The 47,712-nt window shown below is 36.3% G+C and carries 48 protein-coding genes and 1 pseudogene; 11 read left to right on the plus strand and 38 right to left on the minus strand.

The window, feature by feature from the left end; genetic code table 11:
• On the plus strand, nt 1-321 hold a 321-nt coding region (locus FG383_RS13430; protein ID WP_142607906.1), incomplete at its 5' end, for an acyl-CoA dehydrogenase family protein.
• 354 nt (nt 322-675) lie between these two features.
• Here the strand turns inward: FG383_RS13430 and FG383_RS13435 are convergent.
• From FG383_RS13435 to FG383_RS13470, 8 genes are all read right to left on the minus strand, one after another.
• Nucleotides 676-1,860, minus strand: coding sequence for a CaiB/BaiF CoA transferase family protein (locus FG383_RS13435; protein WP_142607907.1), 1,185 nt, complete (start codon nt 1,858-1,860; stop codon nt 676-678).
• Nucleotides 1,861-1,927: 67 nt separating this feature from the next.
• Nucleotides 1,928-2,404 carry a MaoC family dehydratase gene (locus FG383_RS13440; RefSeq protein ID WP_142607908.1) on the minus strand — a complete coding sequence of 159 codons (477 nt, stop codon included), beginning with the start codon at nt 2,402-2,404 and terminating at the stop codon, nt 1,928-1,930.
• Between the two features lie 22 nt (nt 2,405-2,426).
• Complete coding sequence (locus FG383_RS13445; RefSeq protein ID WP_142607909.1) at nt 2,427-3,308, minus strand: HpcH/HpaI aldolase/citrate lyase family protein; 882 nt, start codon at nt 3,306-3,308, stop codon at nt 2,427-2,429.
• Nucleotides 3,309-3,324: 16 nt separating this feature from the next.
• On the minus strand, nt 3,325-4,071 hold the full coding sequence (locus tag FG383_RS13450) for an IclR family transcriptional regulator (protein WP_142607910.1): 747 nt from the start codon (nt 4,069-4,071) through the stop codon (nt 3,325-3,327).
• Nucleotides 4,072-4,116: 45 nt separating this feature from the next.
• Nucleotides 4,117-5,409, minus strand: a complete 1,293-nt coding sequence (locus FG383_RS13455) for a TRAP transporter large permease (protein ID WP_142607911.1) — start codon at nt 5,407-5,409, stop codon at nt 4,117-4,119.
• Nucleotides 5,406-5,936 carry a TRAP transporter small permease gene (locus tag FG383_RS13460; RefSeq protein ID WP_142607912.1) on the minus strand — a complete coding sequence of 177 codons (531 nt, stop codon included), beginning with the start codon at nt 5,934-5,936 and terminating at the stop codon, nt 5,406-5,408. Before FG383_RS13460 ends, FG383_RS13455 begins: the two co-directional genes overlap by 4 nt.
• A 74-nt stretch (nt 5,937-6,010) precedes the next feature.
• Nucleotides 6,011-7,042 carry a TRAP transporter substrate-binding protein gene (locus FG383_RS13465; RefSeq protein ID WP_142607913.1) on the minus strand — a complete coding sequence of 344 codons (1,032 nt, stop codon included), beginning with the start codon at nt 7,040-7,042 and terminating at the stop codon, nt 6,011-6,013.
• A gap of 57 nt (nt 7,043-7,099) precedes the next feature.
• Nucleotides 7,100-7,447, minus strand: a complete 348-nt coding sequence (locus FG383_RS13470) for a cupin domain-containing protein (RefSeq protein WP_142607914.1) — start codon at nt 7,445-7,447, stop codon at nt 7,100-7,102.
• Nucleotides 7,448-7,951: 504 nt separating this feature from the next.
• Here FG383_RS13470 and FG383_RS13475 point away from each other — a divergent pair.
• Entirely contained in the window at nt 7,952-8,407 is a 456-nt protein-coding gene (locus FG383_RS13475; protein ID WP_246097004.1) for a LysR family transcriptional regulator substrate-binding protein, read from the plus strand.
• 793 nt (nt 8,408-9,200) lie between these two features.
• Nucleotides 9,201-9,365, plus strand: coding sequence for a fumarylacetoacetate hydrolase family protein (locus FG383_RS13480; protein WP_342782145.1), 165 nt, complete (start codon nt 9,201-9,203; stop codon nt 9,363-9,365).
• A gap of 125 nt (nt 9,366-9,490) precedes the next feature.
• On the opposite strand, the gene FG383_RS13485 is transcribed toward FG383_RS13480, so the two are convergent.
• From FG383_RS13485 to nikB, 8 genes are all read right to left on the minus strand, one after another.
• Complete coding sequence (locus tag FG383_RS13485; protein ID WP_142607916.1) at nt 9,491-10,396, minus strand: aminopeptidase; 906 nt, start codon at nt 10,394-10,396, stop codon at nt 9,491-9,493.
• Nucleotides 10,397-10,421: 25 nt separating this feature from the next.
• Entirely contained in the window at nt 10,422-11,183 is a 762-nt protein-coding gene (locus FG383_RS13490) for an IclR family transcriptional regulator (RefSeq protein WP_142607917.1), read from the minus strand.
• A gap of 82 nt (nt 11,184-11,265) precedes the next feature.
• Nucleotides 11,266-12,540 (minus strand): M20 family metallopeptidase, encoded by a 1,275-nt coding sequence (locus tag FG383_RS13495; RefSeq protein WP_142607918.1) that lies wholly within the window; start codon nt 12,538-12,540, stop codon nt 11,266-11,268.
• Nucleotides 12,540-13,490, minus strand: a complete 951-nt coding sequence (locus FG383_RS13500; RefSeq protein WP_142607919.1) for a DUF1177 domain-containing protein — start codon at nt 13,488-13,490, stop codon at nt 12,540-12,542. The genes FG383_RS13495 and FG383_RS13500 overlap by 1 nt, the downstream gene beginning before the upstream one ends.
• 19 nt (nt 13,491-13,509) lie before the next feature.
• On the minus strand, nt 13,510-14,481 hold the full coding sequence (locus FG383_RS13505) for an ABC transporter ATP-binding protein (protein ID WP_142607920.1): 972 nt from the start codon (nt 14,479-14,481) through the stop codon (nt 13,510-13,512).
• Nucleotides 14,474-15,487 (minus strand): ABC transporter ATP-binding protein, encoded by a 1,014-nt coding sequence (locus FG383_RS13510; RefSeq protein ID WP_142607921.1) that lies wholly within the window; start codon nt 15,485-15,487, stop codon nt 14,474-14,476. The genes FG383_RS13505 and FG383_RS13510 overlap by 8 nt, the downstream gene beginning before the upstream one ends.
• 27 nt (nt 15,488-15,514) lie before the next feature.
• Nucleotides 15,515-16,384 (minus strand): ABC transporter permease, encoded by an 870-nt coding sequence (locus FG383_RS13515; protein WP_246097007.1) that lies wholly within the window; start codon nt 16,382-16,384, stop codon nt 15,515-15,517.
• Nucleotides 16,385-16,404: 20 nt separating this feature from the next.
• A complete protein-coding gene (gene nikB / locus FG383_RS13520) occupies nt 16,405-17,373 on the minus strand; it encodes a nickel ABC transporter permease (protein WP_142607923.1) in 969 nt (322 codons plus the stop codon).
• A gap of 220 nt (nt 17,374-17,593) precedes the next feature.
• Between nikB and FG383_RS13525 the strand changes: the two genes are divergently transcribed.
• From FG383_RS13525 to FG383_RS13545, 5 genes are all read left to right on the plus strand, one after another.
• On the plus strand, nt 17,594-19,204 hold the full coding sequence (locus tag FG383_RS13525; RefSeq protein WP_142607924.1) for an ABC transporter substrate-binding protein: 1,611 nt from the start codon (nt 17,594-17,596) through the stop codon (nt 19,202-19,204).
• Nucleotides 19,205-19,287: 83 nt separating this feature from the next.
• Nucleotides 19,288-20,388, plus strand: coding sequence for an amidohydrolase family protein (locus FG383_RS13530; protein ID WP_142607925.1), 1,101 nt, complete (start codon nt 19,288-19,290; stop codon nt 20,386-20,388).
• On the plus strand, nt 20,385-21,536 hold the full coding sequence (locus FG383_RS13535; protein WP_142607926.1) for an amidohydrolase: 1,152 nt from the start codon (nt 20,385-20,387) through the stop codon (nt 21,534-21,536). Before FG383_RS13530 ends, FG383_RS13535 begins: the two co-directional genes overlap by 4 nt.
• A gap of 1 nt (nt 21,537) precedes the next feature.
• Nucleotides 21,538-22,212 carry an AroM family protein gene (locus FG383_RS13540; RefSeq protein ID WP_185907946.1) on the plus strand — a complete coding sequence of 225 codons (675 nt, stop codon included), beginning with the start codon at nt 21,538-21,540 and terminating at the stop codon, nt 22,210-22,212.
• A gap of 37 nt (nt 22,213-22,249) precedes the next feature.
• Nucleotides 22,250-22,528 (plus strand): helix-turn-helix domain-containing protein, encoded by a 279-nt coding sequence (locus FG383_RS13545; RefSeq protein WP_142607928.1) that lies wholly within the window; start codon nt 22,250-22,252, stop codon nt 22,526-22,528.
• A gap of 244 nt (nt 22,529-22,772) precedes the next feature.
• Here the strand turns inward: FG383_RS13545 and FG383_RS13550 are convergent, their stop codons facing one another.
• The 6 genes from FG383_RS13550 to FG383_RS13575 all read right to left on the minus strand — a co-directional run bounded on the left by FG383_RS13550 (nt 22,773) and on the right by FG383_RS13575 (nt 28,810).
• Nucleotides 22,773-23,804 (minus strand): ABC transporter ATP-binding protein, encoded by a 1,032-nt coding sequence (locus tag FG383_RS13550; RefSeq protein WP_142607929.1) that lies wholly within the window; start codon nt 23,802-23,804, stop codon nt 22,773-22,775.
• On the minus strand, nt 23,801-25,489 hold the full coding sequence (locus FG383_RS13555) for an ABC transporter permease (protein WP_142607930.1): 1,689 nt from the start codon (nt 25,487-25,489) through the stop codon (nt 23,801-23,803). Before FG383_RS13555 ends, FG383_RS13550 begins: the two co-directional genes overlap by 4 nt.
• Nucleotides 25,490-25,510: 21 nt before the next feature.
• Nucleotides 25,511-26,584, minus strand: a complete 1,074-nt coding sequence (locus tag FG383_RS13560; RefSeq protein ID WP_142607931.1) for an ABC transporter substrate-binding protein — start codon at nt 26,582-26,584, stop codon at nt 25,511-25,513.
• A gap of 492 nt (nt 26,585-27,076) precedes the next feature.
• Nucleotides 27,077-27,751, minus strand: coding sequence for a CAP domain-containing protein (locus FG383_RS13565; RefSeq protein WP_142607932.1), 675 nt, complete (start codon nt 27,749-27,751; stop codon nt 27,077-27,079).
• A 347-nt stretch (nt 27,752-28,098) separates the two neighbouring features.
• On the minus strand, nt 28,099-28,344 hold the full coding sequence (locus FG383_RS13570) for a nucleotidyltransferase domain-containing protein (RefSeq protein ID WP_142607949.1): 246 nt from the start codon (nt 28,342-28,344) through the stop codon (nt 28,099-28,101).
• A gap of 46 nt (nt 28,345-28,390) precedes the next feature.
• Nucleotides 28,391-28,810: an HI0074 family nucleotidyltransferase substrate-binding subunit gene (locus FG383_RS13575; RefSeq protein WP_142607933.1), complete on the minus strand. Its 420-nt coding sequence runs from the start codon at nt 28,808-28,810 to the stop codon at nt 28,391-28,393.
• Nucleotides 28,811-28,969: 159 nt separating this feature from the next.
• Between FG383_RS13575 and FG383_RS20970 the strand changes: the two genes are divergently transcribed.
• A complete protein-coding gene (locus FG383_RS20970; protein ID WP_185907947.1) occupies nt 28,970-29,110 on the plus strand; it encodes a hypothetical protein in 141 nt (46 codons plus the stop codon).
• Nucleotides 29,111-29,289: 179 nt separating this feature from the next.
• Here FG383_RS20970 and FG383_RS13580 read toward each other — a convergent pair whose 3' ends face one another.
• The 14 genes and pseudogenes from FG383_RS13580 to FG383_RS13645 all read right to left on the minus strand — a co-directional run bounded on the left by FG383_RS13580 (nt 29,290) and on the right by FG383_RS13645 (nt 44,297).
• On the minus strand, nt 29,290-29,688 hold the full coding sequence (locus tag FG383_RS13580; protein ID WP_142607934.1) for a hypothetical protein: 399 nt from the start codon (nt 29,686-29,688) through the stop codon (nt 29,290-29,292).
• A 739-nt stretch (nt 29,689-30,427) separates the two neighbouring features.
• Nucleotides 30,428-32,002 carry a BCCT family transporter gene (locus FG383_RS13585; RefSeq protein ID WP_142607935.1) on the minus strand — a complete coding sequence of 525 codons (1,575 nt, stop codon included), beginning with the start codon at nt 32,000-32,002 and terminating at the stop codon, nt 30,428-30,430.
• A 69-nt stretch (nt 32,003-32,071) separates the two neighbouring features.
• The gene (locus FG383_RS13590) at nt 32,072-33,187 is read right to left on the minus strand and encodes a mandelate racemase/muconate lactonizing enzyme family protein (RefSeq protein ID WP_142607936.1); all 1,116 of its coding nucleotides are present in this window, start codon (nt 33,185-33,187) and stop codon (nt 32,072-32,074) included.
• Between the two features lie 141 nt (nt 33,188-33,328).
• A complete protein-coding gene (locus FG383_RS13595) occupies nt 33,329-34,465 on the minus strand; it encodes a mandelate racemase/muconate lactonizing enzyme family protein (RefSeq protein WP_142607937.1) in 1,137 nt (378 codons plus the stop codon).
• Between the two features lie 71 nt (nt 34,466-34,536).
• Nucleotides 34,537-35,193 (minus strand): GntR family transcriptional regulator, encoded by a 657-nt coding sequence (locus FG383_RS13600; RefSeq protein WP_142607938.1) that lies wholly within the window; start codon nt 35,191-35,193, stop codon nt 34,537-34,539.
• Nucleotides 35,194-35,738: 545 nt separating this feature from the next.
• Nucleotides 35,739-35,882: pseudogene (locus FG383_RS13605) on the minus strand (acetyltransferase); the annotation flags it as partial.
• A 585-nt stretch (nt 35,883-36,467) separates the two neighbouring features.
• On the minus strand, nt 36,468-36,713 hold the full coding sequence (locus FG383_RS13610; protein WP_142607939.1) for a hypothetical protein: 246 nt from the start codon (nt 36,711-36,713) through the stop codon (nt 36,468-36,470).
• Nucleotides 36,714-36,895: 182 nt separating this feature from the next.
• Nucleotides 36,896-38,206, minus strand: coding sequence for a histidinol dehydrogenase (hisD, locus tag FG383_RS13615; RefSeq protein ID WP_246097006.1), 1,311 nt, complete (start codon nt 38,204-38,206; stop codon nt 36,896-36,898).
• Between the two features lie 20 nt (nt 38,207-38,226).
• Nucleotides 38,227-38,967 (minus strand): amino acid ABC transporter ATP-binding protein, encoded by a 741-nt coding sequence (locus FG383_RS13620; protein ID WP_142607952.1) that lies wholly within the window; start codon nt 38,965-38,967, stop codon nt 38,227-38,229.
• Nucleotides 38,968-38,971: 4 nt separating this feature from the next.
• Nucleotides 38,972-39,667 carry an amino acid ABC transporter permease gene (locus FG383_RS13625; protein WP_142607940.1) on the minus strand — a complete coding sequence of 232 codons (696 nt, stop codon included), beginning with the start codon at nt 39,665-39,667 and terminating at the stop codon, nt 38,972-38,974.
• A 42-nt stretch (nt 39,668-39,709) separates the two neighbouring features.
• On the minus strand, nt 39,710-40,552 hold the full coding sequence (locus tag FG383_RS13630; RefSeq protein WP_142607941.1) for a substrate-binding periplasmic protein: 843 nt from the start codon (nt 40,550-40,552) through the stop codon (nt 39,710-39,712).
• A gap of 84 nt (nt 40,553-40,636) precedes the next feature.
• Nucleotides 40,637-42,082 (minus strand): sigma-54 interaction domain-containing protein, encoded by a 1,446-nt coding sequence (locus FG383_RS13635; protein ID WP_142607942.1) that lies wholly within the window; start codon nt 42,080-42,082, stop codon nt 40,637-40,639.
• A 437-nt stretch (nt 42,083-42,519) separates the two neighbouring features.
• Nucleotides 42,520-43,398, minus strand: a complete 879-nt coding sequence (locus FG383_RS13640; RefSeq protein ID WP_142607943.1) for a carbon-nitrogen hydrolase family protein — start codon at nt 43,396-43,398, stop codon at nt 42,520-42,522.
• A 50-nt stretch (nt 43,399-43,448) separates the two neighbouring features.
• Nucleotides 43,449-44,297, minus strand: coding sequence for a polysaccharide deacetylase family protein (locus tag FG383_RS13645; RefSeq protein WP_142607944.1), 849 nt, complete (start codon nt 44,295-44,297; stop codon nt 43,449-43,451).
• 258 nt (nt 44,298-44,555) lie between these two features.
• Here FG383_RS13645 and FG383_RS13650 point away from each other — a divergent pair, with 258 nt between their 5' ends.
• Nucleotides 44,556-44,810: a hypothetical protein gene (locus FG383_RS13650; protein ID WP_142607945.1), complete on the plus strand. Its 255-nt coding sequence runs from the start codon at nt 44,556-44,558 to the stop codon at nt 44,808-44,810.
• Nucleotides 44,811-44,863: 53 nt separating this feature from the next.
• Here FG383_RS13650 and FG383_RS13655 read toward each other — a convergent pair whose 3' ends face one another.
• A complete protein-coding gene (locus FG383_RS13655) occupies nt 44,864-45,928 on the minus strand; it encodes a YecA family protein (RefSeq protein WP_185907948.1) in 1,065 nt (354 codons plus the stop codon).
• Between the two features lie 303 nt (nt 45,929-46,231).
• Between FG383_RS13655 and FG383_RS13660 the strand changes: the two genes are divergently transcribed.
• A complete protein-coding gene (locus FG383_RS13660) occupies nt 46,232-46,897 on the plus strand; it encodes a YIP1 family protein (RefSeq protein ID WP_142607947.1) in 666 nt (221 codons plus the stop codon).
• Between the two features lie 62 nt (nt 46,898-46,959).
• On the opposite strand, the gene FG383_RS13665 is transcribed toward FG383_RS13660, so the two are convergent.
• On the minus strand, nt 46,960-47,442 hold the full coding sequence (locus FG383_RS13665; protein WP_142607948.1) for a sigma-70 family RNA polymerase sigma factor: 483 nt from the start codon (nt 47,440-47,442) through the stop codon (nt 46,960-46,962).
• Nucleotides 47,443-47,712: the final 270 nt, after the last annotated feature.

The raw sequence follows: 47,712 nt of genomic DNA on the forward strand, positions 1-47,712 counted from the left end.
TATCGAGCTGGTGAACTGAAAAACGCTGGCAAACGAAATACACGAGAAACGTCCCTTGCGAAGTGGCAAGCATGTGATTTTGCCAACCAAGCAGCAGATGATGCAGTTCAAATTCACGGGGCAAATGGTTACTCAGACGAATATCCAGCAGAACGTTATTTACGTAATTCGAAAGCGCCGGTAATTTATGAAGGAACGCGTGAAATTCATACAGTAATGCAAGCTGAATACGTATTAGGATACCGGAAAGACAAACAGTTAAACAAAATGCTACCTGCTTGGGAAGTTGAAAATGAAAGAAGAAAAGTATCCTTGAAATAAACTTTGTATTGTTTTAATGAGAAATTGAGCAGCATAGGATCATTCAATGAACAAAAAGAAGAGTCATATTTTAAAACATATGATCAATTGCAAATAATAACTCAAAAAATAGACTTGTTCATTTAATAAATGTAACAAGTCTATATTAATTAAATAGTATAAAAACGTTTAGAAAAATCTTATGTTACGCTTGAATTAGCTCAAGTAAAAGCTTTTATTGATTTTTTGAATGATTCAAAGAAGTGAAACACAAAACAAGAAGCAGCCTAATTTTTGCTCTGACCACTTCTTGTTTTATAAAATTGAAGCTCTATTTCTCTTTATACTACAGATAACTATCAGAATATTATAGAGTTATTTTAACACAGAGTCTCGTTTTACTTTTTGGCATTTACCGTTTTTTTTGATTGCCTTCATTATTTCCTCATTATGCTCTCCAAGGTTTGGAGCATGTCTTTGGATGGAAGTAGGAGTTCCCGAAAAATTCACTGGAAACTTCATTTCCCAAATATCTCCCTCGGTTGGATGTTGAGTACTTTTAAAGAATTCCGTAGCAAGAAGATGTGGGTCTTCAAAAAGAGAATCTGGTGTATTAATTTTCGTACAGGGTATATCTGCTTCTTCCAGAATATTCAGCCATTCATTCGTAGTTTTTGTAGCCATGATATCCTCGATAGTTCCATATACGAAATCAATATTTTTAGTTCGTTCTGTTATATTGCTGAAACGTATATCATCCTGCAGATTGCTTTGCTCTGAAACGTTGAAAAAGGATTGCCATTGTTTATCATTGTAAATCATTACACCAATATAGCCATCTATCGTCTTGTACGGTTTCCTATAAGATGAAGTAACCCTGGAATAGTAAGAAGATCCGATTGGCGGGGAAAACGTTTTGCCATACATATGCTCCATCATCGTATACGAAACCATTGTCTCAAACATTGGGACCTCGATCTCTTGGCCTTCTCCACTCAACTCTCGTCGATAGATTGCAGCTAGTATCGAACTAAGTCCTACCAAGCCAGCTGTTTTGTCGGCTAATACAGTTGCCAAATATTGAGGGGCCCCCGAAACTTCACCTTGAGCCGCCGCTATCCCAGATGCTCCTTGGATAATATCATCATACGCTGGCCGCTCTCCATATGGTCCTTCTTTGCTGAAACCATACATTCCGCAATAGATTAGTCGTCTATTTACTTCCTTCAATTCTCGGTAAGACAAACCTAATCTTTCCATCGATTGCGGACGCATCGTATGAACGAAAACATCCGCCTCTCTTACAAGTTCTATCAAAATTTCTCGATCATCCACACTTTTCAAATCTAATGAGACGCTTCGCTTATTTCTATTCAAATGAAGAAAGAGACTTCCCATCCCCCTATTCTTTGCTGGTCCAAGATATCGAGTTGTATCCCCTGATGGATTCTCCACTTTGATGACATCCGCACCCATATCCCCTAACATGAGGGTGCAATATGGTCCCATTACAACTGAAGTCAAATCGAGTACCTTAATCCCTTCCAGTGGTCCACTCATTCTCTTCATCTCCTTCCTTAAACTTTTTAAATCCCCATAAAGCGCACATCATGAAGTTCAAGCACAATCAATTAGAAATACTGGACGTTGCAACCGGTTGTTTTAGCATTAGCCCTGTTCGTTTCGTTTTCACAACAAGTTTCCCATCTTGATTGTATCCCCTATGTTCAAACCAAACGATACCAGTATTAGGTCGTGACTTTGACTCACGTTTTCCGACGATTTCAGTTTCAGCACGCAAGGTATCACCAATCCTTACTGGTGCTGGAAAAACAGTTTCTTCGAATCCAAGGTTACCAAGGGTTGTTCCATCCGTTAAATCACCGACGCCTACTCCAACAACAAACGATAATGTAAAAAGGCTATTAACAATACGTCCACCATGTTCTGTATTTTTTGCATATTCTTCATCCAGATGAAGTGATTGCGTATTATGCGTCAAGGTTGTAAAAAGTAAATTGTCTGTTTCCGTCACAGTCCGACCTGGCCGATGTTTATATATGTCACCAATTGCTAATTCTTCAAAGTATTTTCCACCTGACATTCACAAACATCTCCTATCTTCATTACTTTGATCTAACCATTCGATCTACGGTAGTCAAAACTTCCCTAGCTGTTTTCACATGTGCATAATCGACATGCTCGCCTTCATACATGATGGCTGTCTCTCCTCTTTTTTCCGCTATCTGAAAAGCTTCTATCATACCACTGTAATAAGTAATCTCTTCATCCGAAGGTGAGTACACTTCATTTATAATTGGTACGTTTGATGGATGTAACACAAGTTCACCTACGAATCCTAATTGTCTATTAAATGCGGCATTTTTCTTCAATCCTTCTAGATTGTGAATGTCTTGCCAGAGTCCACCAATTGGAAGAACTCCTGCCGCACGTGCGGACATCACCACTTTTGATCGCAAATACAAAGTCTCTAATCCTTCAGGAGTCCATTGATAACCAAGTGCTCTTGCAACATCACCATTCTTAGCGCTTAAACCCGTTATACCTATAACCCTATCGCAACACGCGATTTCATAAGCAAGTTGCATGGATCTAGCAGTTTCAAGAATTGGTATGAATCGAATGGTTCCAACTGGTATGCCCAGTTCTACCTCTAATACTTCTACAATAACGGATAATTTCTTTATTTCTTCTGGTCCTTCTGGTTTGGGAAGGACCAGACCTGTTAACCCCTGCGTAACAACAGCTTTTAGGTCATCTACGTCATATTCTTGTAATCCTTTATTAATACGAACGAATACTTGGATCCCTTTAGAAGAAAGAAACGGAATAGCCTCTGCAACATATGCACGTGCTTCTGCTTTTAGTTGAAGAGGAACACTGTCCTCTAAGTCTAAAATTATGCCATCCATATCGTAGGAAGGAATCTTTTCAAACCACTGCTGCTTGATGCCTGGAACAAATAATAACGTACGGTAAGTTTCCATCATACCCCTCCACTATTTATATTTTTGGATAGCCTAATGAATAAGAAATATCCTTAGCTGACTCCTTGACGCTTTGGATAAAGAACTCTTCCTGACTTTCCTTAAAGTCTCCAATCGGTACAACACAGATAATGCTTCCAATAACTTTGCGACTTGCATCGAACACCGGAGCACCAATGCTTAAGGCTCCTTCTTTTCGTTCATTTGCCGTCTTTGTATAGCCCTGTTCTTTCACTTTCTTCATTTCATTTTTTAATAGTTCTTTATCATTCTGAGAATCTACTTCCTTCTCCAAGATCTCCTCTATGTCCGTATCACTCAAATGTGCAAGGATGTTCTTACCACTTGCTGCAACGTGGATCGACTGCAGTACCCCAATCTCAAGCACATACTGCAAAGCAGACGAACTTTTGATGCAATCGACAAATGCAAGCTTTTGATGTTGTGGATAATAAAGACTAAAATAAACAGAATGGTGAAGATTCTTTGCAAGGTTTTCCAAATATGGACGAGCAATCTTTTTCACATCTACATTTGTTGAAATAATCGATGCCATTCGAATAAAATCTGAACCTATTTTATATTTTCCAGTTACATCTGAATACTCCAGTATATGTTCATCCTTTAGCGTTGAAATCATCCGATGAGTGCTACTGACTGGCATATCGAGGAATCTTGCCAGTTCATTGACACCCCACTCGCTTTGTCCATCGGTAAAAGCACGAAGGAGAGAAAATGTTTTGGAAATAACATTTGGTTTCATATCTTAATTTCCTTCCTAACTGTATACAGCTTATCAATGTAATCTTTATTTCATCATAAAACTTGGAAGCCATAAAGTAATAAATGGCAAAACAATCAATAATATAAGGATGAGCATATCCATCAGAACAAACCATTTCACCCCTTTAAATCCTTCAGCTGTCTTCACGCCAGCTGCTCCCGTAGCGACGAAGACGTTCATTCCTACTGGAGGAGTAACAAGACCAATTTCAACCGTCTTCGTAACAATAATACCGAACCAAACTGGATCAAATCCGAGAGATACGACAATCGGGAAAGTAAGCGGCAATGTTAATATCAATATAGCAATCTGATCCATGAAGAAACCGAGAATCAGATATATAAAAATAATTATAGCCAGAATCCAATACCGTGAAACTTCCATTCCTTCTATTAACGCCACTACTTTCTGTGTCGACTGTGTCATAGTTAGGAAATAGCTGAAGATATGCGCACCGATGATGATCGTCATGATCATCGTCGTTGATTTAATTGTGTCATTTAAAGCAGTACCAAATTTATTGAGATTCATTCGCCCCATAACAAAAACAACAACTAACGTAATAAAAGCACCTAGTGCCCCCGCTTCAGTCGCTGTAACAAACCCACTGTAAATTCCTCCAATGACAGCGATAATAATGACTAGCATAGGCCAAACATTCTTCAATGAAGCAAATTTCTCTTTAATTGTTGGGTTTATCTCAATTTTTGGCGCAATGTCTGGTTTCAGTTTCACCCAAACAAAGATGACCACTATGTAACCAATTGCTGTAATTATACCTGGTACAACCGCAGCAATAAGTAATGAACCTACCCCGGTTTCCGTTAATATTCCATAAAGAATTAGGATGATACTCGGAGGAATCATTACAGCAAGCGTTCCAGCTATACTGATAACCCCCATTGTAAAAGCAGTGTTGTACTTATACTTTTTCATTTCAGGCGCAACCGCTTTTGACATAGCTGCTGCAGAAGCCTGGCTCGAACCCGAAACAGCTGCCATCAAAGCGCCAGCAAAAACTGTAGCAATTCCGAGTCCTCCAGGCAATTTACCCAGCCATTTATATGCTGCTTCAAAAAGATCCTTCATAATTCCACTTACTGTCATGAAAGCTGCCATTAAAATAAACATCGGTATGGCACTCATTAGGAAACTTTTCACACTATCATATGGTGCTGTCTGTAAAATTCCTAAAAATGAGTCCCAACCACTGAACATAAGTAGACCGATAGAACCAGAAATTCCTAATGCAAAAGCAATCGGCATTCCAAATGCAAGAAACAAAGCAAGGCAGATTAGTGGTATAGCAATAGTCATTCGAAATCTACCTCCTCTGGCCTACTATCACTTGCTTGAATATCTTTACCTAAACCAAGTAATACGACTAAAAGAATTAGCCGAATCATTATTAGAAACGAACCGATTGGGATCCAAATATAAGATAGCCATAACGGGAAATTGATAAGTCCAGATGCGATAAGATTATTTTGCATTGCAGTCAATGTCATGTTAAATCCTTGATAACCAATGAAAAACATCATAGCTGCTGCAAGCAAATAAAAGATAATATTCAATATGTCTTGAACTCGTTTGGATAACCGTTCGAATATAATGTCGAGTCTAATATGTCCATCCACTTTTTGTACATAGCTCATACTAAGGAACACGAGCATAACCATTAAATACATTTCGGTTACTTCATAAGCTCCAGTAATCGATTTACTAAAAAAGTGGCGGCTAAGTGCATCAAAAGTTGTTAAAGTCATCATAATCACAAGCGCAATTTGCGAAAGTCTCAAAAAGAGGACTTCTAATTTCCCGAATCCTTTTTCGATTATATCCATTCCTTCACCTTCCCCAATAGAAGAGCGGCCTGTAGATACATTCCCGTTGGCCGCTGGTTCTGATTCTCAATACATCACTTCATACTCTCTCTCAACTCACGATATTTCTTAATTGTCTCATTCGCATTAAATCCTCGTTTTTCTAAATCTGCTGCCCAACGATCCCATACAGGTTCAAGTGATTTATCCCATTCCGCTGATTCTTTATCGCTAAGTTCATAGATTTCAACTTTGGAGGAAAACTCCTCTGCCAATTCATCATTTTTCTCATCAAGGAATGTGGATAGATGTTCAACAGTCTCATCACCAGCTTGAGCTAATGCTTCTTTTACATCTTCTGGTAGAGTTTGGTACAATTTTTCATTAATAGAATACACAACAGTAAAGCTCCCTAAATTAGCACCTTTAGTTGAGTACTTTGCGATTGCCTCAATTTGATAGGGAGCGAAGCTCGTGAATGGGAACGTAACCCCATCAACCGTTCCACGTTCCATTGCTGTATACGCCTCCGTTGCTGGCATAAATACAGGTGATGCACCAAGTTCATCAAAACCAAGTTCCATTGTGCCAGTGACACGTGCTTTTAATCCTTTAATATCTTCCATACTCTTTACAGGTTTTTTGGAAGTTACAAATTGATATTGAGGTAGTGCAACTGCGTATAACGGGCGAACGCCATTTTTCAAATATTCCTCTTCAGCAAGGTAGTCTTTCATAAGCTGCCAAATAATTGCTGAGCCTTCTTGTGCTGAACTATAGGCACCTGGCAATGTCGCAATCTCCGTCAAAGGTAAGCGGTCAGTTGAATAGGACGTATATCCGATGTCAATCGTTTTCGACAATGTCAAATCGAGGTAACTATTTGCTTTTCCAATTTGTTCTGCTGGATAATATTCAAATTCTACTTTCCCATCTGTCAATTCCTTTACCCGATCCATGAAAAATACTGCACCTTCCGAAGATAAATAATTCGTTGTCGGTAGTGAATCAGCCATTTTCAGCTTGATTGTTTCATTTGTTCCATTAGCAGATGTATTTCCACAAGCTGCAATGATAGCCAATAACGCTGTGAATAATAGGTACAACATAACTTTTTTCATTTTCATAATTTTCCCCCTCTAATTGTACTAATCTGGTAAAGCTTCTACTATATTTCCAAATCATTACTTAACTTTTTGCGGAGAATACATCAGGACAAACTTTAAACGGCTATCTCCCACATTTTTAACTTCATGCATAGCCTTTTTCGGAATCCAGACGACATCTCCTTCTGTCAAAACCGTTTCTTTGCCTTCGATAATGATGTGCATCTTTCCAGTTAAAATGTACATAATCTGTTCAATGTCCTCGTGAAAATGAGGATCTGCCAATCCTCCAGGCTCCATTTCCCCAATAATAACTTCCATATGCTCCATGCCTTCATCAGGACCCACAAGACGACGATTAAAAGTTCCTTCATGCCCTGGTGGAGAGTAAGCCTCTACATCTTTGATACTTTTCCAATAATTCATCTTTCAAACCCCTTTCATTAATCACCATTAAACAGAAGGAATACGTATGATAAAGTACTTTTGAAATAATATACGAAACATTTGAATACGCTTACAATTTATTGGAAACAAACATTTGCAAAATATTGAATCACAAAGTACTATTCCACTATTCGGAATACCATTCCATTCGTTAAGAATAATTTAACACACACTTTTATTTCCTGCAATACATTTTCGTAATTTTCTGAATCGTTATAATAGAATATTATTTAATTATTAAATTGAATCAATTTCATAATTACCGTTTTTAAAAATGTGTAGAGTAGCCCTTGGATGAATTTTATGTTTTTTTAAAATAGAATTTCCATTTATTTAGGATACTTGTAACGATTGTTGCTTCATTGCTAACTTGATTCGGTCCATAGCTAAATTGGAGGCATTGTAAACAAGCGTCACCAAATCGAAGATACAAGTGTCAATTTACAATCACTGATTGCAAGTGGGCAGTTAGAAGTAGGACTGATGTCGATGCCAATTACAAATATCCGCCTTGAGAAAGAAACGATTTTAGAAGAGGATATTTTACTCGCTATTCCGACCAATCATTGGTTAGCAAGTTATGAAGAAGTCAATTTAAAGGATTGCAAAGATGAGCCTTTCATATTTATTAAAGAAGGCAACCATTTTCGAAAAAATACGTATGATTTATGTGTACAATTCGGCTTCGAACCTAAGATTGTTTTTGACAGCATCAATATCAATACTTGCCAATCCCTTGTCACCGCTGGAGTAGGAATTTCTTTTGTCCCCAGAATGGTTGTGAACGAATTTACAATATCAGACAAACCTATGTATTTGCCTATCAAAGCAGAGAATATTAACCCAAAGAGAGAGATCGTGATGGCTTATAAGAATAATCGTTACCTCTCAAAAGCGGCGCGCTCTTTTATTAATACGATGAAAGAATTGTATTATTAAGTGCCGACGAGATAAGTACGAGCGAAAGCGACAAAAGATGATGCCCATACGAGTGGCATCATCTTTTTTAGTAGAGTCTTTAAATTAATAGTTCCTCTTCCCATAGAATTGTTTCTAGCCAAGGACGCTTTTAAACCCATGTCAGATATGTCGGAATTTGTGGAATGAAACTACGTATATGTTTTCTACACTTCGATACGGAATCTATCATTCTAATTAAAATCAGCTGAATGCATCACCAAAACCCTATACGGTGTAGTTTTTTGTTATTTGAATATACAGTAAATGGCTTAGAGCAACCAACCAGTCCTGGAAAGCAATCAAATCAGCACGAGAGCAACCAAATCCCTGTTGAAAGCAACCAATTCTTAAAATAACAAGTTTACTTGGTGGGAAGACGTCGATGAACGTAGCGTATAATACCAATAAATGGTTGAATACAACAAAAGATGATGCATACAGCTTGCATCATCTTTTGTTAGATACATTAATTAACAGTTTTCACTTTCTTGAATTGGCTAGAATCGTTTTTTCACCATAACTGCCTGTTACTCCACTGCATTTAAAATTATTCGAATCAAACCGAAAATTGAAGCCCATAATATAATGCTTAAAATTAAGCCATTAAAGAGCCCCACGAAAAACCTATTTTCCAAAATTACCACTCCTTATGATGTTAAGGATTGGCAATTATTTAAGTTTTTAAGCAGCATGGCTAGTTAAAATTTCAATAACTATTACACAAAAATTCCATAGAACATTCTTCTTTTTCCGACCTCTCCCCCACTTTTATGTGTCCAAGCATATGACATTGAAACCTGGAGATGTCATTTTCACCGGTACACCAGAGGGCGTATTTTTAGGGTATCCGGAAAATGAACAAGTTTGGTTAAAGTCTGGAGATAAAGTGGAAGTATCGATTGAAAAAATTGGGACACTAGTGAATACATTAGAATGACAAATATAAAAGGTGCCAAATTCTGAATTTCTTCGGAATCTGGCACCTTTTTCTCCAAGATTATGTTAAAAACAATTTAGAATAGTCTCTTAATTTTATTTCACACAGAATCAACCAAAAAACTATCACTTCACTGTTACGTTCGGATCTTTAATAAGGCAATCGATATGAACGCCAGCTTCATTTTCACCACCGAACGACTTATTACTTCCAAAAGCAATATGAACTGTACCAAAAACTTTTTCGTCTTCTAGTATATTTCCTGTAAGACGCGCTTTTTTATTGGTTCCTATACCAAATTCTGCAATAATTCGACCATTACCTTCACCCAAAATTTCTAATAATTGTTTTCCTTGGTCACCAGTTGCATGTACTAAACGACCATCAATAATTTCTAAAATAATCGGTTCTTGAACTAAACCAATCCCAGCTATAGAACCGTCGATTATTACTTTGCCATTTGCCGAGTTCTCAATTGGTGCTATATAGCTCTCACCTGAAGGAATATTGCCGGATTGGCCTTTTTCTTTAAATACTCCCGTACTTGCAATACTTTTTCTATTTTCTATGGAGAAGGACAAACTCATTCCTTCTTTTTCAATTGTAACTGTTGAACCTTCATCCAACACTTTGCAATACTTTGCCGTCAATTCTTCTATTTCTTCTGCATTTGCAGAAATCGCCCCTTCTTCTAGCATGTCTAAAGTTACTCCAGGCATTGTTGCTACACGTGCACCTTTTTTAGAAGCATTTTTTCGTGCCAACGTATGAGTTAGGGAATGCTCAGTTATACAAAGTACTACATCTGCATTTTTCATCGCCTCTGCAACAAGACGGGGAGGCTCTTCCCCAGATTTACTTCGAGTAGACATTTGCATGGAAATAGTTTCATTACCTAATTCTCGTCCTGCCTCTACAAAATATTGAGCAATATCTGATAGTGCAGTATCTGTTAGTACAAGAAGTGTTTCTTCATTTTGAATATGTAGGTTATTAATCAATACATTTTTTGCTTTTTCTATAGTAGACAATACATTCCCTCCTCTCTATTAAGCATTAAGATTTAAGCTTTATATTGTACCGCTTAATAATTACTTCTAGCTCATCACGGGCCTTCATTAATAAAGGAATACATGCCTTTTTATGCTCCTCTGTCATACGATAAATAGGACCTGAAACAGTTATAGACCCAATAACGCCAAAGTGATCGTTTAATGGAACAGCTACAGCGAGCACATCAGGAGTAAATTCTCCCTGACTCTCTCCCCACCCATTTTCCCTTATTAGTGCAAGTTCTTCTTTCAATTTTTCGCCACTATCCAATGTATATTTTGTATACTTAGTAAATCCTTTTTTGATAACGTTTTCAATCATTTCTTCTGAAAGAAATGCCAGTATAGATCGGTAGGACGCCCCGACATATAATGGGGCGCGACTACCGGCTGAAACGGAAAACTTCACTTTATTTTCAGGTTCTACCGCAGCTAAAGTGACCGCTTCATCTCGGTCAAGAATTGTTAAGAAAACAGATTCTCCCGTTTCCTCGCACAGCTTATCTAAAGATGGCTTGATAAGGGTATCTACATTTAGAGATTCGTACATAATTCTGCCTAGTTCCCAAGTGGCATAGCCTAGGGAATACTTTTTGGTAATTGGATCTTTGGTTACAAATCGGTTTTTTTCTAGAGTTTCTAAAATACGATATATATTCGTATGGTTTATATTCATTTCATTGGCGAGTTCTCTTCCACCCCAAACAGGCGTTTCTCGAGTAAACATCTTTAATACTTTTAAAGATAAATCTAGTGTCTTTAACAAGTAAAATCCCCCATATCTTTCCTAATTACCTACTATATTATCTAAATTAGAATAAAACACAAGTAATTTTACACTCAATCTTCTAATCATTGGAAGTTTCATATAAAAAATCCACCACTGCAGCAACGTATACTTTTGCACATCTTACTATATCTTCTACTAATACTTTCTCGTTATAGCCATGAATGCTAGGTAAATAAGCTGGACCATATTGTAACACCGGAATGTGATAATCTCTAAAATGTCTAGCATCGCTACTTGCCCATTGCATTACTCCGTAAGCTTCATCTTTTGTTACAAATTCAATATTTTCTACGATCGCTTTACAAACTGGGTCTTGCGCAGATGTATAATTTGCAACACTCTTAAAACCAAATAACCGTATGGAGTAGCGGATACCTAGACTATCTAGCTCTTTCTTCAAATAATCTGATACTTCTTCATGGGTAATACCAAATGGTAAACGACAATCTACTTGAACTTTACAGCTTTCAGGAATAACATTTGACTTTGTTCCTCCATTAATCGTTCCAATGTTCACCGTAATTCTTTCTAAAACTGGTTGAAAAATTTCTCTTTCTTCCTCCACCTCACGTAAATAACGTTTAGAAATGTCTACCAATTCTCTCACTTCTTCTGGCATGTGAATATCCAAATCCCATAGTGTACGAATCTTTTCAATCGCTGCGATTGCATCTACAATAGCATTGTTGCCTGCTACTGGTGATAGACTTCCATGACCAGGCTCACCAAATACTTCAAGCTCAAACCAATAGGAACCCTTTTGGCCGATTGTTGGATTTAACGGAGAGGAAGGTTCTGCTATCAAACATCCATCACCATTAATCAAGTTATTCTCTAGCAACCACGGGACACCGAATTCTCCACCTGTCTCTTCATCTGGAACTATTGCTAAAGTAAGCTGACCTGGTAATTCGATTCCTAGTCGCTTGAACAAAGTGAATGCAAAAATAATTCCGGCTAGTCCGCCTTTCATATCACTTGCCCCTCGTCCTAACATCCAACCATCCACTACTTCTCCTGAAAAAGGATCGAAATCCCATTTGGATAAGTCACCAGCAGGAACCACATCAGTATGACCACAATAAATAAGTTTTTTTCCTGATTCATCTCCAATAGAACTTACAAGATTATACATTTTTTCGGATGCTTCATGCCAGTCTACTTCTAGCCCAAACTGCTTTAAATAGTCGGATACAAATTCACTCGCTTCTGTTGAGTCACCTGGGGGATTCTCACTAGGAATTCGGATAAGTGAACTACATAATTCGATTAATTCGTCTTTTCTTTTTTCTACTTCATCTACTAATTGCTGTTTTAATTGTGTATTATCCATTAGTTAGTTACCTCTTGTTTTCCAAAAGTTTGTAAATGTTCCATCTTGCCATATAGCTTTTCTAATAATACAAACTCTTCCTCATTAAAGAATGAACATTTACCTTCTCCATAAACTTTAGCAACTTCAAGCGCAAATCGTACAACTTGTTCAATGTCCACTAAGTGACTTGCTCCTGTACCGCAACCAGCTACAGCTGTTTCTGTTGTAATTGCAACGCCAACTACAGGGCTTGTTGTTGCTACTGCCGGTTGTAAAATACTATTTACATGATATACTCCGTTCCCATAAGGAGTAATATCCTGAGTTGTAATAGGTAAAGTTACTGGTAATATGCCAGCAGATTGTGTATAAATATGAAGCAAATCATCACTTATTTTTAGAATATAGCCTTGTTTTACCGTTGGAGTAATTGCAAAACCTTTGTGATTTGTAATCATATTTCCTTTCGTTGTATCTATAGAAAGAATTGCATCCATTTCTTCGGTTACTTCGTATTGATTCATTGTTAAAATATCAACTGGAGAGTCCATAAACGGTACTGGATCATGAGGTAACGTTGGGGCAGTTGGACAAATATGTGTTGTTAAAATTACGTCTCCTACTAGTTGATCTCCTTTTCCTTGCATATCTAATAACTTAGCAGCTGTTGCCATAGCAGATAATGCACCATCTCCATCAGATACAAAGCCTTTTACTTCAGGACGGGCACCAATACCACCAAGTCTTCCAACTATTCCTAGTGTTGGAGCAGTACCTCCCATTCGTTTTCCATTTGTGCCTGGGATGAAAACTTTCACAAAATCAGTAGATCCAGCTTTTCCTTCCACTGTTTGAACACTAATCTCACCTTTATCTGAGATTTTCTCTAAATAAGACTTAATTACTTCTCCAGTTACATGAATACTATCCATTTCTTCAAATAATTCCATTACGTGTTTTAATGACATGATTTGTTCCTCCTAGTTTTTATGAATATAAGTGACAAGCTACTTTTTGGGTCTCACCCAAATCTACAAATGCTGGTACGTCCTTTTTGCAATGTTCCATTGCATGAGGGCATCTTTTGTGAAAACTACAACCAGGTGGTGGATTCACAGGACTTGGTACATCCCCCTCCAAAAGAATTCTCTCTTTTTTATCAAAAGGATTTTCTTTTGGAATTGCAGATAATAATGCTTTGGTATAAGGATGTTTTGGATTTTCATATAACTCCTCGTATGTACCGATCTCCACAATTTTTCCTAAATACATGACCGCAATTCGATCGCATATATAGCGAACAACATTTAAATCATGGGAAATGAAAATATAAGTTAGATCAAATTTACGCTGTAAATCTTTTAATAAATTTATAACTTGTGCTTGAACAGATACATCCAAAGCGGAGACTGGTTCATCGCAAATAATAATATCTGGGTTTAACGCAAGTGCACGAGCAATATTTATACGCTGTCTTTGACCACCAGAAAATTCATGGACATATCTTTCTGCATGATAACCGCTTAAACCAACAACTTCTAATAACTCTATTACTCTCTTTTTTCTAGATTTAGCGTCACCAATATGATGAATAGCTAGAGGTTCTGCAATTAAATACTCAATCGTTTTACGAGGATCCAAAGAAGCATATGGATTTTGAAAAACCATTTGGATAGATTTTCGAATGGAACGTATCTCTTTTGATCCTAGTGTTGCTAAATTCTTTCCCTTAAACTCAACAACACCTTCTGTCGGTCGGATGAGTTGATTAATAAGCCTTGCCATTGTGGATTTTCCACAACCAGATTCTCCAACAATCCCTAGCGTTTCACCTTTATATACTTCAAAACTAACTCCATCCACTGCTTTTACACTTTGTGTAGATTTTTTAAAAGGTACTGCTTCATTTATTGGAAAATGTTTTTTTAAATTTTCTACTTTAATAACAACTTCACTCAATGTAAACGCGCTCCTTTCTTTCTAGACGGTTGGAATTTGTTTGGAAATGGCAAGACACTATATGACCTAGTTCCACCTCGATTGGTTGTGGTTTTGTTGTGCTACAAATTTCTTTTGCATATGGACAACGATCAGCGAAATTACATCCTGGGATTGGGTTGCGCAAATCCGGAGGACTCCCAGGAATTGCAGGCAATTTATCACCATTCAATGTATTTTTCGTGATTTGTGACTCTAATAACCCCCAAGTATATGGATGTAGAGGGTTTTCATAAATAGTTTCCACTGTACCAGATTCCACCGTGTTTCCTGCATACATCACAATTACTTTATCGCACATCTCCCATACAACACCTAAATCATGCGTAATCATGATAATCGACGTATCATTCTTTTCCTGCAATGATTTCATAAGTTCCAAAATTTGTGCCTGTACTGTAACGTCTAAAGCAGTAGTGGGTTCATCTGCAATTAGTAACTTTGGATTACACGATAATGCTATAGCGATCATTACTCGTTGTCTCATACCACCTGAAAATTCATGAGGGTACATTTTCACCCTTTTTTCCGGCTCTGGAATTCCAACAACTTTCAGCATTTCAATTGCTTTTTTCTTTGCCTCTTTTTTAGACATCTGTTGATGAGTACGTACTGCTTCTTCGATTTGATCTCCCACAGTAAACACTGGATTTAAACTAGTCATCGGATCTTGAAATATCATCGCAATTTCATTACCACGAACGTCTCTCATTTCTTTATCAGAAAGGGATAATATATCCTTTCCATTAAAGGTAATTTTCCCATTTGGGATACTACCAATTCCTTTTGGCAGTAATCTCATAAGAGCTGTTGCAGTAACACTTTTACCCGATCCGGACTCTCCAACAATCCCCAGAGTTTCTTTCTTCTTCAATGTTATGTTTACTCCATTAACTGCTTTTACAATCGATGCTGAAGAACGAAAGTGGACATCTAAATTTTCGACTTTTAGTATTACATCTGACATCTTTTCCACCTCCAGTAAAAATATTTATTAGACTTTCATTTTAGGATCTAATGCATCCCTTAACCCGTCACCGAACAAATTTATCCCTAAAACGGTAATAAGGATAGCAAGTCCAGAAAAAGTGGCCATTTGTGGATTAAGTACTAAGAAGTCTTTCCCATCTTTTAAAATACTCCCCCATGAAGCGGTTGGTGGTTGAACCCCTAAACCTAAGAAACTTAATGCAGCTTCAGAAATAATAGCTCCGGCAATACTCATTGTTCCATATACAATTAATGGAGCTAAACAGTTAGGAAGCACATGTTGAAATAGTATCCTTCCGTGAGTTGCACCTAAAGAACGTGTCACTTCTATAAATTCTTCCTCTTTTACACTTAATACTTGTCCTCGTACTATTCGTGCAAACCCTGGTATATTAGCTACGCCGATCGCAATAATTACATTCACTAACCCTTGTCCCAAAACCGTCATTAACGTTATCGCTAGTAGGATGAAAGGAAAGGCAAATAATCCATCCATTGTACGCATAATAAGAGAATCTAATTTCCCGCCAAAGTAACCAGCTATTAAACCTAAAAACGTACCAAATACAGCCCCAAACAAAACGGCAGATACTCCTACAATCAATGAAATTCTAGCTCCATACACAATTCGGCTAAATAAATCACGTCCATAATTATCTGTACCAAGGAAATGTCCATCCACTCCAGCTCCTAAAAGACTATGCGTAATATCCATCTCATTCGGTGCATGTGTAGCAATTAGAGGAGCGAAAATTGCGATAATTGTCATGAAAATAGTGACAAACAAACCAAAAGCAGCTATGCGATTTTTCAATAATTTCCGTATAAAACTTCGCTCATTTATTTCCTTTTTCTTCACTTCTCTTGTTTCCATAGATGAAGGTTGAGTAGAAGTCATTTTCCTTCTCCTCCTTTTCCAGAAGAATAATTGACACGTGGATTCACAATTTTATATAAAACATCAATTAATAGATTGACTAATACAAAAATTATAGCGATAAATAGTACGGTTCCTTGCACTACTACAAAATCCCGTTTATCTATTGCATCTACTATTAATCGCCCCATCCCTGGCCAACTAAAAATTGTTTCTGTTAAAACTGCTCCTCCTAATAGGGCGGACACTTGCATACCAAGTACAGTTAAAATAGGCGTTAATGCATTTTTAAACGCATGTTTACCTATAACGAAAAACTCTTTTAACCCTTTTGCCCTGGCTGTTTTTATATAGTCTTGAGAAATAACTTCCAACATACTAGAGCGTGTAATTCTTGCAAAAGTAGCCATGGGAATAGTTGCAAGAGTAATACTCGGTAACACTAAATGCTTAATGTATGTGATAAATCCTTCATCCATCGTTCCCATTCCGGTAGCTGGAAACCAACCTAAATTTACACTAAAATACAATACAAGCATGACTCCTAACCAAAAGATAGGAATAGAGACTCCTATTAACGAAATAACCATAACCGTATAGTCCATTACCGAGTTTTGCTTTGATGCGGAAATGATACCTGCTGGAATTCCTATTAATAGAGCTATTACTAATGCTGAAAAGGCAAGTACAAGTGTATTAGGAAATCTATCCATAATTAGTGAAATCACTGGTTGATTATAAGTTAATGAAACTCCGAAATCTCCTTGAACTAAGTCTCCAATATACTGAAGAAATTGCGTATGCAATGGTTCATTTAATCCTAAATCATCTCTTAACTCTTGTATGTCTTCTACACTTGCTTGTGGTCCTAACATTACTGCAGCCGGATCACCAGGTATTAAACGTGTGATGACAAAAACAATAATAGCTACGACAAAAATAGTTGGAAGCAAATCTACTAAACGTTTAAGTATGTATTTACCCATAAAACCCCTCCTTTTTTCACTATATGAATCACTGGTTCACAATGTGAATTAAAAAAAGTTTATCATCTGACTAATTATTTGTAAATATAAAATTAACAATTATCTAAACATTTTAAAAAAATCATTTACACATCTTTTCTCATGTGATAAATTAGTTAACAATTCATCATGTGATACAGCGTTTCACAATGTGAATCAACTAAAAGGAGTGATTATAAATATGGAAAAGAAGAAATATTTATCACTACTAATACTTGTTTTATGTATGGTATTAGTACTTGCAGCCTGTTCTGGGAAAAAATCTTCTAATGAAGAAGTTTCTTCTAATGGAAACGAAAATGCAACTGGAGAACCTCAAGATGGGGGCACCCTTCGTCTAGGGTTATCAGCAAACCCTAAAACGCTTGACCCTATTAAATATACTGGAGTTTATGAATCTCAAATAATGAGAATGGTTTCAGATACTTTAGTTGTTTACAGTAAAGATTTAAGTGAAATTCAACCATCTCTAGCAACAAGCTGGGAAGTATCAGAAGATATGAAAGAATATACTTTCCAATTAAGAGAAGATGTATTTTTTCAACCTGGTGAATATCAGGATGGACGTCAAATGACAGCGGAAGACGTAAAGTATAGCTTAGAACGTTCTGCTACAGAATCTGCGATGAATCGCCTAAGAGGGGTAGCAAGCGTTGAGGTAACAGGAGAATTCGAAGTAAAACTCCACACAGAAGCACCAAATGCCGCACTGCTAGCAATGCTTACAGACTCTGGAAATATGATTGTGGCTAAAGAAGAAGTAGAAGGCTGGGGAGACAACTTCGGTACAAATGTTGTAGGAACAGGACCTTTTATGATTAAAAATTGGCAACAAGATCAACAAGTTGAGCTTGTACGTCATGATAAATATTGGGGAGAAAAACCTCACTTAGATGGAGTAACAGTTAAAATCATTTCAGATCCTAATATGATGACAAACGCACTTCGCTCTGGTGATATTGACATTGCTTCTGATGTTAAAGGACAAAACCGAGAATTAATTAAGCAAGATACTAATTTAGAGTTAATTTCTAAATCAGCACTAGCAACAGTTTATCTAGACTTAAATAACAAAAAAGGTCCTACTGCTGATGCTAAAGTCCGCGAAGCAATTTATAAAGCTACAAATGTAGAAGAAATTGTCCAAGGTGTAAACCAATGGGGTGGAGCAGTTCCTTCCCTTTTACCAATCCCTAAAGATTCATGGGGATATGACGAAAGTTTAGAAGCTCTTGTCCCAACATATGACCCGGACGCTGCAAAAGCCTTACTTTCGGAAGCAGGTTTTCCAGATGGTTTCAAAACGGAAATTTATGTATCGGAAGCTCGAGTACCATATGCGACAATCTTCCAAAATCAAATGAAGAAAAACCTTAATATTGATGTAGAGATTAAAACCGTGGAATGGGGAACGTATAGCGATACTGTCTCTAAAGGAAATGCACCGATGTCCATTGGTGGATGGACATGGTATCCAGACCCTTACTTTTACTTATACCAACTATTCCACACGGATCAGCTTGGAGCACTAGGTAATGGGAAAGGATATGAAAATGCAGAAGTTGATGCATTATTAAATCGTGCAGTATCTGAAACAGTTGACCAAGCGGAACGTGCAACACTTTATCAAGAAGCGCTTAAACTAATCTTGAAAGATGTGCCACGAATTGAGTTAGAAAATACAGAAGCAGCAGCAGGAATTACGAAAAAAGTTAAAGGCTTTGATGTTTCTCCAGACTTCTCTATCTCTATCGTTAACCCTAATGGTACAAACGTATGGTTGGAGAAATAATAAATAATTTCATCTAAATTTATACAAGAAAAGTAGAGAGTATATATTCTCTACTTTTCTTTTAAATGAAAGGAAGAGCCTAAATGATCATATTTAACCATGCATACGTCCTAAATCCAATTTCTAATGAATTCAAGAAGAAGAAATTAGTGATTAAAGATCAATATATACATGCCATTTTAGACTGCGATACTACCATCGAACAAGAAGACCTTTATCAAAACATAGATGCATCCACTTTATATATTACACCTGGTTTAATAGATGCTTGTTCTCAAATTGGTTTGAAAGAAACCGGTATCCGTTGGGAAGGAAATGATTCATATGAACCTACCCAAGAAACTAGTAATATTTTATCTGTTGTAGACGGAATTTATCCATTTGATCCTTCCTTTAAGCTAGCCATTTCTTCTGGAGTTACTAGCGCACATGTTATGTCCACTGCTGAAAATGTTATTGGTGCATACTCTGCGATTATCCATATGGACGGCACAACGGTAGATGAAATGCTTATAACAAATAATGTAGGACTTTCTTTTTCTATGGGTGATGTTCCTAAAAAAGCATTCTTTGACTTTACTAAAAAGCCATTAACACGCATGGGTATTGCTAATATTATTAGGCAAACGATTCAAAAACTAAGAGCAGATGGATTACCTCTTGATTTTCCTTTTTTTATACGTTGTCACCGTGCCGATGATATTGAAACAGCACTCCGAATTCAAAGTGAACTTCAAGCTAATTTCACCCTTGTACATGCAACAGAGTTTGCACTTATAGACAAGGATGCTCAAAAAGAAATTAGCCAGATAATTGCCGGTCCAGTTTTTCAAGCAATCGAAAGATTTGAACTAAAAAATTTACATCCTTCCCTTTTTAAACAATTACAAACGTTGGAGATTTTATCATGTAACGCAACAGATCACCCTATTAGCTCAGTATCTCATTTAAAACTAGAGAGTTCGTTAGCAATTCGGGAAGGTGTTTCAAGAAATAATGCCATACGTTCTTTAACAACAGATGCTGCAAAAATTCTTCAAATAGATCATTTAACTGGTTCTTTAGCGGCTGGTCTATATGCAGATGTTGTCGTGTGGGACCAACACCCTCTAAATCTATCAGCTAAAGTATTGAGTACGCTTATTAAAGGAAAAGAAGTTTATAAAGGAAGTGATTGGAAATGACGGTTATTTATAAAAACTGTATGATTTTCACAATGGATGAACAAAATTCATACTATGAAAATGCAGAAATCTGGGTGGAAAATGGAAAGATTTTATATGTCGGAAATGCTAAATCTCCACCTAATAATGCAAAAGTTATAGATAAAAGTGGCTGTATCCTCACCCCCGGTTTGATAGATATACATACGCATGTTGGTATATGGAGTGAAATCAATGAACAGATTAACGATGCAAATGAATACTCTTCCCCTTACACACCACTAATGAATGCAATAGATGGAATAGATATACGACACTTTTCTTTTGACTTAGCTATTCAAGGCGGGGTAACTACCATACAAACAGGAGCAGGCAGCGCCAATCCCATTGGTGGTGTTTGGATGATATTAAAAACAAGTGGACGGTCTTTAAAAGAAAGGATAATTATGGAACGAAGCGGGCTAAAAGGAGCATTAGGAGAAAACCCCAAAAATGTATTTGGTAATAGTAAGCAAAAACCAATGACACGTATGGCAGTTGCAGAAATTATTCGAAAAGGTTTTCGAGAAGCACTCGCACTATCAGAAACAGAAAAAGAAAACGTTCTAAAAAATAGATCACATCTCTATCCATTCATAGAAGTATTGGAACATAAGATGCCGCTACACCTTCACTGTCACCGTGCAGATGATATTGCAACTGCTATTCGCATTGCGAAAGAGTTCGATGTAGAGCTTTCTATAGAGCACTGTACAGAAGGACATTTAATGCTAGATGCTATTAAAGATAGTAAAGCACACGTAACACTAGGACCATTTATGCTTCCTCCTAGTAAGTACGAAACTAGAAATTCAACTCCTGCAGGCCCTATGCATTTTGAACAAGCAGGTATTCCATTCGCAATTATGACAGATCATCCTTTTATTCCTATTCAATATTTATATTATTGTGCTGCTGAAGCAGTCAAATATGGTTTAAGTAAAACAACTGCATTGCGAAGCATAACGATAGAAGCCGCAAAATTAACGAAGATCGATAACAGAGTAGGTTCACTTGAAATTGGAAAAGACGCGGATTTTGTTATTTGGTCCCATCCACCTTTTAAAACAGAAGCAAATATAGTAGAAACTTATATCAATGGAGAACAAGTATACAAAAGAGAGGAATGAAATGCATCTGAAAACAATATGTGTAATCACAATTGGTCAAACTCCTCGCACAGATATGATTCCTCCACTTCGATCCTATTTACCAAATGACACTCGAATTATCGAAAAAGGAGTTTTAGATTCGTTAGTAATAGAGGAAATTCAACATCTATTTGTGGAAGAAGGTCAAACAACATTAGTCTCACGATTAACGAATGGAAACAGTGTAGTAGTAAGCAAAGAAAAAATAATTCCAATCATTCAACAGCTTATAGACGAATGTCAAAAATCTGAAATAGATTTAATATTACTTGCTTGTACAGGGAAATTCCCTTTATTCTCATCTGAAATTCCTGTAATCTATCCCGATTTTTTACTAAATTACGCTGTAAAAGGATTGCTTAGAGAGGGTGAATTAGGGGTGATTGTCCCTTTAATCGAACAATCAGAAATGATTCAAGATAAGTGGAAAGAAGTGAATTTCAAAACGTGTATTACTTCCACTTCACCATATAATGGGACACATGAAGAATTGGTTCAAGCAACAAAACGATTAAATGAGTCACAAGTTCAAGCAATACTCTTAGATTGCATGGGATATTCCAATGAGATGAAAAATATTATTCGGGAACACACAACGAAACCAATAATTGTGGCGCGTAATATTATTTATGCAAATCTAGCAGAATTGCTGTAGAAAATTAGTATTTATAAGAGTTAGGAGAAAGACATCCATGCATGGTCTACTTAGAAAAAGATATATTCAAACATCCTGTGAGCAAAAACTTTATGCAGTCCAGGAAGTTTTATTAAAAAAACGTCCACGAAAAGAAATTGCCACAGAATTGAATGTGAGCGTCAATTCCGTTACCACATGGATAAAAAAATATAAAGAATACGGAGAGAATAGCTTCATCTCCTCCGCACAATACGAAATAAAGCGATTAAAAGAAATTGAAAAGCATTATTACGAGCTTATAAACATCGATAAAAAACAAAGTTACGTAAAATGACAGAAAGTTTACCTCATTTTTTCTAAGCACCTTACACTTTACATTCACTATGAAAAATCAGAAACTTCGAGAAAAACTTGATGAAATAATCATTTTGCCAAAAAACTTAGTTGTGTACCCTTCTAAAATGAATTGTAATGGACATAGGAACGCTTTAAATTTTAAATACACATCCAGGTTGGAAACAATGTTTCATCGCTTCCAACTTGGATGTTATTTATGTATATGCTCTTACTAGCTACAATTATTTCGGCAACACTACCACCCGATCTCCCACTTGAAAACTCGCATGAATACTTTCAATTACATCAATGGTGTTTGTACCCGTATCTACGGTGAAATGTATTTCCCTACCTTGGAATAATACATTTCGAACCCCCCCCGGAATCCCATTTCCTTTTTTACTTAAGGTTAATTGTTCTGGTCTAATTGGACATTTCGATTGCCTTTTCATATCTTCTGTTATATCTGGAATTTGCCACTTCACTGTTTCATCTTTTAATGGGAAAAAATAGTTCTCTCTCCACTTGCCATTTAACACATTTGCTTTCCCTATAAATTTCGCTACAAATTCAGTTTTAGGCGTAAAATAAATTTCCTTTGGAGTTCCTATTTGTTCGATCTTCCCATTGTTCATCACAACAATTTTATCCGCCATTGCTAATGCTTCACTTTGATCATGTGTGACATAAACAATCGAAGTATTCGTTTTTCGATGAATGGTTTGGATTTCATTTCGCAGTTCTATTCTCAATTTCGCGTCCAAACTACTTAAAGGCTCATCCATCAACAACAGTGCTGGGCTTGGAGCTAATGCTCGAGCAATTGCTACACGTTGCTTTTGTCCACCAGAAAGATCCCCTGGCATTCTTTCCGCAAAATCTTGAAGTCCTACGAGTGAAAGCATCTCTTCTACTCTTTTTGTTTTATTTTTATGTAAACTAGATGTAACAAAACGATGATATTTTAATGGAAATGCTACTTGCTCCTTTACTTTCATATGTGGCCAAAGTGCAAATGCTTGAAAAACCATTCCGAGATTTCTTTTTTCAGGAGGCATGCTATTGTTCGCATTAGCTACTAATTCATCATTCATGTAAATGGAGCCTTCTGTTGGTGTTTCAAAACCTGCGATTAGGCGTAATAGCGTAGTTTTGCCGCAGCCAGATGGACCGACGATTGCCACAAACTCCCCATCTTCTATGGTCAAATCTATTCCCTTTAATGCTTGAAAGCCATCAAATGTTTTTTTTACATGTTGTAATCTTGTACTCACCCTTTACTCAACCTCCGCTTCCACCAATACTGAATACCGTAAACGATTAAGGCTAACAAGAGCATCAAGCCTAATATAACAACCGATAAAGCAGAGGAGTGCGTTGTATAGCCCGCTTGCTCAAAATTATAAATAACAATACCTATTGTTTCCGTACCACTAGACCATAAAAGCGAAGAAACAGTTAGTTCTGTCAGCGTAGTCAATAATACTAAAAATGCGCCACTCACTATTCCAGATAGTAACAATGGCAATAAAATAGTTTTCCATTTAACGAAAGTACTTGCACCAAATAAATGCGCCGCTTCCTCTAGATCGATAGACACTTGCGATATGGCTGTCATACTTCCCCTTACTTGTAAAATCATAAATCGCGTAATATAGGCGATTAACAATATCCAAGCTGTTCCATACAGTCCTGGATTCCATCCCGGAATTGGCTGCATCCATGCAAAAATCATCGAAAGTGCCATGACCATTCCAGGCAATGCATAAGGTAATCCGACAATCACTTCTACAAAACGCATAATAGAGGAATTCTTTCTCGATCTTATGTAAGCAATCATCGTTCCAAAAACAGCACAAATGAATGTAGTAATGAGCGCTAATTTCAAACTAGTGCCCATAGACTGTAGAACCTTATCGTATTCAAATAATACATATTGGTAGTGCTTTAATGTAATATTTTCTCTAATAAAATCCAAACCGTATGCGCGGATTAAGGATGTTTTGACCATCGACAATAATGGCACAATACTAATGCCTAATAGAAAAATCCATAAAGGAATTTCCAACCATTTTCTTCTTTTCCCAAGTATATAGCGAGGACTCTCATCGATGCTCGCTGTTTCACTTAGTTTGGACTTTCGGAGTAAAAACCATTGCAATCCTGTACCAACAAAAGCAACGAGTGCAAGTAGAACAGATAAAGTTGCAGCCCGAGCAAATGCATTTGGACCAAAGCCAATGACCTCTTGATAGATGGCTGTACTCAAAACCGTTATATTAGCAGGAATACCAAGAATAGCAGGGATGCCAAAATTGTCTAGGTTCGACAGGAATACGATCATCCCGCCTCCTACAATTCCAGGTAAAGCCAAGGGAATAGTCACTCGCTTAAAAGCAACCCAACTACTACCTCCTGACGAACGAACCGCCCACTCCAATTCTTTTGGAATTCTTTTCAGTACAGTTACGGTAAATAAATAAACGAGTGGATAATGGGAAATACCTAACACAAAAATAATACCCAAATGACTATTTAAATGGATATCTATTACATCGATACTATTGGCAAACTGGGACCAAGCAATCGTCACGATATAAGATGGAATAACAAACGGGATGATAATAAATATTTGTATTACTTTCTTCCACCGGATATCTGTGTATGCCATAACCCAAGCCGTCCCTACTCCTAATAGGAGAGCGAACAGAGTAGAACCTACTACAACGATTAATGTATTTTGAAGCATCGACCAAGTCGATGCTTCCGCTAGTATAATAGTGTAATTGATCAAAGAAAACTGATCATTGTGCTTAAAACTCATGACAAAAAGTCTAACGATTGGCAGTAAAAAAAGTAGAATAATGAGCAGAAGGCTTGTGAGGCCAATTAATCTTTTCATCATTTTCATACTAAAACCTTTTTTCGTTATCGTTTCTGGAGTAACTACTTGTGTCATGCTATGAACCTACCTTTTTGATTACTCACCAAACATTTCTTTAAACTTAAGCTTGTCCTCATCACGCGTTTTGATTAACTCGGAAACCGGTGCAGAAATTACCTTTAGTTCTGAGATAGATTTTAAACCTTCTGGAGCTGCAACACCTTCACGAATTGGTGTATAACCGATTTCTGCAGCTAATTTTTGACCTTCTTCCGATACGACAAAATCAATAAATGCTTTTGCAGCATCTGGATTTTTGGCATCTTTCATTAAACCAATTGGCTCCGTAACTACAGGTACACCTTCTGCTGGATAGACAAGATCAACTGGTGAACCTTCAGCTTTACCTCTAGTGATTAAATAATCTACTACCATTGCATACGATTTTTCTCCGCCTGCGACTGCTTTTAATGCTGCTCCATTCCCTTGAACAACTGAAACTTCATTAGCTTTTAAGTTCTCATAGTACTCCCAACCAAAATCAGCTTGACGTGTAATGACACCAAGATTATATGCTGCAGCACCTGAATATAAAGGACTTGGCATAATCGCATTACCTTTCGCAACTTCCTCCGTTAGAACATTCCAAGATGTTGGCAAGTCAGTAACGTCATTTGTATTCACTGCAAGAACGGTTGCCATTATTTTAGTTCCAGCGTACATAAAATCAGCATCCACAAAATCAGCTGGAAGATTGCTATATTCCGGTGACTCGTATGACTCTAATAATCCTTGTTCTTTTAAACTCTCAAACGTAACATTATCTGCTACAAGTAGAACATCTGCTTGAACCGATCCAGCTTGCTTTTCAGCTAATAATTTCCCAATAACTTCTTCTGTACCAGAACGGAAAATCTTTACTTCTACATCTGGATAAATTTCATTAAACTTATTCACTAAAGCTGTTGCATCTGTATCCGGCTGAGATGTATAAAACTGTAACTCGCCTTCCACTTTCACTTCCTCTTCTGCAACTACTTCTTCTGCTGTTTCCTTGTTTGAACTGTCAGATGAAGCTGTATCTGTACTTTCCTCTTGTTCTTTGCTCGAACATGCAACCAATAATAAAATTAGTGCAAACATAAATGTGACGAATGTAAACTTTTTCATTGAATTGATCCCCTTTCATTCTCCTGATATTTTCGTTAAAGCATTCTCTCTTTCGAATTTATATTACTTGTGAATTGTAAAGGTAGAATACGCTACAAGTTAACGAATTATTAAGATGATAATAATCAAAGGAGAAAAACTACTAGAATAGTTTTTGAATTGTGCGAGTGACTGTTATTTTGTTTACCATCTTTGTAAAAATAATCCTAAGGGCAACCAATTATGCCATGAAAGCAACCAAATGATCGGCGTAAGCAACCAATTCACCCACGAGAGCAACCAACTAAACAGCGAAAGCAACCAGTTTCTCCTCGAAAGCAACCAACGCAAAAACGGATACAGGTCCAACTTCCATCAGACCATATACCCTATCTTTGAATTCACATTAAATTGTAAATAACACCTACCCGTTAGTAAGGTAGGTGTTATTTGGCGATTACTTATTGAATTGCATTAAATCTTTCACGAATTATATGGGTGACTGGCACTTATTTATTTCCCAATAAATTGTTGTGTCCAGTAGAAACCACTATCAGATAATCCTACTCCGATATGTGTATAAGAGGGATTCATGATATTTGCTTTATGTCCAGGTGATTTCATCCATGCATCCATTACTTCTGTTGCACTGCGTTGTCCCATCGCAATATTTTCACCTGCTGATTTATACGCAATGCCTAGAGATTTCATTTGGTCAAATGGTGAGCCATATGTTGGGCTCGTATGAGAAAAATAGTTTTTATTTTTCATGTCTTGCGATTTTGCTTGAGCCGATTCCGTAAGTTTTGTATCGATTTGCAATGCTTGTAGTCCAGCTTTTGCTCGTTCACTATTTACTAAATCAACAACTTGCTGAATTGTAGAAGAAACTTGTACATTTTCTTTGTTTTGTTCTACTGATGGCTGTACTGGAGTAGCTGGTTGCTCAGTAGCCCGTGCTTGTTCAGGTACTTCATTTTTCTGTGGAGCATTATGGCTGTTTTTGTGAGATTTGTTAAAGTTATATTTATATTGATATGGAGATTTCCATGTATGTGTTTCATAAGATTTTGCTTCTGAAGTGGTATTTGCATTTCCAGTAGTCATAGATGCCTCGACAGTATGTGTGGAAAATAACAAACTTCCTGCTGCAAGTACCCCAACTAGTAATGAATAATTTTTTTTCATTATTGTCTCCTCCTTCTTGTGCTCCCTCAGTATAAACATAGAATGCGAGTTTTTTTACTATAAAATATTCCAGTGAATCCATTTAGAGTGGCAAATCCATTTAAAACAGCTGTTCTACTACAAAAAATATGGATATTTTATCCTCAGCGTTTAATTATTTCATCTAGAATACTGTTGACAGTTTTGTATATCTGCTTCAAAGAATGGATTACTGTTAGATAATAGAACAGTAAACGTTAAATAGTGCCCACCTGTTAACCGGGTGGGCACTGCATTATGGAAGTTCTTTGATTTGGACTTTTTATTTATCTTAAAAATAATGGTATTTAAGGGGAGCTCTGTTTCACTCATAGGGACGTTTCACTATATAAAACCTGATAACACTGATTGATTTGTCGTTGCAACTCTTCGGATACTTGCTCATATAAAACTAAGTCGATTTTCAATAGTGTATCTAACTCATTCTCTATTTGTTCAGTTACCAATAACCAATCTTTATCCGATATTCTGGGTGCTTTAATCGCTAGATCAATATCAGAGAGATTATTAAAATCGCCATGGGCACGGGATCCAAATAACAAAACAGCTTGTATTTCGTGTTATCTAGTAGCTATTTCTCTTAATTGGGCTATGAGCAACTCATTCATTTTTATCGAATTCCTTCATATATTGTCTTTCCAGGTTATGAAAAGTTGTTTTCATTGTTGGAAAATAACGGACGATGTTTTCTAGAATTTTTCTAGCCATTTCTTCGTCATAAGCATTAGAAGTTTCATTTCGATCTTTAAGCATTTGTAGCCAAGCTTGCTCATCTTGAAGCCATCCAACTTGATAAGCCTCTTTCAATGTTTCTCGAGGAGTTTTTGCTTCAATTCCTTCACTAAGTAGCAGTCTTTTTAACATTTTCCAATAGACCTCTATAGTAAATTCAAAACGTTGAATCGTTCCATCAACTATTAAGCTATTCTCTTGATTTTCATTTAACGCTTCTTCTAAACGATCTAAAGCCTTTTTTAGGTTTGTGAAGCTTTGTATTAATTTACGATTTGCTTCTTCCATCGAAAATTCCCCCCATCAAAGTGCTATTAATTCATATTATACCATTAGTTAAAGGCGGAGGTTTATTGCGAATGTCAGAATTGTTCCTAGAACGCGGTTTAATATTTTGAATAAAACCACCTATACTGAGCACATTAAACTCAGGGAGGTGACGATGCCATGGTGAAGAAAAATAAACCAAACTTTAAGAAAAAAGAACCTAATTCAAGAAACAACAATCGTGAAGAATTTGCTGAAGAGCTAGATGTAAACCAAACTAAACAAAAAAACGCACAACAAAATAATCAACAGAATCGCTAAAACAATTTTAAACATAAATACAATAGAGTATAATAGTGTTTTTTGTACAGGATTTATTTAAGAGTTACAAATTTAATAAGTCGAGTGTCGCTGGATCGAAACCAGTCGAGACTACCTTTAGAGAAGCCTACAAGTATTGAAATTTCTATGTTTGTAGGCTTTTTCTCTATTTATAAATCTCAAAAAACTTGTACACCTTCAGCGTGCATTTTATCTTTGATTTCCCGCAAGTTGGTCAGTTCATTTGCAAATAAAAGAAATGACTCCTTATCATGTGCATCGAGTGCTTCGTTTATTTTAAAATTCAAATGAATAGTTTTTAGCTCCAAATCTAAAACAGAGCAAATACTGCCGTTATTATAAAGATCTTCCATATCTTCCACATGCATAAGAAAGCGAAATTCGCCGTTGACAGTAACTAAAAAGTGCCATCCAAGGCAATCTACGTATTTTCGTTCATTTGTAATGGTCCAAACATCCCCTTGATGGAACTCAATGAGATGTTGATGCTTTTGCCCCGGGCAGCAGCAGCTCACTTCATGCTGAAAAAACTCTAGTATAACAAAACGGTCATTCATAGTTATTCCTCCTTCATTCATCTTCGTTTTTTAGGTGTTCTTTAATTAGAGCTCTCTTTGTAATTTAAGTAGTTTAGGCTTGTTGCTTATCAATATTTCTACCTGTATCGTTACTTACTATTTATTAACATGTAAGAGTAGCTTTTGAATTTTCAATTGAAAACGATTATCATTTTCACTTACTATTGTATATGATAATGATTATCAACGTCAATCTTATTTACCGCTAACTTTCCTATATAGTTGTTTTGTTACATAGCAGGATTCCAAAATACCTAGATAAATATAGTAATTCTACCTAGATTATTTTCATAAATCATTTCCATAAAGTTTTATGTTCTTAACATGCTGTTTTTCAAGAAGTGCATTTTCCTGAGAGAGGTCTTATTTGTATCAACCTGAAACATCTTCATCCCTCTTAACTTTTCAGATTTCCTTTGTCACACTAATTATAGATTTTTCATATGAGCTACTTTAAGTTGGAGAAGTGATCTTAAACAATTACAAAAGCACCTCCTGATACTTCCATCGTATCAGGAGGTGCTACTTGTTTATATTTACTAGTTTACATTATATTTGACGCTAACTTATTTAATGGTGAACTGTCAGAATTATCCCTTGCACAAGGATGCTTTTTTTATCAATTTTATCATGAAATTCACAAAATGTAAGAGTAGTGCAGAGTTGTTTCGAACGCAAAAATGCCTTTTGATTTGTTCAACGTAGTGGGAACACGACGCTATCTTTCCTTTAATTCATCTACTTCCGACTTACTAATTCCAGCAGCACTTATTTCTTCAATTTTGTCAGCCGGAACGTGCCCAAAGTCTTTGACCATCCATCTCATCCATCCAACAATCATGACAATCATGATAAAGATGACTGGGACACCCGTGATGATGGCACTCGTCTTAATCGTATTCAAATCTGCTCCTATAAAGATCATTGTTAATGGAACTAATGCCAACATAACACACCAGAAAAGTCGATGCATTGGATGTGGATCTTCATTCTCCTTTAACTTTGGTGTTGCTGTAGAAGCCATTGTAAATGCAGCTCCATCTAATGTAGTTGCAAGGAATAATACAGAAACCGTACAGAATAATACCATGAAAATACTACTTAACGGTAAGGTTTGTAACACTTCAATTATTGCACTATTGTCTTTGCCGTCCCCCAGCATACCAACGACATCAACCATTCCTCGTAATTGACGATCCATCGTCAAGCTTCCAATAACCCCAAAGAAAAAGAAACAACCAACACTTCCACTAACCAATGTATTGGTAATAACAGAGCGGAGTGTTCTACCTTTTGAAACTTTGGCTATAAATATCCCTGTAAATGGCGCATACGTTATCCAATATAACCAATAGAATATAGTCCATGCTTGAGGAAAACCTGATTGTCCGATTGGATCTGTAAATAAACTCATTTGTAAAAAGTTTTGTAACATTAAACCGATGGCATTCGTGCTATTTGCGATGATAAAAAATGTTGGTCCCAGAATAAGAACACCGACACATAAAATAATCGCCAATTTCGTCGTCCAATTTGCAATACGTGCCATCCCTTTTTGCAAACCTATATATGAACTTAACGAATAAACAATAGAAATAATAAGGATTAATACAATGTTCATCGCAAATGATGGTTCGATTCCAAGAACATTACTTAAAACCTCATTTACCAATGGTACAGAAACACCTAATGTTATACTTAAACCTCCAAAACAGATAAAGATAAACATGACATCAACAATTCGTCCGATAATACCGTTTTGCTTTAAGCCTGTAATGGAGCTAATGATCGAACTTAAACTAAGTCCTTGATTTTTTCGTATATAAATATGATAACAGATTGGTATACCTACTAATGCATATAAAGTCCAGGCACTAAGGCCCCAATGGAACATATTGTATGGTAATGCCATTTCGAAAGCCTTTTGAGTATTCGGCTCAATACCAAGACCTGGTGTACCAATATAATAAGCCCATTCGATGAATGCCCAATAGACTGTAGCGGATCCTAGTCCACAAGCAATCATCATCGAAATCCATTTAAAAGTGGAATATTCCGGTTTCGTATTTCCTAATCGGATTCTACCGAATTTACTAAATGCTACAAAAACAAGAAGTAAAACTCCCAAAAATGTAAATAACAACGTTACAGAACCAAACCATTCTGTCATTTTCCCAAAAATATTATTGGCAACAGATTGTGATTGAGCTGGCTGAAAGTATAATACACCAACGACAATTAGGACAAGTGCAACGCTTAAAGAGATTAATAACTTATCAACTTTATTTGTCATAATTACTCTCCATTCTAATTTCTATTTATCTTAGTGGCATCACCAAGATCTAAAGCTGATTTTTCTTCTTTATATTCTATACATTTCTATTATGGTTTCATCTAACTCGACACCTAGTCCAATCACATCTGGAACTTTTACGTAACCGTTTTCAATTGGAATTAAGTTTTTTACTAGTTTCGTAAATAACGGACTCGTACTTTGCGAGTATTCCATTAAGTCACCGTCTTTTGTTGCAGCTAGAAATTGAACCGTTGCAGCTAAAAGTATTCCTGTACTAAATCCATGAGGAACCAGTTTAATTCCATTCATTTCAGCGATATCGTTAATGATGCGCATTTCACTTATGCCACCACAACGAGTAATATCTGGTTGTATAATATCTGGTTGAGCCTGTTTTATAAAATCATCAAATTCAAATCTTGTAGTTAATGATTCCCCACCAGCAAGTTTTGCTCCTGATAAATTCGCTAATTTGCGATAGCCTCTCATATCATCAGCTAATACTGGTTCTTCAATCCAATTTAATTGGAAAGGTTCCACTTTCTTAACCATATGTGCTGCATGACTATACGTTCGCCATTTAGAAGCTAAATCAATTTGTAATTCAAAATCATTCCCTAATTCTTCCCTAACTGCTTTAATAATTTCATAATCGGTTTGCGCATCATCACCTAAGATACCACCACCGAATTTCAAGCTCGTAAAGCCCTTATCTTTTAGTTGACGTGCAATTTTCTTATTCTCCTCAGGTGTATCTGCAGGGATAAATGTACCATACGCTCGGATTTTCTCTCTATATTTCCCTCCTAATAGCATATAAATAGGAACTTGATAGAATTGAGAAGCGATATCCCATAACGCAATATCAATCGCACTCATCGCATGAATCCCTGCCCCACGTCTTCCTAGATAATTCGAAGACCAATACATTTTATCCCAAAGTTTTTGAATTTCTAAAGGATTTTCTCCAATTAAAAGAGACTTTAATCCCGAACAGTATAGATTTGAGTTCGGTGCCTCGATAACCGCTTTAGCTACTATTGGAGAGGTATCGCTTTCACCAATCCCTATAAATCCATTATCTGTGACTACTTTAACAATAAAAGCATCTTCTCCCCATTCACAAGCTTGGTCGATTGGAGGAACCCTAAGCGTAATTACTTCTATATCTGCTATTTTCATTAATAAACTTCCTTTTATTAAAATTTTCTCAACCTTATTTATATCAATTATTCATAAATTACAAATTATGTTATAATACATAAGGCAGAATCCTTTAAAGTACGTATGGTTGCCCCCATCTATTTTAATATGGATTCTGTTTTATTCTGTCCAACCAGTTTCATCAAAAGCAAACTTTAGTACTGCATTTTTACTGATCATTTCCCAATCCATTTCAATCCCCAATCCATTTCCTTTTGGCGCATGAACGTAACCGTCTTGATCCGTTCTAATTGGATTGATTGCCCCAAATTCCAATGGCTCTACCGGAACTGCTTGTTCAAAAAAATTACTATTGGTACAAGCTAGCATCAAATGTAAATTTGCGGCTTGTGATAAAGTATATCCCCATGATTGTAGTTCAACTGTCATAGAATTCGCTTCTGCAATACCCATTATTTTTTTAGTTTGTGTTATTCCACCCGCTAGAGTAGCATCTACTCGCACACTTGACCAACAACCATTTTGAATCCCGTGCTCCAGTTGGTTCAAATGAAGCAATGTATTCCCTGCTGGAATAATTGGAATATCGACTCTGGATCTCAATTCCCTATAGCCTTCCAGATCGGTATCCGGTAGTGGTGCCTCAAACCAAAGATAATCATAGTTTTCCAATATCCTCGCAGCCTTTAATGCCTGCTCCCTTGTATATGCTGTTTCCACATCTAACATAAATGTAAGATTGGTATCCTTAAATTCTTCATGAATAGCTTTTACTAATGCCATATCTTCATCAAATGTGCACCAGGTATGAAACTTGATAAATTTATACCCTTGCTCTTTAAGGTCATGAACGTGTTCGATGTAGTCTTCAATACTAGGCAAAAATGGTGTACTTGCATAAGAAATAATTTTCTCCCTTGCTCCCCCTAACATTTGATACAAAGGCATTCCTGCGTATTTAGAAACTAAGTCCCATAAAGCAATATCAATCGGTGACTGGGCTTGAGGTGTCATTTGGACACATCGACTTGCCATTAGCGCATATATTTCTTCCCTTTGCAAAGCTGATTTTCCCATTAAGAATGGGATTAGATGGCGGATGGACTCTGCAAGACTTTTATCAACGCCTGCTTCTGTCCAAGAAATTGCCCCGCCATATCCTTCATATCCATCGTTAGTCTGAATTCTGACTATCGTATTTGTAATTGTCAGGTCAGAATAGTGCGAAGATGTCTTATATTTTGCGTCAGGACCTACTACAACAAACACTTCCACTTTACTAATCTTCAGTTTCATAGTATTTTCACTGCTCCTTTAACTTTTTGATATTGTAATGTTGATGTATCCCCCCTTTCAATAAATTGATTCTAGTCTAATAAATAAACATCTGGAATGTTTGTTTCAACAATATGTTGTCTTAGTGTTTCCAGTGCTATATCTAAAGATTTCCCATTAATGAGGATGTCAATTAACACCTCATGATCGTTTAGCCACTTTTCTAAGGTGCTAGATTTACTGTTTTGATATAAGAAATGTAGTCTAATTCGATGAACAATGCTTTCCCAAATTCGTATCACGTTATCAAGCTGGGATGACATAACAATAAGTTCATGCAATTGAATATCCAACTCAATGAATGTAGACAAATCTTCATATCGTGTGGCCTTTCTCATATTTCCACGAATTTTTTCAAATTGTTCCTTCGTATCATCGCCCCAAGTAGAAAAGCCTTTTCTTAAAGCATACGTTTCGATATGAAGCCGCATAGGAATTAACAATTCAAGCACTTCTTCCTGTGAAATGGTCGTTACTCTTGTATCTTTATATGGTTCAGAAATGAGAAGACCTTCCAACTCTAAAAGCAATATAGCTTCTCGTACAGATGTTCGGCTAACACCCAAATCTTGTGCTATCTGCAATTCTGTAATTTTTTCACCTTGTTGCAGTGCACCTTCAAATATCATTTTTTTTATTTGCTGTGCAATTTGATATTTTAACGAGTTTTTCGAAAAACTAGCACTCACTTATTTATTCTCCTTTTAACTTTGTCTATTTGTCGACAATGCCGTATTTTTAGTTATTATATTTCAAATACTCCTAATTGTAAATATTATTCTGTTAATAATTTAGTTCATCCCCATTTGTGCAAGTAAACAGAAAATGAATGAATCACTACCTTGGTCGGGGAAATAACAAGCAGAACTATTTTTTACCTTTCAAGTATTGAATCATCCATTGATGGAAGGGCTAATGGATGATTCAATACAATTTCTGTTCATACGTAAACGTTGGCGTCGATTGTTTCCTCACCAAATTCTTGATAATAGGAAAATGAGTTGAAATTGCGTTTTCTTGTCCTTTCCTACTCCTTCCTTATTGCACCAAGGTGGAAATAACACCAAAATAACACCAAATATTAAAGAAACAAAAAAAAACCTTCTACACTTTATTAATTCAAGTGTAGGAGGTCTTATAAGTATATGGTTGTCCCTGAGTAATAAACGATTCTGAATCGTTTATTACTCAAGGACGCGTTTAGGGATGTACCTAACAGGATTAACACCAACCATCATATTTTTTTATCCACTGCTCCGGAAGCTATAACAACATTATTCGCCATTTTCACTCCTGGATTAATGACAGCTCTGCCACCAATCCTTCCATTGTCTCCGATATGTATCGACTTTCCAAACTCCGCCCCTGTGATTCTTTCTTCTGTACTTATTAGGTAAATCTCCTCCTCGATTGAAATCCTTTACTTGAAGTATTCCTACAAACTTTGTAAGGGACTTGTTTTTTAACTTCGTGAATTTTTCTTTAGATAGTTTCCATTCGTGTTAGTGAAGTCAAAATTAGGTTCTTTTTCATCATCTACGTACGGAATAATATTAGCTGATAACCCGTGCTTCTTTTCAAAAGATACCAGGGTACAATCGCTTCTTATTTTTATTGGTTTATTTCCTAGTTAATAAAAAAACAGGTAATTATCTATATTGGATCATATGAACTTTATCCAAGGTGAATGTTGCACATTTGTTAGCACCCCTAGTTAAAGGGCAATAGTTTAATAAATAATTTATTTTCATCGGGATATACTTGTTTATCTATATAGAAGGCTACTACTTCACCTAAAATCATCTTGTTTTTCAAACAGAAATATATTTATAGAGGGTACGTTCCAATTTGATAGACGCATTTTTTACTCCTTGGATATTTTATCAATACCAGCTTTACGTTTCGCTATAAGAGTGTTCTCGTCTGACGTAATGATTTGCATTGTTTCTTACACTGGGACACGTTATTGGTTCACAGACTCATCGATCACTCTTCTAATATCGTCGACTTTATAATTCCCGTTTTCTTCTCGAAGAATAATATAGTACATATGTGGAATGTATATTTCACTATCCAGGCCTTGGTGTTCACTTATTTCGACATACTTGATATTATTCTTTTCATAACGAATTACTTTCGTATCTTCTGTCCAGAAAATGGGAGTCAAAACTAAGTGGCCACTATCTCTAGCTTTTAAAATCTCCCACATACAACTTCCGCTTGATAATGAACACCAAGCTGCCTTTTTCTTAGTTTATTGATTAGTTGAAATGGGGATTGCTGGAGAAAATTTTAACAACTAAATAAACCTAACTTTTCACATAAACTCTTACTCCTAAATAAAAGATTCCCAACCAATAATTAGTCGGGAATCAATTCAGTATCACCATATCAAAACTTCGAAATACTAGTTAATAATTCCTTCTCAGCATCTAATTCGCCTGTTAAGCGGACATTAGCTGAACGTAAATGTCCGATCAATCCTTCACGATAGGATTGCCTTACACAATGTGGTGCTAGCACATCGATTCCAGCTTGTTCAATTCTTTGATAAGTAACAACTTTTAGGAATGTACCTACCCATACTCCTCCAGTATATTTTGCTGCTTCATTGGTAGGTAAAATATGATTTGTGCCACAAACTTTGTCAGCGTATACTACAGATGCATTTTCTCCTAAAAAAAGTGAACCGTAATTTGTTAGACGATTTAGGTAAGACGCTGCATCTTTTATTTGGACATGTAAATGCTCGGAAGCTAGATCGTTTGTTACTTCAATTGCTTCATCTAATGTGGAAGTAAGAATAATTTGGCCTCTAGTCTCCCACGAAACTCGGGCAACCTCCGCAGTCGGAAGTGTTTTCAATTGTTGGTCTATTTCGGATTGGACTGCTAATGCTAACGTTTCACTGTTTGTGACTAGTATCCCTTGTGCATGAATATCATGTTCAGACTGTGCCAGTAAGTCGGATGCAATATATTTTGGGTTGGCATCTTCATCTGCTAAAACGAGTACTTCGCTTGGTCCGGCTAGTAAGTCTATTCCTACTTTTCCATGAACTTGTTTTTTAGCTTCCGTAACGAATCTATTACCCGGTCCAGTAATCTTATTTACAGGACTAATAGATTCAGTTCCATAAGCTAAAGCTGCTATCGCTTGTGCTCCTCCAACGCTAAATATTTCGTCCGCTCCAGAAAGACTAGCTGCGACTAGAACGGCTGGGTGTATTTCACCATTTTTCATTGGTGGTGTACATACCTGTACTTTTTCAACACCTGCAACTTTTGCTGGAATAATAGCCATTTGAGCTGAAGAGAGGAGAGGATATCTGCCTCCCGGTACGTATGCTCCAACCGATTCAATAGGGATCACTTTTTGACCTAAAAATACACCTGGAATCATTTCATTTTCGAATTCAGAAATAGAATTTCTTTGAAGCTCTGCGAAACTTTTTATACGTTCTATTGAAAACTTCATATCTTCAAGTAAGGTAAGCGGTAACTGTTTCTTTGCTTTATCGATAGAATCTGCGGAAACTTTTATAGTATCCAACTCAACACTATCAAACGCTTTTGAGTACTCAAATATCGCCTGGTCCCCTTTTTCAATAACGTTGCTAATAATAGATTGTACCGAATCTTTTAAGTTTTGCTCTTCACTTTTTCCTTGTGTAACGGCTTTTTTAATGTAATTAATCATCATAATTTCCCCCTGTTTTGTTATTAATAGTCTTCCTGCATGATAAATTGTTTCGCACGTTCAGTTGATGGATTATTAAAGAATACTTCAGGAGGCGAATCTTCGACGATTACACCATTGTCCATAAATACAATACGATCCGCAACATCTTTTGCAAACTTCATTTCATGTGTAACTAGCACCATTGTCATCCCATCTTCTGCTAAACCTCTAATTACTCGTAACACTTCTCCTACTAGTTCTGGATCAAGGGCTGAAGTAGATTCATCGAATAACATTACCTTCGGATCCATTGCTAATGCTCTTGCTATAGCTACGCGTTGTTGTTGTCCTCCTGACAGCTGACTTGGATAATTCTTCGCTTTCTCAAGTAATCCGACTTTTTCAAGATTAAACTCAGCTATCTGTTTAGCTTCCACTTTACTTAAACCTTTTATAGTAACTAGAGCTGCCATAACATTACCTAGAGCAGTTAGATGATGAAACAAGTTAAACTTTTGAAATACCATACCAACTTCTGTTCTAAGTAAAGCGATGTGCTTTTCTTGGTTTTTTCTATTTTTATCTTCAAATGCATTTCCATTAATTTTTACGCTACCTTGCGTAGGATATTCCAAATAATTAATGCATCTCAATAATGTCGATTTACCAGATCCAGATGGACCCAGGATGACTACTTTTTCACTTTCCTTCACAACTAAATCGATACCTTTTAAGACCTCTACATTTCCAAACTGTTTATGCAAATCTTGAATTTCAATTATTGACTTAGACATATTTAGTAACTCTCCTCTCTAATACGCGTACAAGATAACCAAGAGGAATACATGCTACCAAGTAAACCAAAGCCGCTATTGTATAGGATTCAATTGTTAAGAAAGTCTGTGCTGCATAAGATTGCGTTGTTAAAATTATTTCACCCAATGTTATAAATGCGCACAAAGAAGTGTCCTTTAAAAGCATTACTAAATAGTTACCTAGTGCTGGTAAAGAAATCCTTATAGATTGTGGGAAGATAATCTTCCGTAAAGCTTGATGTTTCGTGTATCCCAACGCCAAGGCCGCTTCATTTTGACCTTTATCAATTGCTAGAATGGAAGATCTGAATATTTCAGACATATAACATCCATAGTTAATTCCTAAACCTATAACACCGGCTTCAAAAGCACCAAAATTCATATGAAAATCCGGAACGAAAAATGATACTACAAAACTAATTAACTCCGGTACTACGTAGTACACATAGAGCAACTGAACTAGCAACGGGGTACCTCTTATTATTTCTAGTAAAACTATTAAGAAACGATCTAATATTTTATTACCAGAAATACGTCCTACCGCGATCAACATCCCAATCATAAGTGCAAGCGCAAAAGCAAGTATTGCTAAAAGGGTAACAGTCTTCAAAGCGTCAAAAAGCGATGGAGCCAGTTCACTGAAAGCCCTTCCAAAATGGATTGTCATAACATAATCACTTCCCTTGTAAAACTTTGATTTCAATTAAAACTATTCAATTAAGTTATCTTCACCTAAGCCATATTTTTTTAATACTTCTAGTATAAAACCTTCATCTTTCAATTTTTGAAGTTCTTCACTTACAGCATCATAAAATTCTTCATCATCAAGGCGAATAGCTGCACCAATTTGCCCATCAAAGTGTGGTGTATATGGGGATGCTAATTTAATATTCAATGTTGGATCTGTTTTTATTGCAAAGGCTGCTGTGGCACTATCCGTCACTGCTGCATCTATTTTTTTCGTATTTACAGCAAGCAGTAATTCTGCTTGAGAACCAAAAATTTTCACTTCTTTTATTTCTCCTTGTTTTTGTAACTCATCTAAAAATGGTTGAAATGTTGTACCTTTTTGAGCCCCAACTATCTTGTCTGATAACTGATCTAAAGAGGTAAGCTCGGAATCTTTTAACACAATTAAACCTTCTCCTTGTTGGTACCAAGGTTCTGTAAAATTCGCTACCTTTTTCCGATCATCATTGATGTACATTCCATCTGCTACTATGTCTGCATCACCTTTATTTAGTTCAATTAACATATTTTCAAATTTAACTTCTTTCATTTCAACTCTTTCAATGCCTAATCGTTTTGCTATTTCTTTAATTATCTCCGCATCAATACCAACGAACTCCTTTGAATCCTTGTCAATGTATGCAAAAGGAACATCATTTGAAGATATGACGGTCAAAACTCCTTTTTCTTTTATTTTTTCCAAGGTTCCTAGTTTAGTAGATGATGTATTTTCTTTCGCTGAAGAATTGTTACCATCGCTACTACATGCCGCTAAGACGATACCCAGTACTAAAATTAATAACACCATTAAATACTTTTTCATAAGTCGACTTATCCCCCTTTTTTATAGAAAGGAAATTCTTATCCCCTTCTCGAAACATTTAATATGCAATTTCTATGCCAACTTTTAATTTTCCACTTGGTTTAGCTTTCTGCTAATTGTACTTTGGCTTGTTTTTAGTACTTCTGCGACCTGTTGAGTAGATTTATATTTTTTGTAATATCTATTAACAATTTCATATTCAAACCATTTGACACGGTCTTTAAGTGACATGTCATTTTCTAAGGAAAAAATTTCATTTGTTATACTTTCATCGTTATCAATACTGCTCCTACGCGGTATTTCCTCGTTTATATAATCACTGTTATTAAAATACAAATATTTTATTAGTGAACTTTTATCTAAATCTATATATTCATCTTTACTTGTGACACAAATCCTTTCAATCGTATTTTTCAATTCTCTTATATTACCTGGCCATTGATGATTTAATAAACTTTGAATAGTTGTATTGGAAAAAGTATATTTCTTATCATATGAAATGTTTAAGTTATCTAATATAAGGAATATCAATGCTATTAGGTCTTCTTTTCTTTCCCGAAGTGGGGGTATCTTAATTGGAATTACGGATAACCGATAGTACAGATCTTCTCTAAATTTCCCCTTATTGACCATTTGTTCTAAATTTCTATTTGTAGCAGTAATAATTCTAACATCAGATTTTTCGGTTTTGTTCCCCCCGACTTTTCTAAAACTTTTCGATTGAATAAACTGCAAAATTTTGGATTGTAACTCTAATGACAGTTCTCCTATTTCATCTAAAAATAAAGTGCCTTTATCTGCTTCTAATGCAAGTCCTCTTTTCCCAGAGGATAAAGCTCCAGAAAATGCTCCAGGTTCATAACCGAATAATTCAGATTCAAAAAGATTACTAGGAATGGCGGCACAATTTACTTCAATTAATTTTTTATTTGATCTATTACTTCTTTTATGAATCCAGTGTGCTATTTCGCTTTTTCCTACGCCAGATTCTCCTAATAGCAATATTGTCGAATCAACCTGTGTGATCATTTCGAGCATTTCGTATACCCTTTTCATATGGTGGCTACTTGCAATAATTTCTCCTTGATTAAACTTTATTGTTTTCTTAATGGAGGCAAGTTCTTTATTGTAATCATCAAGCATTAATTCCATTCTTTGAACTTTTTCTTGAAACTTCAAGATTTCAGTAATATTAATAGAAGTGCTAATAACCCTACTTATCTCACCATTTTCAGCGAAAACAGGAATACCAGTTGCATATAATTTTTGCCCGATACTCGTTTCTTGAATTAAACTAACCGGCTTTTTTTCCTCTAAAACTTTAAGTGTTGTAGAATTAGTAAACAACCCACGGCTTACTAAGTCTTTGACATTGGTACCAATGAGTGATGCAGCATCAATCCCAAGATTTTTTTCACATTCCGGATTCACTTGAATACAAATACCTTGACCATCTGCTACAAAAATTTCATTTGTAGTATTTCGAAAAATTAAATTCAATTCATCTTCTTTAACGATTTGTTTATACAAATTAGTCCCTCCTCAGCCCAATTTATTTATTCAACTTTGAATAAATAACCCAAAAATGATTTGATTATTCAGAATTGAATAATCAAAAAAAAAAAAAGAAGCTACAATTGCCTGCTGAATATAGATTCAATTCTTCTTTCAGCTGTATCCTTCTATAAATGGGATTCTCCTTCAAAGGATTAAATCCTCTATTTTCATAAGAAAAATTAAAGTAGTTGCTTATAATGGTAGCAGAAAAATTGAATCATGATATTACGCTTAGAGAGTATATTTGGTTAAACAGCAATACATTTGAATTTCATGCGTCGATTTCGCATACTTCAGTCCACTTTGCTATGGCAAATGAATGCACTTATTCTACAAATAAAAATAGCAGCCGAAGATGCAATGATCGGCTGCTTGTAGTAATTTAAAATTAAATATAATGAGACTTCAGATTAATACATGGACTTAAATGGCTCATATTTTGTATAAAGGTTCTCACGACGGGTACGATCTAAAAAGGTAGTTGCTGCACCTGTTTTCCGGTTTTGATAGAGTTCGTCGAGGTCCACCGTTCCAGTCACTATCGTATGTGTATTTATCTCTGATTCAGCTACAATACCGTTTGGTGTCCATGGATTATCACATGGACTTAATATAGAGGATCGTCCATATCCGTTTGGTAATGGAGAACCAGGTTCACCAACTGTAGGGCAGTGAACAAAATAGACTTGATTTTCAATTGCCCGAGCCTGTGCACAATGACGTACACGCCAAAAACCAGCTTTGGTGAAAGTAAATGAAGGACAGAAAATGATTTCAGCCCCATTTATACTTAAAATCCTTGAAACCTCAGGTATTTCCGCCTCATAGCAAACAGCTAATCCAATTTTTGCAGGACCGATAGAATAGACTTCAAGTGAGTCTCCTTCGGAAGTTTGCCAATTTGCTTCTGCTGGGAAAATATGAGTCTTTTTATGTTCTACGAAAGAACCATCCTTATCAAAAATATAAGCGATGTTATAGTATTTATCTTCCCTACGTTCTAAATGTGAGCCAGCAATGATGATTTGCTGTCTATCTTTCGCAAGATTACTAAAAAAAGTTTTATACTGTGGCGTATACTCATCTATTTTTATCAAGTCAGCAGCAGTCAATTCCTCTGCATCTGGAAAACTTGCCAATAAACCTACAGTAAAAAGTTCTGGGAAAATGACATAATCAGAGTCTGAAGGAACTTGACTGATCAATTCTTCCACTTGATTTTGAAATTCTGCAAACGAAGAAACTTTCTCTATCCTAAATTGACAAGCAGTTATTTTAACCTCTTTCAATCATACTCCTCCTAAAAAAAGCTTTATAAAAGAAAATAAGATCACTATTATTAAGATTCTTCAAATGCATCATAGATTTCACCAAGTGTTGCAAACCACGCACCATTTTCTTCCATATACTTTATTAATTTTTCTAACATTTGAATCGTATGTGCTCTGCCAATTGTTTGTGGATGTGTGGTTAACACGTAACATGCACCCTCTTCATTATTAGCAGCATAATCAAAAATAGAAGCCCAACGATTATAAATATCTTCTACCGGTCTCATACCTTCTTGTCCACCAGTAATGTACTCCATTTGTGGAAAATCATCTAAGTACCAGGAGACTGGTATTTCCAAAACGCTAGAATTAGCTCCGAATTTATTTGCTTTATCTGAATGAACTTCAACTGTACGAGGATAATAAGGGTGTAAATCATTCCCCATTAAGCTACTATCATATTTAAATCCATATTTTTCAAGAATGCTAAGGGTATTTGGACTAAAATCCCAATACGGAGATCGGTATCCCCTAGGGGTTACACCAATTTTCGCGAGTGATTCAAGACCCATCTGCATAACCTTTTCTTCCTCTTCAAAACTGAGATTAGTAGGATTTTCATGGACATATCCATGATGAGCTACCTCATGTCCAGTTGCTACAACCTCTTTACAAATGTCCGTGAATGTATCTACAGTATGTCCTGGAATACACCACGTTGTTTTTATATCATACTTTTCAAAAAGCTTGAGTAAACGTGGAGCTGCTACCTCAGCCCCAAACTCGCCTCTTGCCATGTAAGCCGGGGATGTTAAATTAAATGAACCGTCCCAAATTGACTGCGCATCAAAATCACAACCAATATTAACTGCAACCTTTTTTCCTTTTGGAAGTCTAATTTTCCCACTTTTTTGCATGTTATTCCTCCTGTATTTTTGTAAATTTTAATTACTAAAATAGCTTGACCAACAGGGTTAAGATATGCACCCAAAATGCTAAGTAGACCTCTGCAGCAATATATGAAACTTATTTTTTCTTGTTCATGAAGTTAAATGAACAAATAGTGCCAGGCACCCGTAACATAAATGTAACAAAGGTGGATTTGTCGTTACGCACAGGGATACATGAAAAATGGTATGATGAAATAAAAGATTACGTGAAAAGGGGGAATAGAAATGTATCAACGAACAGGAAAAAAGAGAAAAACGGAGCATGTTATTTTAGGGGTGGATATGTGGACTAGTGACTTGATTGAGAAACTAAAAAAGTCAGGAACGTGGAATATTTCTGTGATCGATTATGAAGCAGAGGCGGACAAGCTTGCATTAGGATCTACTATCTTTTACTCTCCCGAATTGGCAAAAGAGGAACTAGCAAAATCTAAGAAAATAGTTTTCCATAAATATTTAGATCCCAACATGAGATGGTGAAATTGCTCTCCGCGCAAGACACAATTCTGAATTGCATCTTGCACGGGGACAAATCACGCAGGGACAAGCGCGGATGAGTAAAATGAATCTATTTCCTCAAAGTACTTTTGAACGGTCGATGTGGATACATCGAACATTGCCGCAATGTCTTTGTTCGTCCATGGGAACTCCTCAGCGGATAGACGTTCTCTTCCGAAGCGAATGGCGCCAGCTGCTACGGCTCCAGTTTTTCTTGGGTTTGGAGAGCATTCCATTAAATAGGAGTTGAAAATACGATGGAGCTCGTCGTTATTTACATCTTGCTCACTCATCATATCTTCGAATGCTACTAGCATTTCCATTTGCTTGGTGGTTATTTTAGGATCAATTTGTTGAGTTGTACTTTCTAATTGTTCACTTTCGTCGACGCTTCTCAGGCTTTCCTGATCGCTCTTTTGGCTTTCATTAATGAACATCAGGCATTCTAGCAAATGTTCTCGGTAAAATGCTTGTGTGTCTAGTTTGCTTTCTTTGGCAAGCTGTTTCACATGCTTCAAACCATCCGAAATCCAATTCGGCATGAATGCAAGGCTGGTAATCACCATTATGCCATTCAAACCACGACGGCTATTGGGCAGTACTATGCCTACTACATAACTTCCTACTTTAGCTGTTGAATCACCCTCTACCGAATCTAGTTCATAAACATTGCCATCTAAATATTCCTTCAATTTGATAATCCCTTGACTAGCCTCTAGCACTTCTCCAATAAGCATCATTGGGCTTGTCCACGTTTCAAGCACTTGAATAACGGAAGGGCGAACTGTTTTTTGCAATTGTTTTACTACGTATTTCTTCCAAATATCTTGCTTTTGTAGAAGTAAATAGTAATCTACTACTTGCTGTTGGATTTGATTTGGTGGCCAAAATCCTTTTAACCTCGCATTCCATTTGCCAAGTAGCATACGTAGCTCGTACATATCCTTTCTTTCTGGATATTCATTGTAAAAGTTTTGGATGATTAAATCCAATTCCTCGTCGGCCACTTGTTGAATCGACACGACTTCTTTGCCGCCATGACATTTTTTATACTTCTTTCCGCTGCCGCATGGACATGAATCATTACGTCCTATAGTCATTAACATCCCGCCTTTTCTTACTATCATATCGCTTAATGTCCTTGCGTTGCAAACTATTCTTATAGTGTCCTAGCGTTCAGCAAAATTCGACTCTATTCTGAATAAACCCACTATTGTAGCCTTTTGTCGAATGGATACAGACACAATTGGAACAACGGGGAATATTAGTCCCATCCAACTCATACGATGTATATTAAAAGGACTCAGGAGGAATTTTGTATCGTATGTTCTAGTTGTGGTTACGAACAAGCAGTCGGAAACTTTTGTGGAATATGTGGTTATAAATTAGAAGAACCAACTGTCTTGGTGAAAAAAAGAGCTTCCACTCAACAAGCTGAAGCGAATATTCATCTAGAAAACATCAAAAAGAAGTCCAAACAATATAAAATCTATTTTATGCAGCAACTAAGAAACCCTTCTCGTGCATTTGAACAAGGAGAAAAAGATTTTTCAAACGGTATGCTTAGCATTCTTTTGTTTGCCGTAGTGTACACTGTTTCTCTATTTTTAGTTGTGAATCGCAATTATTTTGGTGAGTCTTTAGGTTTTTTTCCATTTTTCGTTCAAATCATGTTCCTTACTCTCTTGCTGTTTGGCATTGGGGTATTTGCCCTTTTTATAGCGAATAACTTTTTTGGATCTCCACATTCTTTGAAAGCTATTATTAGTTTTTATGGAGGTCAATTGTCCCCATTTCTTATTAGTATTGCGATTTCCTTCCTACTAATAATCATTCAAACATTTACATATGGGAATATTATTTTAATGATTAGTTTTATATTCGCTTTGTTCGTATTACCGCTGTACTTGGTGAGTTTTTTGGCGACTAAAAAGACGCCTGGATTGGATTCTTTATATGGGTTTATCCTTTATATTGCGGTGTTTGTGCTGTTGTTTTTGATTTTGGTCACTATTTTGGCTGACACGATGCTAGGTACGTATCTCGATCGAATGGTTTACTTGTTTTAATTGAATGAATAAATGCGCAAAAAAGCTCTGCAGAGATTTTACTTCTCTACAGAGCTTTTCGCTTATTTTATTAGTTTTTCTCTAAGCTTTTGCAACAATCGTTCGCGTCTTTTTTTGATACCCGGTATTGTAATGCCAACGCGTGCCGCGGCTTGTTGGAGCGAGATTCCTTCGACAAAAATCCAAAGTAGCAGTTCTCGTTCGTTGTCGGTTAAGTTTTCTAGTGCATTTTCGAGTTCTTCGTGAACAAAACTTGTGACGAGCGGCTTTTCGAATAGAAGTAATAGTTTTTCATCTTCTACTACATCGACGTATTCTTCTTGATGTTTTTCTTTTTTCAACTCATCAAGCATGGATCCGTATATGCAACGATATGCGTATGGCGCGAAATCCCCTTTTGTATCATCGAACTTCATCCATGCTCTCCATAAAGCAATTCTACCTGCTTGTCTATACAGTTCATGATTTTTGTAAATATGCAATTTTCGGATGTTGGCGGAAATCATCGGTTCATATTGTAACAGTACTTCTTCAAATGTGCTCACTGTGCATTCCTTTTGACTCGTGCACGATTCGGTTATTCCTAGGTACGTTTAGGATAATCGGTTTCTAGCATTAGTACGAATGAGTGTATGCATAGTTTGGTTGTGTGAAACTGCAAGTTTTAGGTTGGAGGGTCTCTGATTTGTCCCTACAATGTTAAATAGATAGATAACAAAGTTAAAAACCATTGTTTTCAGGGTAAACAAGAAGTACCAATCACAGAACTTCCATCAATACCCACCCACATCAAAAGGAGCTGAAAACAATGGTTA

Source organism: Psychrobacillus soli (assembly GCF_006861775.1).
Taxonomy (GTDB): Bacteria; Bacillota; Bacilli; order Bacillales_A; family Planococcaceae; genus Psychrobacillus; species Psychrobacillus soli.

Coding starts and splice junctions, on each gene's coding strand:
- FG383_RS13435 (WP_142607907.1), bottom strand. CDS start 1,860: ATGAGTGGACCACTGGAAGGGATTAAGGTACTCGATTTGACTTCAGTT.
- FG383_RS13440 (WP_142607908.1), bottom strand. CDS start 2,404: ATGTCAGGTGGAAAATACTTTGAAGAATTAGCAATTGGTGACATATAT.
- FG383_RS13445 (WP_142607909.1), bottom strand. CDS start 3,308: ATGGAAACTTACCGTACGTTATTATTTGTTCCAGGCATCAAGCAGCAG.
- FG383_RS13450 (WP_142607910.1), bottom strand. CDS start 4,071: ATGAAACCAAATGTTATTTCCAAAACATTTTCTCTCCTTCGTGCTTTT.
- FG383_RS13455 (WP_142607911.1), bottom strand. CDS start 5,409: ATGACTATTGCTATACCACTAATCTGCCTTGCTTTGTTTCTTGCATTT.
- FG383_RS13460 (WP_142607912.1), bottom strand. CDS start 5,936: ATGGATATAATCGAAAAAGGATTCGGGAAATTAGAAGTCCTCTTTTTG.
- FG383_RS13465 (WP_142607913.1), bottom strand. CDS start 7,042: ATGAAAATGAAAAAAGTTATGTTGTACCTATTATTCACAGCGTTATTG.
- FG383_RS13470 (WP_142607914.1), bottom strand. CDS start 7,447: ATGAATTATTGGAAAAGTATCAAAGATGTAGAGGCTTACTCTCCACCA.
- FG383_RS13475 (WP_246097004.1), top strand. CDS start 7,952: ATGTCGATGCCAATTACAAATATCCGCCTTGAGAAAGAAACGATTTTA.
- FG383_RS13495 (WP_142607918.1), bottom strand. CDS start 12,540: ATGGATAATACACAATTAAAACAGCAATTAGTAGATGAAGTAGAAAAA.
- FG383_RS13500 (WP_142607919.1), bottom strand. CDS start 13,490: ATGTCATTAAAACACGTAATGGAATTATTTGAAGAAATGGATAGTATT.
- FG383_RS13510 (WP_142607921.1), bottom strand. CDS start 15,487: ATGTCAGATGTAATACTAAAAGTCGAAAATTTAGATGTCCACTTTCGT.
- FG383_RS13515 (WP_246097007.1), bottom strand. CDS start 16,384: ATGGAAACAAGAGAAGTGAAGAAAAAGGAAATAAATGAGCGAAGTTTT.
- nikB (WP_142607923.1), bottom strand. CDS start 17,373: ATGGGTAAATACATACTTAAACGTTTAGTAGATTTGCTTCCAACTATT.
- FG383_RS13525 (WP_142607924.1), top strand. CDS start 17,594: ATGGAAAAGAAGAAATATTTATCACTACTAATACTTGTTTTATGTATG.
- FG383_RS13530 (WP_142607925.1), top strand. CDS start 19,288: ATGATCATATTTAACCATGCATACGTCCTAAATCCAATTTCTAATGAA.
- FG383_RS13535 (WP_142607926.1), top strand. CDS start 20,385: ATGACGGTTATTTATAAAAACTGTATGATTTTCACAATGGATGAACAA.
- FG383_RS13540 (WP_185907946.1), top strand. CDS start 21,538: ATGCATCTGAAAACAATATGTGTAATCACAATTGGTCAAACTCCTCGC.
- FG383_RS13545 (WP_142607928.1), top strand. CDS start 22,250: ATGCATGGTCTACTTAGAAAAAGATATATTCAAACATCCTGTGAGCAA.
- FG383_RS13555 (WP_142607930.1), bottom strand. CDS start 25,489: ATGACACAAGTAGTTACTCCAGAAACGATAACGAAAAAAGGTTTTAGT.
- FG383_RS13560 (WP_142607931.1), bottom strand. CDS start 26,584: ATGAAAAAGTTTACATTCGTCACATTTATGTTTGCACTAATTTTATTA.
- FG383_RS13565 (WP_142607932.1), bottom strand. CDS start 27,751: ATGAAAAAAAATTATTCATTACTAGTTGGGGTACTTGCAGCAGGAAGT.
- FG383_RS13575 (WP_142607933.1), bottom strand. CDS start 28,810: ATGGAAGAAGCAAATCGTAAATTAATACAAAGCTTCACAAACCTAAAA.
- FG383_RS20970 (WP_185907947.1), top strand. CDS start 28,970: ATGGTGAAGAAAAATAAACCAAACTTTAAGAAAAAAGAACCTAATTCA.
- FG383_RS13580 (WP_142607934.1), bottom strand. CDS start 29,688: ATGAATGACCGTTTTGTTATACTAGAGTTTTTTCAGCATGAAGTGAGC.
- FG383_RS13585 (WP_142607935.1), bottom strand. CDS start 32,002: ATGACAAATAAAGTTGATAAGTTATTAATCTCTTTAAGCGTTGCACTT.
- FG383_RS13590 (WP_142607936.1), bottom strand. CDS start 33,187: ATGAAAATAGCAGATATAGAAGTAATTACGCTTAGGGTTCCTCCAATC.
- FG383_RS13595 (WP_142607937.1), bottom strand. CDS start 34,465: ATGAAACTGAAGATTAGTAAAGTGGAAGTGTTTGTTGTAGTAGGTCCT.
- FG383_RS13610 (WP_142607939.1), bottom strand. CDS start 36,713: ATGTGGGAGATTTTAAAAGCTAGAGATAGTGGCCACTTAGTTTTGACT.
- hisD (WP_246097006.1), bottom strand. CDS start 38,206: ATGATGATTAATTACATTAAAAAAGCCGTTACACAAGGAAAAAGTGAA.
- FG383_RS13625 (WP_142607940.1), bottom strand. CDS start 39,667: ATGACAATCCATTTTGGAAGGGCTTTCAGTGAACTGGCTCCATCGCTT.
- FG383_RS13630 (WP_142607941.1), bottom strand. CDS start 40,552: ATGAAAAAGTATTTAATGGTGTTATTAATTTTAGTACTGGGTATCGTC.
- FG383_RS13645 (WP_142607944.1), bottom strand. CDS start 44,297: ATGCAAAAAAGTGGGAAAATTAGACTTCCAAAAGGAAAAAAGGTTGCA.
- FG383_RS13650 (WP_142607945.1), top strand. CDS start 44,556: ATGTATCAACGAACAGGAAAAAAGAGAAAAACGGAGCATGTTATTTTA.
- FG383_RS13655 (WP_185907948.1), bottom strand. CDS start 45,928: ATGACTATAGGACGTAATGATTCATGTCCATGCGGCAGCGGAAAGAAG.